Origin of the sequence: Cyanobium sp. HWJ4-Hawea (genome assembly GCF_024345815.1) — a bacterium.
Lineage (GTDB): Bacteria > Cyanobacteriota > Cyanobacteriia > PCC-6307 > Cyanobiaceae > Cyanobium_A.
In genome coordinates, this window is the sequence record NZ_JAGQBV010000004.1 from 1 (window position 1) to 57,671 (window position 57,671).

Consider the following 57,671-nt stretch of genomic DNA (forward strand, 5'->3'; position numbering starts at 1 on the left):
CCACCAGGGGAATCAGGCTCTGGGCCTCACCATTTGGCACCAGCGGCAGAAAGGCCTCATCGCAAATCACCAGGGATTGGCGCTCCAACCAAGGCTCCAGGCTTTCGCGACCCCAAAGCTGACCCGTGGGGTTGTGGGGGTTAGTTAGCCAAAGCGCACCCTCGCTAACCGCAGCGGCAGCGGCAAAAGCCTGCGGGAAGGCAGCAGACCAATGCGCCGGCAGTGGGACCGACTGCACCTTCGCCTGCCAGGTGGCGAGGGCACGCCGGTAGTCGGCAAAACCTGGCTCAGGGAGCCAACTAGACCCGGCCGCCGCGGCATCGCGGGCAGCCCAGGTGAACAGTTCAGCAGCCCCATTGCCCACCAAAACTGATGCTTTCTGGACCCCATGCAAAGCCGCCGCCGCCGCTGCGAAACCGCTGTAGGAGCGGTCTGGATAGTCCCTCAGGGGGGAGCCCAGGGTCGATCGCAGTAGCTGGAAACGATCAACCAGGGGAAGCCCAAAGGGCACCAGGGAGGCACTGGCATCGAGCAGCTGATCTGGCCGACAACCGAGCCGCCTCGCAACTGAGGCGCGATTGCCGCCATGGGGCTCCATGAGAGGTGCAGCAGCCATGCAGCGACGCTACGGGGCCGCCCAGGGGCCTGTCGCCAACAGGGCAAGAAGACGCTAAAAACGGGCACCGGAGCAAGACCATCACCCATATCCGATTTCCCAAGCCAAAACCAACTGGCCCCCTAGATCCCCTGCTGCGCTCGCTGCTGGCTTTGGTTTTCGTGCCCGGGTTTTTGCTGCCTGGAGCTGCAGGCAAGGCAGCCGAGCGGCCGGAATTACTCATGCAGCTCCTGGATAAGGGCCGTTGTGCGGGCTGCCAATTGGCAGACGCCGACCTGGTGCTGGCCCACTTGCCCAACGCGGATTTGCGGGGCGCCAAGCTCAATGGGGCAAATCTCAGCCAAGCCCAATTGGACGGGGCAAAGCTCAATGGGGCCGACCTGCGCAACACCAGCCTGCTGGGCGCCTCGTTGCGGGGAGCAGACCTGCGGGGCGCCAATCTTGAGGGCACTGACCTACGCCAGGCCGACCTCAGCGGCGCCCTACTGGATCGAACAGCTCTGGAACGGGCCCATTGGCAGCAAGCGAAGGGAATCAACAGCAACCAGTTGAGCTATGCCCAACTGCACAATGCGGGCGTGGCTGCCCACGACGCCGGCCAACCGCAAAAAGCTGAACTCTGGTTCAGCCAAGCCATCCAACGCCAACCTGAAGCGGCCGTGAGCTGGGTGGCAAGGGCCATAAGCCGGGGTCAGCAGGGCAAAACACCTCTGGCCGCCAATGATTTCGACACCGCAGCACGCCTTTACGCCCAAAGGGGCGACGGGGAGAGCGCAAAACAACTGAAAGAGGCAGCAACAGCCCTGGCCAAGCCCCAAAAACAGGAACCAGGCGGCAATGGCATCGGCAGCCAATTACTTGGCACCGCTGCTGCCCTGGCCAAATTGCTCGGTCCCCTGGCCGGATTGGCCCTTCTCCCAATCGGCATCTAGATCAATAGCCAGTCGCTTGACCCATCCACTCCCGGGCCTGGGAGGAGGAGGGCTGGTAGCCAAAGCCAAATACGCCACCAGATTCATCATTGATAACTTTTGGGGTCACCATGATCACCAATTCGCGTTTATCACGGGTACGCCCAGAGTTACGGAAAAATTGACCAATTAGGGGAATATCTCCAAGGATCGGCCATTTAGTAACCGTTGAGATATCGGAATCAGAAATCACACCGGTGAGGATCAAGGTTTGACCATCACGCACCCTCACCGTGCCCGTATCAAGTCGACGAACACTCAATATCTGAATTTCACCGCAGCCCTGAACTGCAGTTTTTGATGTGGCCGCAGAAATGGCTGGCGACAAGGTAAATGTCACAAAACCATTGTCATCAATTTTGGATACCCGTGCCCCCAAGGTGAGGCCTGATATGCCAAATCCCGGAGTGCAGGTCACTATATTGCTGGTGTTACTGCCGGTCGTCTGGTTGGAGCTATAGGCGGTCACCACATTTGTCCCAACAGTCACGAAGGATTCATTAGCCCTTGGTCGCCCAATTGAAGCGGTTGACAGCGAGCTACTCACTCCATTGGGCCCACCGGCACTTGTGGCCGCCGCCACCTCAGCACCACCTTCTATCGGCTCGGGATTTTCCGACAAAATCAAGGTGGGGGATGCCAACAACTTGGTGTTGCTAGAGACGATGCTGGCCCGCAGGTAATCCACAAACGAGCCATCACTGGGCTGGCTTAATGCCGGGTTCGAAGCGGGATAGCCATTACCGAAGGATCCCAAAAACTTACCTGAATCATTAACAATAAAATTATTGCCGAAGCGGAAGGCAAAGCTATTGGCTATATTGGTGTCATTGTTTAAGTTCACATCTAAAATCTTCACGGCCAGGGCCACCTGCCTTTGCCTGAGATCAAGCTGCCTGAGATATTGCTCTGCCACCACAATTAAACCTGAATCACCAATCAGGGTCACGGTGCCTAGTCTTGGATCCGTGGTGGCCTGGAGGCCCAGCAAGGGTCCCTTTGGGGCCCCAAACGATTCCACCGAGGTCTGGGCCGATAATTGCGTTGTCTGGGCAGTGGGTGCAGCCGCAACCGCATTTGCCTGGGCAACTCCCTGGGTAACTGCAGTGGTGATGGTGTTGATTTTGGTAACCGTGGCGCCCAAATTGGCGAGGTAATCAGCCGCGGAATTAGGTGATACCTGATTCAGTCGGTATACCTTGGACATCTGGGGCGAAAAACCTTTGCCCGCAAGGCTGGGGCCAGCCATGATCAGGTTTCCCTCCAACCGACCCTGCAAACCAGCTGCCAACAGCACGGCATTCAAGGCTCGGGCATAGGTCTCGTTTTTGAAGGCAATCGTGACGGCCCGGAGCCTGGGGGCCGGACTACTCGCTGGGGCCTCCCCATCGGGATCCACATAGACAAATCCATAGCCGCCGATCTGGGCCAAGGCCATTAGGGCGTCCTTGGCGGGGGCATTGCGCAGGGTGAGGGTTACCCGGGGGCCCTTGACCTGAAGGAGGGCCGTATTGCGAAGCACCATCGAACCAACGGCCATGTCGCCCAAAGGCGGAGCGACTGCCCTGGGCCGCAGAGGTGGGACATAGCCGGGCTGGGGAATGCTGCCGGGTTGGTTGAGATCAAGGCGCGCCGTTTGCTGTGCCGATCGGAAGGGCGCCACAAAGGAAATGATCAGATTTTGGCCGTCTGCACTGATAGTGGGGCGGCGCAAAGGCAGGCCTGGAGCAGCCTTGATCTCCACCTGATAGGTAGATCCGGCTCCCTGCAAACTAACCACCTCTAGTCCTAATTCAGGCATTGCCAATCGCTGGGGACCAAATCTCAGGGCACCAGGTTTGTCAGTGGCAATTTGCGCTTCCCAGCGGCTGGCATCGCCGCTCTGGCGCAGCTGGGGAGCAGCGCCCACACCCCCAATCACAAGCTCCACCGCATCGGGAAGCCGGCGAACGCTCATTTCGATGGCTCCAGCCGGTATGGCTGCCAAAGCTTGCAGCGCCGGGCCAGGAATTAAATTTATGGAAGCAAAACCACCAATCAAAAGCCAGCCTTGCCGGCGTGGAGCGCGCTGCACCACCTCACCCATTCATGCTGGCCGGATCGTATCGATTGAACACCGATAAAGCCAGTCTTGTAATGGAAGGCCTAGGGAGTTCGGCCGTAGAGACTCACATTGAGCCTCAAAACCAGCTTCCCCGAGGCAGGTGCCTTGATGCTCGCCCCTGGGGGAGTGGGGCCAGTAGTGGACCCGCCAGGGGCACTTGCGCCAGTGGCGGCCTTGGGCTCTTCGGGGGACAGCAGTAAATCGCTTTGGACCACTAGCAGATTCAACCTTTCCAGCCCCTGCAAAAAGGCCCATAGCTGGCTGAAATGGCCCTTGGCCGCCAACAACACGGTTCGTTTCTGCAGGCCATCCACTGCCAGGGGATCCTGGGGCGCTTTAGCGCCCTTGGGGTCAGCCTGAGCCGCTGGCAATGGCTGGGGCGCCGCTCCCTGGGGTTGGGGCTCGTAGAGGCTTAGCTCAACTCCAGTGCGATTAGCCAGCTGATCCGCCTGCGCCAGAAAGGTGGCCAAATTGCCACTGCCTGCAATCAACTGGAGCAGCAGGTCCTGCTGCTGCTGGGCCCGATCCAGGCGCTCCTGCTGGGACGTCAACTGTCGACGCAGTGAGGGGAGTTGGTCCACCTGCTCGCGCAGGGCCATCAACCGGGCCTCTCCCTGCTGCCACTGCTGAAATTGGGGCACCACCGCAAAGCCAGCCACCAAGGCTGTGATGGCGCCACCGCAGGCCAGCGGCAGCCAAAACGCAGGCTGCTGGAGACCCCTCAAGGCAACAAGCCCTCCCGACGCAAAAGCTCCTGCCGTTCAGCCATCCCCAGCGATCCAAGGGCACGTAATTGCCCAATCGATAGGGGCACTGCCTTCTTGGCAAGCGGCGCGCTGATCTCAAATTGCACGGGCTCAGCGGCTGGGCCAGGCCCATTAGGGGCGCCATCTTGCCGGCTCGCCTTCACCAATTTGGTGTCATTTCCCTCAAATAAACCAGAACCCTGAAGTTCCAGCTCAAGGGCATTGATGCGAACAAAAGCCTGGGGGTCACTGGCCAAACCCTGGATTCGGAGCAAACCTGGTTCCCGCTTCAAGGAAGTCAGTTGAACGCCGGCTGGCGTAAGCCGCCTGAACTCCGCAAGCAAAGCCGAGCCCGATTGCACCGCCACCAGACCCACAGCCAATGAGCCATTCCCGCGATCCAACCTCCCTACCTGCAACTGCAGCCGCTGCAGGCGACCCGCCAGCAGCTCCGCCTGGGCCTGCGCCGGCACCAGGGCGGCAAGCTCAGATTGATTGCGGCCATTGAGGAAAGCCAGCCCTCCCCAAGCCAGGACCATGGCAGCGAGCAAACCTGCTCCAGCCCAGATACCTTGCCTGAAAAGATCCTGCCCGCCAAGCTCCTCAAAGGGCACTAGAGACTTGGAAGCTTGACCGGGATTTAGACATTGCTCCTGCAGTAAATCCGCCCCCACCGTGCTGGCTGCAAGAAAATCCGATCCGAGCCACACCACTGGGGAAGAATCCCAAAAGGTCCGGAGCGCTGCCTGCAGCTCAACCTGGAGCAAAGCGTCATCGCTGCCTGGCCCATAGCAACAGAAATTGGCGCGGCCATCCTGCACCTGCCGTGCTCGCCAAAACTGCTGGCGACTCCGCAGGGCGCCCTGCCATTTGAGGTCGAAGGAGCTGCCAGGTGTCCAGCCGGGCAAGGGCCAATCGGCCTGGGGTTCCCCGTCCATCGTCAGCCAAAGCCTGGAGGCCTGAGGACCCAGGCTTAAAAACCAGCTCTCTCCCTTTTCGTTGCAGGCCAAGGCATGCCAGGCCTGCAGTTGGGCTGGAATTAACTGCTGCAGACTGATCCCCGCCAAGCCAAAAACCTCTTGCCACGCCTGCACCAAGCTCCGCGGAGCTGCGGCCAGCAGGGTTTGGGCCGCCTGGGGTGGTGGATTTTTAAGGGGCAAGTAGGTCAGTGCCCAGTCGTCTAAGGAGCCGACCAGCTGCAGCTCAGGGTCCAATTGCCTTATTGCCGCTAGCGGATCATCAGGGGGCTGATCAAAGGGCCAACTGACGACACGCCAATGGCAAGCTTCCGCAGGCAAAACCGCCGCCACCTTGGCGTTCACTAGGCCTTGCTCCAAGAGCAGGTCGCCAATGAAATCCCCAAGGGCCGGAATCTGTTGGGGTTGGCCCGCCAGGCAAATTCCGCCAGGCAAGGGAACTTCAAACACCAACCTCGAACCCCTGCCCTGCTGCCCCAGCAGCACTCCGCGCAGGCCCCCGTCCGTGATCTCCAGGCGCAGGCGCCTAGGGAAGAGTTGGCCCTGGAGCTCCTGCCAGCGCTCCTGCAAATAGCCGGGGATCTCCTCGCCTTTCATCAATCCCGCCAGGGCAAGCCCGAGCCCACGGCCTCACCAATGTGGGCCAGGCCATGGCGATCCAGTTGCTGGCTGAAACCCTCCAGGATTTGGGGCACCAGGGTTGGGCCCTGGTAAATCCAGCCGGTATAGAGCTGCACCAGGGCTGCACCGGCACTGATCCGCTCCCAGGCGGCCTGGGCCGAATTAATGCCGCCCACCCCGATTAGGGGCAGGGCGGGGCCGGCCGTGGCCCGCAGCCGCCGCAGCACCTCCAGGGCCCGTGCCCGCAGGGGTACCCCGCTCAGGCCCCCCGCCTCCTCCGCCAAGGTGCGACCAGTTTGGACCAAGCGGCGCTGCTCCAGGCCGAGCCGATTGAGGCTGGTGTTAACCGCAATCACCCCGGCCAATCCCTCCTCGTAGGCCATCCGGGCAATCGAATCAATGGCGTCGTCTTCCAAGTCTGGAGCGATTTTTACCAATAGGGGCGGGCAAGCCGGCAGGCGGCGCAACCGCTCCACCAGTCGCCTCAACAACACCTCTTCCTGCAGCTCCCTCAACCCGGGGGTATTGGGGGAGCTCACGTTGATCACGGCGTAGTCGGCCAGGGGCGCCAGCAGCTCCAGGGAGGAGGCGTAGTCGTCGGGGGCCAACTCCAGGGGTGTGATTTTGGACTTGCCCAAATTGATACCCAAAACGGCGGGCCGCTGGCCCGTGGGCCGCAGCTTTTGGCGCTCCAAGATGCGCCGCACCTCCTGGGCTCCCCCATTGTTGAAGCCCATCCGATTGAGGGCCGCCTGCTCGGCCGCCAGGCGAAACAGCCGGGGCTTGGGGTTACCGGGCTGGCCGTGCCAGGTGACACTGCCCAACTCGGCAAAACCAAAGCCGAAACAGTGCCAAATGCCAGCAGCCACGGCGTTCTTATCGAAGCCGGCCGCCAAGCCCACAGGGTTTGCAAAACGGCAACCAAACAGGCTCTGGCCCAGCCGGGGATCGGTGCGTTGCAGCTCCGCCGCCAAGCCATTTAGGGCGCCACTCACGCCTGGCCACTGGCGCCGCAGCGAGGCCTGGGCCAGGGCGGTCAGGGTCAGCTGGCTGAGCTGCTCGGCGTCGGCACCCCCATCTGCCGCCAACAGGGGGCCCACAAACTGGCCGTAAAGCGACCCGGAATTAGCAGCCATTACTACCGTCTACCCCTCACCGGCCCATTCTCCCGCGGCACGGGCCAAACGCCAGCGACCATCAGCATCTGGCTGCACCAACCAATCACGCCACTGCCAGGCGGCAGTTTTGGCCTCGAGCTGCTTGAGGGGCAACTCCACCAGCTGGGCCAGCTCCACCAGGCTGAGGGCATAGCCACCAGTAGCCAGCCGATCTGCCAATTCCAAACGACTCAACAATTGCTGCAGGCCCGCAGGAGCTGGATCTGCGGGCACGGCAACAGGCTGGGCCTGGCCCTTGGAAAAGGCCACCGCAATGGCATCGCAGCGGTCGTTATCGGGATCGCCGCTATGGCCCTTCACATAACCGAGCTGCACCCCATCCAGGCGTGCCCCATCCAGTTGCTCCCAGAGGTCCCGGTTGAGCACGGGGCCACCCGAGGCCGTCCGCCAACCCTTGCGCTTCCAGCCCTGGATCCATTTACTGAAGCCATCGATCACATATTTGCTATCGGTGCGGATCTCCAAGCCCGGTTGGTAAGGCAGCTGCTTGAGGGCCTCGAGCAGGGCCAGGGCAGCCGTCAGCTCCATGCGGTTGTTGGTGGTGGCGGCATCGGCCCCACCGAATTCCTGCACCGAACCATCCTCAAAGCGCAGCAAAGCCCCCCAGCCACCGGGGCCAGGATTCCCACTGCAGGCCCCATCACAGGCGGCCGCCACAACCCTCACTTGCTTTACGGCCACCTGCTCTCTCGCCAACTGCCTATTGCCATTCAGCCGAACCTACCGAGTCACTGGCACAGTGCCAGTTGCCAGAGAGTCCTGCTTGGCTGGCTTGCCCATGGAATGTGAAGGTATGGTTCATTTGTGTGAGGAGTGAGGAACAACCTTTCCGGGGTCGAAACGAGGACAGACTCCCAGAAAGCGTTCCTAACTCAGAGCCCTGCCTTTGGCGGGGCTTTTTTATTGCGGAGGCCCCGTTTGGCGGCACCCATCAAAAAGCCGGCCCCTGGGGACCGGCTGGAATGCAAAAGCAAATGGTGGGTTGGGCTCGAGCCAGGGGAAACCCCGGCAACGAACCCAAAGGAATCACTTGATGGAAACCTTGCCGCCCACTTCTTCCACGGCCTTCTTGATGGTTTCGGCTTCGGCTTTGGCGATGCCTTCCTTGATGGCCTTGGGAGCAGCTTCCACAAGGGCCTTGGCTTCGCCCAAACCGAGGCCAGTGAACTCGCGGACGGCCTTAAGCACCTTGATCTTGGCCGAATCTTCGAAGCCATCAAGGATGACGTCGAATTCGGTCTGCTCTTCAACGGCTTCAGCGGCGGCGGCAGGAGCCGCAGCCATCATGACGCCAGCAGAAGCTGCAGCGGACACACCGAAGGCCTCTTCAATCTGCTTGACAAGCTCGGAAGCTTCCAGCAGCGAGAGAGTCTTCAGTGACTCGAGAATTTTGTCGGTAGTAGCAGACATGGTTGGGAATCAGCAACAGATCTGTTGGGGGACAGTCGGATCGAGGGAACTCAGCTGGCGTCGCCTTCGGCGTGCTGCTTGAGAGCCCGGGCAAGACCGGACGGAACCTCGTTGATGCCCACGGCCAGCTTGGTGGTCACAGCGTTGATCGCACCTGCGATCTGCGCCATAAGCACCTCCTTGGAGGGCAGATCCCCGATGGCCTGGATTTCGGATTGGGATAGGAGCTGGCCTTCGAAAAGACCGCCCTTAACCTCCGATTTCTTCGTGTCCTTCTGGAAGGACTGAAGGGCCTTAACCGCTCCGCCGACATCGCCCTTAACCAGGACGAAGGCGTTGGTGCCAGTTAGCAGGGAATTGAGGTTTGACCAAGCGCTGTTGCCATCAATGGCACGGCGCATCAAGGTGTTTTTGGTCACCTTGCACACGCCGCTGCTGGCCTGCAGACGGGTCCGCAGATCAGACATTTCCTTGATGGTGAGGCCCTTGTAATCAAGAACCAGCGCCATTTCGGCCTCGCCGAGGAGCCCTTTGAGCTCTTCGACGATCTGTTGCTTGTTCTCCAGCGTGCGGCCCATAGGTTTGGAACGGATCGGGGGAACAAGCCGGGTACGCGGCCCCAACATGAAGAAGGAAGGATTACCCAAAGGGAAAAACCCGCCAACACCGCGAGGCCGCTGCTTGTTCCGCACCCAATCGGCCCACCAAAAGGGAAGCCTGGAAGCGAATCAATCGCGTTGACCTCGGCAGGGCTTACGGACCTAGATCCACCTGCTGTCTTGGGTAGGGCGCGTGCCCTTCTGGCCTAAGCCAGTTTACCAACCTACAACAGTGCCTGGGGCTGGGCCTCAGGCCTCCTGCTTGATGTCCTGGAGGGCGGAGAAATCCACCTGCACGGAGGGGCCCATGGTGGAAGTCACGTAGAGACTTCTCCAGTAGCGACCCTTGGCCCCACTGGGCTTGTTGCGGTCGATGGTTTCCTGCAGGGCCTTGAGGTTGTCGAGCAGCTTGGCCGCATCAAAGCTGGCCTTGCCAAAGCGCACGTGCACGATGCCGGCCCGGTCGGCCCGGAATTCCAGCTTGCCAGCCTTGAACTCATTGATTGCGCCGGCCAGGTCGGTGGTGACCGTACCCGCCTTGGGGTTAGGCATCAGGCCCCGGGGGCCCAGCACCCGGCCCAGCTTGGCCACCTTGGGCATCATGTCTGGGGTGGCGATCAGCAGGTCAAAACCCATCTCGCCCTTGGCGATCTGATCGACGAGCTCATCGTCGCCAGCCAGGTCAGCGCCGGCGGCCTTGGCGGCAGCGACCGCTTCACCCCGGGCGATTACGGCGATGCGAATCGATTGGCCGGTGCCATGGGGCAGGGCCACGGTGGTACGCAGCTGTTGGTCGGTGTACTTGGGATCAATGCCCAGGCGCACGTGGGCTTCGATGGTTTCGTCGAACTTGGCGTTGGCATTGGTCTTAACCAACTCAATGGCCTCCTGGGGGCCATAGGAGCGGTCCTCGACCGTGGCGACCAGGGCAGTGAAGCGCTTGGAAATTTTGGGCATGGTGGGATGGGGTGCGAACGACCTTGCGGTCTCCCCCGGTAATGGTGGATTCAGTCTTGAACGGCAACGCCCATGTTGCGGGCGGTGCCTTCGATGATGCGCATGGCCGAATCAACGCTGGTGCAGTTGAGGTCGGGCAGCTTGGTCTTGGCGATCTCCTCGAGCTGGGCGCGGCTGATGGCACCCACGGCTCCCTTGGCGGAGGTGGCGGCACCCTTCTCGATTCCAGCTGCTTTGGAAATCAGCACGGAAGCGGGAGGGGTTTTGGTGATGAAGGTGAAACTGCGGTCTTCAAAGACCGAAATCTCCACCGGAATCACGTAGCCGGGCTTGTCCTGCGTACGAGCGTTGTACTCCTTGCAGAAAGCCATGATGTTGACCCCGTGCTGGCCGAGGGCAGGGCCCACCGGAGGTGCGGGGTTGGCTTTGCCGGCATCGAGGGCCAGCTTGATTACGGCAACGACTTTCTTGGCCATCGTCTCTAGCTACTTGAGCAAAACTCCCAGAGGGAGTGGGGGCAGAACTGCGGATCACCCCTTTGGGAAGGGGATTCAAAAACGGCCGCCCTCCGCAGGGAGACGGCCGCTGGGCTAGGTGGGTCCTAGCTCTGTTTAGTGATCTGGGAGAACTCCAGTTCAACCGGGGTTTCCCGGCCAAAGATGGAGAGCAGGGCCTTGAGCTTGTTGCGCTCGCCTGAAACCTCGATAACTTCGCCCTGGAAATCCTTGAAGGGTCCAGCCGTAACGAGGATTTGATCACCCTCGGTGAGATCAACCTTAACCACCGCCTTCTTCTCGGCGGCCCGCTTGAAGATGCGGTCCACCTCCTGGCGGCTGAGGGGCCGGGGCTTGATGTGGCCGCGGGCCCGGGCGGTGGCCCGCCGTTCTTCGTCACCGACAAAGTTGATGACGTTGGGGGTGCTGCGCACCGCCATCATCGTGTCCTCATCAAGGATCATTCGCACCAATACGTAGCCGGGGAACACCTTCTCCTCGGTCGACTGGCGGGAGCCGTCCTTTTTGAGCTTCACCCCGGGGGTTTGGGGGATTTCAATCTCCAGGATGCGGTTGTCGACCCCGAGGGTGACGGCCCGCTGCTCCAGGGTGGCCTTCACCTTTTTCTCGCAGCTCGAGGCAACCTGCACGGCATACCAGCGGGCCACCTGGCGCTTTTCAGCGGTTTCACCAGTTACCAGTTCAAGAGGGGCCAGCTCTACAGGAGCCAACTCAGAAGTTGCTGGCTCGGCTTGCTCAGGCAGATCTGCCCCATCAGCAGGCAGCTCAAGAATGTCGGATACGGACTCAGACACAGGGCTTAAGGAAGGGGAAAGATCAACGGAAAACCTGGGTGGAGCCCCAGCTGTAAAAACGATCAACCGCCGCAATCGCAGCTGCCGAAAGACTCACCATCAGGATGACCGCCACGGACTCACTGAAGAGCTGTTGGCGGCTGGGCCAGACAACCTTGCGCAATTCCGCCAAGGTGGCGGCCACAAAACCCTCAGGGCGATTGACCGGGGGTGCAGCTGGCTGCTCGGGTGATGGGGCGTCCGGGGCAGGCCCGGAGGGAAGTTCAGTATCCACTGGCGCTCGCGCACGGGGGCGTCCGCGCGTACCTGCAAACGATCACCTTACCGGACGCAGTCCCCCCTATTCAGTCAGAGCCGTAAAACGCAGGGGCTCACCCCACTCCACCCGCACACCCCAGGCCCCGCTGAAGTGCTCGGCCAGCAGTTCGGTGGCCAGGGGATTTTCGATCTGGCGCCGCAACACCCGCCGCAGGGGTCTGGCGCCGTACTCCGGCTCATAGCCCTGCTGGGCCAGTGCCTGCACCACCTGTCCATCGACCTCCAGCTGGAGGTTTTGTTCAGCCAGCAGGGTCCGCAGTTCGGCGATCTGCAGCAGCACAATCCGCTGCAAATCCTCCTGGGCCAGCGGCCTAAAGCGGATCAGCTCATCGATGCGGTTGAGGAATTCGGGGCGGAAGTGGCTGGCCAGGGCCTGCTCAATCGCCTGGTCGAGGCTTTCCTCCTGGGGATTACCGGAGCGGGCATTTTCGAGAATGGCGCGGCTGGCCAGGTTGCTGGTCATGATCACCACCGTGTGGCGGAAATCCACGGTGCGGCCCTGGGAATCGGTGAGGCGGCCGTCGTCGAGCACCTGCAGCAGCAGGTTGAAGACCTCGGGATGGGCCTTTTCCACCTCATCGAGCAACACCACCGCATAGGGACGGCGACGCACCGCCTCGGTGAGTTGGCCCCCTTCCTCGTAGCCCACATAGCCAGGGGGTGCCCCCACCAGGCGGGCCACGGCATTGCGCTCCATGTATTCGCTCATGTCGAGCCGCACCAGGGCGTCCTCCTCATCAAACAGGGCGGCGGCCAGGGTTTTGGCCAATTCGGTCTTACCCACCCCGGTGGGGCCCAAAAACAGGAAGGAGCCCACGGGCCGGCGAGCTGACTGCATCCCAGCCCTGGCCCGGCGAATCGCCGCGGCCACCGCTGTGACCGCCTCGGGCTGGCCAATTACCCGCTCCCCCAACTTGGCCTCCAGCTCCAGCAGTTTCTGGCGCTCACCGGCCAGCAGGCTCTGCACCGGAATGCCGGTCCAGCGGGCCACCACATCGGCGATATCCCTGGCCTCCACCTGCTCGCGCAACAGCGAATGGGTGCTCTGTTGATCGGCGCGCAATTCGGCTTCTAGGGCATCTCGCTGCTCCTGTAGGCCGTGCAGTTGGTCGTATTGGAGCCTGGCCGCCTCCTCCAGGTCCCCATCCCGCTCCGCCTCGGCGATGGCGTGGCGCAGGTGCTCGTCTTGCTGCAACAACTCCCGCAATTCGGCCAGCCGCTCCCGCTCCCGTTGCCAGCGCTCCTGCAACTGGACCAGGCCATCGCTGGCCAGCCGGCGCTGTTCCTGCAGCTGCACCCTTTCGGGTTGGGGGGCTGCCTCCGCAGATAGCAGGGCCAACTCCACCCGCCTTAGCTCGGCCTCAGCCAGCTCAATGGCCTGGGGCTTGGAGGTGGCCTCCATGCGCAGGTTGGCCGCCGCCTGATCCACCAAATCAATGGCCGAATCCGGCAGGCAGCGGTCGCTGATGTAGCGATCCGCCAGGCGGGCCGCCGCCACCAGGGCCTGGTCGGTGATGGCCACACCGTGGTGGAGTTCGTAGCGCTCCTTGAGGCCCCGCAGGATCTCCACGGTTGTGTCCGGATTGGGTTCCTTGATGGGCACCTGCTGGAAGCGGCGCTCAAAGGCCGGATCCTTTTCGATCGTGCGGCGGTAGTCCTCCGGGGTTGTGGCGCCGATGCAGCGCAGGTCGCCCCGGGCCAGGGCGGGCTTGAGCACGCTGCTGGCATCCGCCCCGGAACGCTCGCTGTTGACCACCGTGTGCAGCTCATCGATGAACAGCACCACCCCCTGGTCCCCATCGGCCTGGCGCACCTCCTTGAGCACGCTGCGCAGGCGCTCCTCGAACTGACCCCGAAATTTGGCCCCGGCAATCAGGGCGCCCAAATCCAGGGCCACCAGGCGCTGGCCCTGGAGGGCATCTGGCACCTCCCCAGCCACAATCCGCTGGGCCAGCAACTCGGCCACGGCGGTTTTACCCACCCCCGGCTCGCCGATCAGCACCGGATTGTTTTTGCTGCGCCTGGAGAGCACCTGGATCAGGAGCCGGATTTCAGCATCGCGGCCCACCACGGGATCGAGCTCACCGGCCATCGCTGCGGCGGTGAGGTCGCGGCCGTAGGTGGCGAGGGCCGACTGCGGCTGTTCAATGACCTCCAGAGGTTCAGGGATCTGGCTGGGTTCAGGGAGAGGGGGGGATTCGGTACCCACCGGGCGGCCAGTGGCTCCAGCGGCAGGGGGTTGGAGCAGCTGGGCCTCGCCCAGACCTTCGGCCTGGAATAGGGCGGCCCCGAGCCGGGGTTCATCCAGCAAGGCCAGCTGCAGGTGGGGGCCATCAATCAGCTGGGAGCCCCAGGCCTGGCGGCGCCGGTCGGCCCCATCGAGCAGCTCTTCGAGGGCTTCACCGATGTAAAGATCCCGGCCGGAGCTGGTGGGCTGCTCCGCGCAGAAGGCTTCGACCCGATCGAGCAGCCGATCGCGATTGAGGGGTAGGGGATCCACCCAGCGGCCAAAACGGCGGTCCGTCAGCAAGGCCAGCAGCAGGTGCTCCACATCCATCGAGCCATGGCGCCAGCGCCGGGCCGTTTCCTGGGCCGCCAGCAGCAACTCCCAGGCCTCCTCGCTGAAGCGTTCCGGATCGCTGGTGAGGCTTAGGGAGGCGGCAGCAAAGCCAGCTTGTTCAACCACCATGGCGAGCTCCCCTAGGCGCGGGAGCTGATTTGGATCAGCTCCACCTTGTAGCCATCAGGATCCTCCACAAAGGCAATCACCGTGGAGCCGTGCTGCATCGGCCCCGGCTCCCGCACGACCCGACCACCCTTGGCGGCCATCGCCGCACAGGTGCCGTAGATGTCATCGACACCGAGGGCTATGTGGCCATAGCCAGTGCCGATCTCATAGTGGCTGGTGTCCCAGTTGTGGGTGAGTTCCAGCACGGCTTGGTCGCTCTCTTCGCCATAGCCGACAAACGCCAGGGTGAAGCGGCCGCTGGGATAGTCCTTGCGGCGCAGTAGGCGCATGCCCAGCACCTCGGTATAGAAGCCAAGGGAGCGTTCCAAGTCGCCCACCCGCAGCATGGTGTGCAGCAATCGCATCGGTGGACCTGGAGCAAACATGGGATGGACTCCCATTCTGACCAGGAACGGAGCGGCTGGTACCCGTTAGCACAAAGGCTGGAAGCGGGCGGCCCATAAGATCCTGAATGAGACAACGTTTTACGGCTTCGTGATCGACTCCCTCGACCTTGTGATCGACACAGTGGTAGCCCGTGAGGTGCTCGATTCCCGGGGCACCCCCACCGTGGAAGCAGAAGTGCTGCTGGAGGGCGGGGCTAGCGGCCGGGCGATTGTGCCGAGCGGCGCCAGCACCGGAGCCCATGAGGCCCACGAGCTGCGCGATGGCGGCAGCCGCTATTTCGGCAAGGGTGTAACCCAGGCCGTAAACAACATCGAAGAGCGGATTGCCCCTTCCCTGTGTGGCCTAAGCGCCCTCGACCAGGGCGCCGTAGATGGCGCCATGGCCGAGCTGGATGGCAGCGACAACAAATCCAGCCTGGGCGCCAATGCCGTGTTGGCCGTGAGCCTGGCCACTGCCCGGGCCGCAGCCAATGGGGTGGGCCTACCCCTTTACCGCTACCTGGGTGGGCCGATGGCCAACCTGCTGCCGGTGCCCTTGATGAACGTGATCAATGGCGGGGCCCATGCCTCCAACAACATGGACTTTCAGGAATTCATGCTGGTGCCCCACGGCGCCAACAGCTTCCGGGAGGCCCTGCGCATGGGCGCCGAGGTGTTCCACACCCTTAAGGGCCTGCTCCACGACCAGGGCCTTTCCACTTCAGTGGGCGATGAGGGCGGTTTTGCCCCCAACCTGGCAAGCAACGACGCCGCCGGCGAGCTGCTGGTAAAGGCAATTGAGAAGGCTGGCTATCGCCCCGGCGACCAGATCTCCCTGGCATTGGATGTGGCCAGTACTGAATTTTTCAAAGATGGTCGCTACAACTTCGGCGGCGGCAGCTATATCAGCGCCGAAATGGTCGACCAGCTGGCCCAACTGGTGAGCCGCTTCCCGATCGTGTCGATTGAGGACGGCCTAGCCGAAGACGATTGGGATGGCTGGGCCCTGCTCACCCAAAAAATGGGCAGCACGGTGCAGCTGGTGGGAGACGACCTGTTTGTGACCAACACCGCCCGCCTCCAGCGGGGCATTGACCTCGGGATTGCCAACTCGATTCTGATCAAGGTGAATCAGATCGGCTCACTCACCGAAACCCTGCAGGCCATCGATCTGGCTGGCCGTGCTGGCTACACCAGCGTGATTAGCCACCGCTCCGGCGAAACCGAAGACACCACCATTGCCGACCTGGCAGTTGCCACCCGCGCTGGCCAAATCAAAACCGGTTCCCTCAGCCGTTCCGATCGGGTAGCTAAGTACAACCAGCTACTGCGCATCGAGGACGAACTGGGCAGCCAGGCTGTCTACGCCGGAGCTGAAGATCGGGGCCCCCGCGGCAAGGCCTGATGGGTCTGATCTAGATCAAGCCTTGGGGGCTTCAGGGGCCCTTGAAATCACATCCAAGCGACCATCGCGCTTGAGCCGGGTTTGCAGCTTCAGCCAGGCCCAGCCCACGGGAAGACCTGCCACCAGCGGAATCACCACCAGGGCCGGACGGCTGCCACCGGCGAGCAGGGCCGCTGCAATCGCCAGGGCCCCCAACAACACCGATTGGCCCAGGCTTTGCTGGCTCATGGCCATGCGCCTGAGGAGGCGATCGGTCTCACCGGCGCGAACCTGCACCTGCAGGTCGCCCTGCTCGATGCGGGCCAGACTCTCGTCGAGGCGTTTGGGAATGCCCAAGGCCCTGCTGCCCACTTCCGCCGCCTGGCGGGATAGCTCATTGAGCAGGTCGTTGGCACCACTACCGCTGGAGGTCATGAGGGGCAGCAGGTAGGGGCGGGCGATCGCCACCAAGCTAAAGCCCGGATCCAGGCTGCGGCCGACCCCCTCAAAGGTGGAAAGGGCCCGCATCACAAAAATCAGCTCGGGCGGCAGGCGAAAGGGCTGGCCATAGACCAGGTCGTAGAGATCACCGGAGAGCTTGTCGAGCACATTGGCGGAAAAGGGCGGGGTAAGCGCCTCCTTGAGCATCACCCGCACCAAACGCCTAACCGGGCCCGGATCTATGCCCTTGGCGATCACACCAGCCGCCTGGAGCTCCTCCACCAAACCACTCGCATCCCTGGCGGCTGCGGCCACCACCATCCGGCCAAGCCGGCTACGCAGGGCAGTGGAAAGCTGGCCCATCATCCCGAAGTCGTAATAGATCAGGCCGCCATCACTGGCTACGGCGAGGTTGCCGGGGTGGGGATCGGCATGGAAGAAACCAAAGCGCACCAACTGCTGCAGGTAGCTCGCCGCCCCCTTCTCAGCCACGGCCGCCGGATCGATTCCCGCCTCGATCAGGGCCTGACGATCGGTGATCTTGATGCCGGGCAGGTAATCCAGGCAAAGCACCCTCCTGGCACTCAACTCCCAGATAACGCCAGGGATGCGAATGCCGGGATCATCAAGAAATTGCTGCCGAAAGCGGGCCGCATGTTCGGCTTCCAGGCGGAAATCGAGCTCACGCAACAAAACCCTTCGGCATTCCTGGGCAATGCCGACCCAATCGCGGCCCACGCCCCAGCGGGGATGGCGCTGCACCAGGGCCGCCAGCTGCTGGAGCACCTCCAAATCGGAGCGAAACAAATGCTCGAGGCCGGGCCGTTGCACCTTGAGCACCACCTGCCTGCCACTGCGCAGGCTGGCGCGGTGCACCTGGGCCAGGCTGGCTGAACCGAGGGGTGTCGGCTCAAGATCAATGATCTCGGCGCAGCGATCACCCAGCTCCTGCTCGAGCAGGCCCTGGACCACATCAAAGCCAAAGGCGGGCACCTGGTCCTGCAGGCGGGCCAATTCCTCAACCAGCTCTGCGGGCAACACATCGGGGCGCGCCGAGAGCAGCTGACCCAATTTGATGAAGGCCGAACCCAGGGACAAAAACTGCTGGGCCAGCCAGCGGGCCAGTCGACGCCGGCGCCGGGCCTGGCGTTGGGGGCTAAAGCCGCCGCCATAGGTCCAGGTTTGGGAGCTCCACCAAAGGCCGAGCAACAGGCCAAGGGCGACCCACCAAATCCGCAGGGGCCGCAGCACGGCCAGACGCCAGGCCATCACTTGGCTTGATCCAGGCCACGGGCCATGGCTGCAACCTTGGCCCGCAGACCATCTATCAGCTCCTGGGCATCGGTGACGAAATCCACCGAGCTAACGGTGGAAGCTGCATTGCTGCTGGCAGGTGAGGCTGGCCCTGATGTTGGTTCGGCTCCGGTTTCGAGCCGTTGGGCCTCGGCCTCGACTTCCTCCCAAAAGAGCTGGAATTCCTGGCGCAGCTTTTCTGGGGCGTCCTGGGCCAAAACCGACACATTCGCCGCCGCATCAACCAAGCCACTACCCAAGCGCGCACCCAGCCTTTGCAGGGCTGCCTGAAACAGGATTTGGGGAGAGGACATCAGGGCTGGGGATCGGGCAACTTGGGGGCTGGCAGCTTGGGAGCTGGGGGCACCGACTGCAGCGGATCCCCATCCAGGTTGGCGGAACCGACCCCTGCCTGGGGAGCGTCCCCGCCCTGGGGCGCAGCCAATGGATCTGGATCGAGGGGAATCTCAGCAGCGGGCTGCTGGACTTCCTGGGGCTGGGGCTCCTGGACTTCCTTTAGCTGCTGGGGTTCTGCGCCAAAACGCAGACGCAGGCTGTCCAAGCTGGTGCCGGGAAACTGGCGCAGCTCAAAGCCTTCCCCCAACTGCACAAAATCAGGCAGCTGGAGGGAGAGCAACCGCTGGGTTATGCCATAGCCCAGGCCAAAACAAAGACCCACCAGCAGGGGGCCCTGCCAACGGGACCTGGGTGGGGTTTTCGCGATTGGCATTTAGGGGGTATTCGCCTGGGGCAGCGGAGGCAGGGGCGCCAGGTCAGGTTGACCGCCAGACGCCGGTGCCAACTCTGTGGAGGGGCGCTGGGGCTGGCTTACCTGGCTGGGAGCGGGCGACTGCTTTTCCAGCAGCTGCTTTTGGAGATTCTGAATTTCCAGCTGCTGCTTCAAGTTGAACTGCTTTTGGTTATCCAAGCCGCGATATACGGCCACAACCGTGATCACGATTGTGCCGATGGCGGCCACAGAAGAAATAATCGACTGAAATTTGCCCATGGGTGCTGTCGATTAAATGCGATCTACAAATGCAACTCGACTATGCGGCGACTGATCCGCGTATGGGCCTTCTGGCTGCGGGAAAAACCCCAGAACCAGAGCAGGAATTTGCCCTCTCAATGATCCCACGGCAGGGGATGGCCACTGCGGCGGAGGGCCTACGTCGTGTAATCGGCGTTAATACGGACGTACTGGTCGGAAAGGTCGCAGCCCCAGGCCTTGCCGACGCCTGGGCCTGATCCCACCACCAGGCGAATCAACACGGTGTCGTCCTGGAGGTAGGCGCCGGCAGCCCGCTGGCCCATGTAGGCAGAAGCTGCCGGCCGATCGAAGGCCATGGGCTGGCCGGCCTCCATCAATTGGAATGGGCCCAGCCATAGGGCCACCGCCCCGGGATCAAAAACCACCCCGGAGCGGCCAGCGGCAGCCACGATCCGGCCCCAGTTTGGGTCGCGGCCATGCACGGCGCACTTCACCAGGGAAGAGCCGCAAATGGTGCGGGCGATGCTGCGGGCGTCAGCCCCATCCCTGGCACCTTCGACCTGCACTTCGATTAGGCAGGTGGCTCCCTCTCCGTCGCGGGCGATCGCCTTGGCCAAATGTTGCGACACCGCCGTCAGGCCGATCTCTAGGGCCGGCCAGTGCTCCTGGCCCAGGGGCTCGCCGGCTGCAAATGCCAGGTAAGTGTCGTTGGTGCTGGTGTCGCCGTCGACCGTGATCGAATTAAACGAGCGATCCACCGCCCGCCCCACCATGGCCTGCCACTGCTCCGCAGGCACCCCGGCGTCGCAACTCATGTAGCCGAGCATGGTGGCCATGTTGGGGTGAATCATTCCCGAACCCTTTGCCATGCCGCCAATGCGCACGGTCCGGCCGCCCAGATCCGCCTCCAGGGCGATCTGCTTGTCGATCAAATCGGTGGTCAAAATTGCCCGCGCCGCCCCATCGCCAGCGGCCTGATCCGCAGACAAAGCCGCCACCAGGGGATCCAAACCCGCCAGCAGGATTTCCATTGGGATCGGCACACCAATCACCCCGGTGGAGCAGATCAACACCTCCTCGGCTTCCAGGCCGAGGCGCTCGGCCACAGCCTGGGTGGCGTGCAGGCTGTCGATCAGGCCCCGATCGCCGGTGCAGGCATTGGCCTGCCCGGAATTGGTCAGCACTGCCCTGGCCTTGCCGCCATTGGCCCGTAGCCGCTCGCTGCAGAGATCGACGCAGGCTGCCCGCACCACGCTGGTGGTGAAGGTGCCGGCACAGACCGCGCCCTCCGGCGCGAGCAGCAGGGAGAGGTCGGGGTTGCCCGAGGCCTTGAGCCCGGCCGTGATGCCGCAACCCTTAAAACCCACCGGGGCCGTAATGCCACCGGGGATCGGCTGCCAGGGGGAAGACACAGGGCACTACTGCTGCGAACCTGAGCATCGGACAACAGCAGCCCCAACGCCAAATTTCGATGGCTGATCAGTCCATGGCTGATGTCGACCCCAGCCAAGCCGGTGCATCCCAGCGCTGGAGCGGCCCCCAGCGGCGCATTGGCCTTACAGGTGGCATAGCGACCGGTAAGAGCAGGGTGGCCCAGCTCCTAGGGGATCAACACGGCCTGCCCGTGCTGGATGCGGACCTTTTTGCCCGGGAGGCCCTGGCACCGGGCAGCCCAGCAGCCCTGGCGGTGCTGGAGCGCCATGGCAGCCTCGATCGTGCCGCCCTAGGGCGCATCGTGTTTGCCGATCCGCTGGAGCGGCAATGGCTGGAGCAGCTGGTCCATCCCCTGGTGCGGGAGCGATTTGCCCTGGAGCTGGAGCAGCTGGCAGCAGCGCCGGCGGTGGTGCTAACGATCCCGTTGCTGTTTGAAGCGGGCCTGGGGGGCCTCTGCAGCGAAATCTGGCTGGTGGATTGCGACCCCCAGCAGCAGCTGGTGCGATTAATGGAGCGCAACCAACTCAGCGAAGCCGAAGCCCAGGCCCGCATCGATTCCCAGTGGCCCCTGGAGAGCAAACGGGCCCTGGCGGATCGGCTGATCGACAACCGGGGCGGGCCTGAACTGCTGGCGGCGCAGATCGAGCGGGGTCTCAGGGGTGGGGCCTGAATTAGCCCTTGAGCTTGGTGCTGAGGATCTGGTTGGCCAGCTTGGGGTCGGCCTTGCCACCGGTTTTTTTCATCAGCTGGCCCACGAAAAAGCCCTGCAGCTTGGACTTACCGCCACGGAATGCATCAACTTCCTCGGGGTGGGCCGCCAGCAATTCATCCACAATTGCCGTGATCGCCGCAGGATCACTGATCATTCCCAATCCCTTGGACTCCACGGTCGCCCTAGCGGAGCCGCCCTGCACCAAGAGCTCTGGCAGCAGTTCCTTGGCAATCTTGCCGCTGATGGTGCCGTCATCAATCAAGCCCACCATCTCGGCAAGCTGCTCCGGCTTGAGGGGCAATTCCGCCAGGGACAGCCGGTTGGCATTCACATAGGCGGCGATGTCACCGGTAATCCAGTTGGCCACACCCTTGGGATCGGCCCCTGCTGCCACGGCGGCCTCGAAGTATTCGGCCATCGAGCGCTCATCGGTGAGCACCCGGGCGTCGTAGATCGACAGGCCCAAATCATCGGCGTAGCGGTGCCGCTTGGCCCCTGGCAGTTCGGGTAGCTGGGCGCGCCAGGCCTCCCGCTGCTCCACGCTCACCTCAATTGGGCCCAGGTCGGGATCGGGGAAATAGCGGTAGTCACTGGCTCCTTCCTTACTGCGCATGCTTTTGGTGAGCTGCTTGCCCTCATCCCAAAGCCGGGTTTCCTGCACAACCGGCTCGCCGGTCTCATAGGCCTTGATTTGGCGCTGGATCTCGTACTCGCAGGCCCTCTGGATCGCCGAGAAGGAGTTCATGTTCTTGATCTCCACCTTGGTGCCAAAGGGCGCATCGGGCCCGCGCCGCACCGAGATATTCACGTCGCAGCGCAGGGAGCCCTCCTGCATGTTGCCGTCGCTCACCCCGAGATAACGCATGATCCGGCGAATCTCTGAGGCGTATTCAGCCGCCTCTCTTCCCGTGCGCAGATCCGGCTTGGAAACGATCTCGGCCAGGGCCACCCCGGCCCGGTTGTAGTCCACCAGGGAATGGGTTGAACCCGCCAGGCGGTCGCTGCCGGCGTGCACGAGCTTGCCGGCGTCTTCCTCCATGTGCAGCCGCTCGATGCCGATCCGTTTGAGGTAGGTGTCCTTACCCTTCTCGGCCACCTCAACCTCAATCCAGCCCTCCTCGGCAATCGGTTCGTCGAACTGGGAAATTTGGTAGTTCTTGGGCAGATCCGGATAGAAGTACTGCTTGCGGTCGAACTTGCTGTGTTCGGCAATCTGGAGGTTGAGGGCCATGCCGGCCTTAACCGCATACTCGAGCACCTTCTGGTTCAGCACTGGCAGGGTGCCAGGCAGGCCGCAAACAACGGGATCAATGTGGGTGTTTGGCTCGTCTCCAAAGGTGGTGGAGGCGCTGGTGAAAATCTTGCTATCGGTACCCAGCTGCACGTGGGTCTCCAGGCCGATCACGGCTTCCCATGCGGCTTCCGCAGCTGCCCCTGCCATTACCGGCTCCCATCTATTTGCTTGGAATGATCCTATGGGGGAGCGCCGAGCGCTGAAACCCTGTTGGGTTAGTGCCACCATCAAGTGGTGACGAATCAGGTGGCCATAAATCCAGGGCGGGCCCATGGCGCCCAACCGGTCTTGATCCTGGGTGGCGGACTGATGGGACTGGCCATCGCCCACCAGCTGGCTCGCCGCGGCCAGGCAGTGACTGTTTTGAGCCGCCGCCGCAGTGAGGCCGCAGGCTTCGTGGCAGCCGGCATGTTGGCCCCCCACGCCGAAGGCCTCAGCGGGGAGCTGCTTGCCCTGGGCCAAGCCAGCCTGGAGCGGACCCCTGGCTGGGTGGCCCAAATCGAAGCCGACAGCGGCCTGAAATGTGGCCTAAGGCCCTGCGGAATTGTGGTGCCCTTTGCCAGCGCCGCCGAGCGAGATGTGTATCCCACCGCCGCCTGGGGGGAAGCCCTAGATCGCCAGGGGTTGGAGCAGGAACTGCATGGCATCGGGCCCGGCTGGCAGGCGGGATTGCTGTTCCGGCAGGACGGCCAGATAGACAACCGCCGCCAGCTGATGCGAGCCCTGGAGCGGGCCTGCGTGGAGCTGGGCGTGGGCTTCCAAGAGGGCGTGGAGGTGTTGGAGCTGCTGCAGGAAAACGCCCAACTAACGGGCGTGCGGGTGCGCGATGCCGCCGCCGAACTGCACAACCTTGAAACCAGGGCAGCGGTGCTCTGCTGCGGCGCCTGGAGCGCCCAGCTGATGCCCCAGCTGCCGATCTTTCCGGTGAAGGGCCAGATGCTGTCGCTGCAGGGGCCCCGGGATGCTTTGCAAAGGGTGATCTTTGGGCCCGGCACCTACTTGGTGCCCCGCGAGGACGGCCTCCTGGTGGTGGGGGCCACCAGCGAGCGGGAAGCGGTCTTCACCGAAGGGCTCACCCCCTTCGGCCAGCGGCAGCTGCAGGCAGGGATCGAAGCACTGCTGCCCGAAGCCAGCCAATGGCCCCCGATGGAGCGCTGGTGGGGCTTCAGGCCCTGCACCCCAGATGAAGGGCCCCTGCTGGGGGGCAGTCCATTGGCAGGGCTGGCGCTGGCTGCAGGGCACCATCGCAATGGGGTGCTCCTAGCAGCGATCACAGCTGAGCTGCTCGGCGCCTACCTAGACCCTGGGGGGGTGAACGCCGAGCAGCACTCTTTATTGGAGCTCTTCCGCTGGGATCGCTTTTGATGCGCCTGGCTGGGCCGAATCAGCCCTCGCTGCGCCATGCCTGATCGGAAGGGGTCCAGTCGCTGAGCTCTTCGGGCTTAAACCACAGGCCAATCTCAAAGACGGCGGTTTCTGGAGCGTCGGAACCGTGGATCACGTTGCGGCCGATGTTGATCGCCAGATCACCACGGATCGTGCCGGGCTCAGCCTCGAGGGGTTTGGTGGCGCCAATCAGCTTGCGGGCACTGGCAATCACGCCATCGCCTTCCCAGACCATCGCCACCACGGGGCCTGAGGTGATGAAATCCACCAAGCCCGCAAAGAAGGGGCGCTCGCGGTGCACTCCGTAGTGGCTCTCAGCCAGCTCGCGGCTGGGGGTGAGCTGCTTAAGGCCCACCAACTTGAAGCCCTTGCGCTCAAAGCGGCCAAGGATTTCAGCCACCAGACCCCGCTGAACGCCGTCGGGCTTGATGGCAATAAAACTGCGTTCGGCGGCCATATCCAAAAGATGAAGGGATTGATCTGCCACATCGTCTGCGGCGGCAGGGCCCATTGGCAAGAGGTGTGGAAGTTAACTACGGTCTCCTAACCCTTATCAACTTGGTTACGGCAGGGCTCCGTTGGAATTGCGTCGCTACAACCAGTCAGAAGAAACCCCAGCTGACCCTCTGGGGGAACTACGGGGGACCGTGTCCAAGTACGTAGATCCCCTAGAACCTGTTGGCGAGGAAGACTGGGAAGCACTGGCATGATCCAGCTCGAGCCCAACGTGCAGACCCTCTGGTGACCGTGACAAACAGCGACACCAGAACTGCCGCCGCTGGCTGGAGCGTGGCCGATAGTGCGGCCCTCTATAGCCTCGATCGCTGGGGGGAGCCCTACTTCTCGGTAAATGGCCGCGGCCATATCAGCGTGCAGCCCCAGGGGGAACGGGGCGGCAGCCTCGATCTGTTTGATCTGGTGCAGGGTCTGCAGGGCCGCAACCTGGGCCTGCCCCTGCTGATCCGCTTCGACGACATCCTCGAAGACCGGCTGGAGCGGCTCCATGCCGCCTTTGAACGGGCCATCGCCCAATACGGCTATGGCGGGAAATACCAGGGCGTGTTCCCGGTGAAGTGCAACCAGCAGCGCCACGTGGTGGAGGAACTGGTGAGCTGCGGTCGCCGCTGGCACTTCGGCCTGGAGGCGGGCAGTAAGGCGGAGCTGCTGATCGCCCTATCCCTGATCGACGACCCAGAAGCCCTACTGATCTGCAACGGCTACAAGGACCAGCGCTACATCGAAACGGCGATCCTGGCCAGGCGGTTGGGGCGCCAACCGGTGGTGGTGATCGAGCAGGCCGACGAGGTGGAGCGGATCATCAAGGCCAGCCATGCCCTGGGGGCCGCGCCATTTATCGGCATCCGCGCCAAGCTCTCCAGCCGCAGCACCGGTCGCTGGGGCAGCTCCGTGGGCGACAAGGCCAAATTCGGCCTCTCGATCCCGGATCTATTGGCCACGGTGGAGGCCCTGCGGGCAGCTGATTTGCTCGGGGATCTCAGGCTCCTGCACTTCCACGTGGGCAGCCAGATCAACGACATCGCCGTGCTCAAGGACGCCCTGCAGGAGGCGGGCCAGATCTATGTGGAGCTCACCAAACTGGGGGCCCCAATGGGCTACCTCGATGTGGGCGGCGGCCTGGGGGTCGATTACGACGGCAGCCGCACGGCCACGGCCGCTTCTACCAACTACTCGCTGCAGAACTACGCAAACGACGTGGTGGCCACGGTGAGGGAGTGCTGCGAACCCCATGGGGTGAAGGTGCCCACCCTGGTGAGCGAGAGCGGCCGGGCCATCGCCAGCCATTTCTCGGTGTTGGTGTTCAACGTGCTGGGCAGCGCCCAGGTGCCAGCGGCCCTGCCGGCAGGCAAGGAGGACGAACCGCTCACGGTTCGCAACCTGCGGGAAACCTTGGCGGGCATCACCGCGGCGAATAGCGCTGAGGAAGGTTCCCTCTCGCGGCTGCAGGAAGCCTGGAACGACGCCATCAAATTCAAGGACGACGCCCTGGCGGCCTTCCGGCTGGGCTATCTGGGCCTGCCGGAGCGGGCCTTGGCCGAACAGCTCACCTGGGCCTGCGCCACGGCGATCGTGGAGCGCCTGCCCCGCGGGGGTGCCATCCCCGATGACCTCAAGAGCCTGCGGGCGGCGTTGGCGGGCACCTACTACGCCAACCTCTCGGTGTTCCGCTCGGCTCCAGACACCTGGGCGATCGAGCAGCTATTCCCCCTACTACCGATCCACCGGCTGGATGAGGAACCCACCCGGCTGGGGCACTTCGCCGACCTCACCTGCGACTCCGATGGGAAATTGGCCCGCTTCATTGGCGATGGCCAGGCCAAGCCCCTGCTGGAGTTGCATGCGCCCCAGGAGGGGCAGCCTTACCTAATCGGCATGTTTCTGGGCGGCGCCTACCAGGAGGTGATGGGCAACCTGCACAACCTGTTTGGCACCACCAACGCCGTGCACATCCGTCTGGCCCCTGGCGGCGGCTACCAGGTGGACCACGTGGTGCGCGGCGACACCAATGCCAAGGTGTTGGAGGCGATGGAACATCAACCTGGGTTGCTGCTGGAAAGGCTGCGGGTGGCCAGTGAAGCCGCCATCCAGCGGGGCGACCTCAAGATCAGCGACGCCCAAAGGCTGATGGATCACCTGGAAACCAGCCTCAGGCAAACCACCTACCTGCAGAGCTGAATTGTGGAGCTGCCGAAACAACTTGCTACCAGGGGGAGCCAAGCAGCTGAATGCCACCCCAGAAATATGGGTGACTGAGCCCGGAGGCAACAATTCTTCGTTGACTCTTATCCAATCCTGACAGCAACACCTCACCGTCCACACCAACTACCTGATCGCCCTCCAGACGGATCTGTCCACGGGAAAAAGCCTGGCGGGTCAGCTGCAGGGCCTCGGCCTTAGGCACGCCGGCATCAATTAGTCGATATGCCTGCACAAAGAAAGCCGATGTGGCCACATCATCCAAATACCAGAGGCTGCCCATGGCACTACGGGCGCCTGCCTGTAGTGCCATGCCGGCAAAACCAAGCTCACTCTCGCCATCACCTAGGGCCGTACGACAGGCGCTGAGGCTGATCAAATCAAGGCTGGCGTCTTGGCGACGACTTCGCAAACCAGAAAACTCGCTTAGGGCCACCGGTCCCGTACCTGTATAAATGCGCGATTGGGAAGGCCCTCCTGGCAGAAATTCCGCATGGGTTGCCACATGCACACGCCGGTAGCGGCTGTCGGCGGCAGTAATTAGTAGTGATGCTGGAGTGAAAGCCTGATTCAGGTAGATGTTTGCGCGCTGGCCAGCGGCGATTGATCGCAATTCCTCTGGCACTAAGGCCAAGGGGGCAAGACCATCGAACTGAGAAGCCCCGAGGGCAAGTAATCCGCCACCCCTGCCCAGGGGTACGCGCAAATTGGTGAGATTTAACGATGGCGTCAGCGCTAATCCATAACGCTCCCCAAGAAATTGCAGGCCATCGTGGAGTGCGGGGTAGGGAATTGCCTGCAGCCCCTGGTCGGCGCTGAGCAGCAGGGTCGTGATCTTTTGCTCCTGCAAAAGGGGCTGCAGGGGCGCAAAAATCTGGCGATATAAGCTTCGGGATGGGGACTGGGGATCCTGCACCAACAGAGGCTCCTGGCGGGCGACAGCGCCATACAACTTCTGCAACGACTCGCGAAATTCGCTGGCACGGATTTCAACCCGCAGGCCCATAGGTTCACCGCTTGCGGTGATCAATACCAGCTCCAAATGGGCCCTGGCAGAATTTGGGGCGGCTTGCTCACCAGGCCCCAAATAACGCAGATGTAAAATTGCCGGGTTATAGATAGCGTGATTAAACGCTGGGCCCAAGGCTGAGATTGGAATACCTGATTGGGTACTGGCCAAAAGTCCAATGCCCGGATCCGTACTTAGCCCCGCCCGTTGGCCATCGCCACTGCGCACAGCATTCATCACCTCCCGCAGGCTGCGCTGCAAATCGGCGGTGCTTGGCATGGATGCAGCATCAAGCTGTTTAAGACCAAGGGCCGCAGCAACCTTTTCGCTGCTGCGTAGTTCCGACTGCTCCAAGCTCGCCCGGGCCTGGGCAGGTGACAACCGCTCAACCGAGAGCTGGGTCATCAGTGGCGGTGTTGCAGCAGGGGGCGTAACTGCCGCCGCAGCGTCAAATCCAGGCTCGATATTCAGGCCAGATGGTGGTCCAGCCAGGCCTGAAGTGGTTACTGGAGCTGACGCCGGTGTTGGCGTAGGCATAGGCGCAGGGGTTGGCGCAGGCGCAGGGGTTGGCGTAGGCGTAGGGGTTTGCGTAGGCGTAGGGGTTGGAACTACAGAAATCAACGAGCTATACACACCTCCACCAACCAGAGAAGAGTGGCTGGTGAGATTGCCGCTGGTGAAGCCGTTAGCTGCCACCCACGGGCCCAAAACCGTTTGGCGACCAATCAGCTGCAGAGCAGCACTCGAACCATTTACAGGCTCCACCGCGACAAGAATCTGCAGAGTGCCAGGAGGGCAGGCGCTGCCACAGGGACTACCCATCCCGGCCAGGCTTGACAACTGGGTAGTACTACTTACAAAGCCTTCCGCTGAGGCTACGCTGCCAACCTGGCTACTTGAGCTATAAGGGGTGAAAGCTCCGGTACTAAATGTAAATCTACCTACTTGAAAGGTGCCTGGAAAACCCGGAGTTGAATCAAGAACAAAAGCACCATCGTAACCCTGGGCTACAAAACGCGCCTGATCAACTTTGAGAGGAGCGCCCTCCACGGTGATCGCGGAGCCCACCAGATTTAACTTCTCAGCCTGGCCGCCACCACTCACCTTGATCGACCCGCCGCCACGTCCAGTGCTGGAATCCATCAGAAAACCAACCATATAGGCACTGATCCAGTTGGGATTTGCAACCAACAACCCATTTTTTTGGATAGCCAAATCAAAGGGAAATAAAACCGCTGGATTACTTGAATTCTTGAACAACAACGCATCGGTTGCCATCAACGACAACTTGCTAATTCCCGCAGCAGAAAAACCATTTTCCACCAAAAAACCTAAGGGATTCATAAGCATCAACTCCGGATTATTGCCACCCCAGTTGCGAAGAAGCAGCGGACCCGCCAGTTTGCTGGGCCCCGTTTCGATACGTCCGAAGATGATTTCGACACCTGAGGTGCCAATACCGTCGAAAACAGCAGCGCTTCCGGGAGGCACATCGAACCGACCAAAGGAATGAAAAAGGTTCTTGCCTCGCTGGGTGCCTCCAGTGATCTCAAAGGTAGAACCGCTGCCACCAACGACTGTTCCAAGGTCGCCATCTCCAACGCTTGCAGTGACCTGGGCCCGCAGGGGAGACCCCTGGACCATGACCGATGCCAGGACCAGCCCCGCCAGACCCCTATGCACAATTCCTATCATCTCAAGCCAATCTCCTTAGTGCATCCTGCGAAACACCAATCTGACAGCTTCCGGCAGAATTACCTGCCAGCGTGATCTTACTCACTAATGCTGTGGCTGTTTGCTCAACTGGTGGATCCAGCACTGCAACCAGGCCCGGTGCGACTGCCAACCAGTATCCCAATCGAACGCCCCCAAGCCCAAACCATCCCCAATTCCCTGCAACTAAGCCCAGAACTGAAAAAATCCCAGTTGATCAGTCCGCAGCTGCTGCAAAAGCAGATAGAACGCTGTCAGCAAAACCTCGATCAAGAGCCTGCTCAGTTGATCAAGGACTGTGCCTCTAGGCTCACGGCCCAACTTGTGGCAAAGGGCTACATCAACTCAAGGGTGATTGTGGATCCCCTAAGCAAGAGCCCCCGCTTAGAACTTGTTGAAGGGCGGCTGGTCGAATTGCGGGTTCAAAGCACTGATGCCAACCTCGCCAAACGCACTAGACGCTTGCTGGCACCTCTACAACGGGCTGCTTTACAACTGCCCAAGCTCGAGGCTGCACTTCAACGGCTGCGCCAAAGACCGGATGTGGCTGCGGTGAGGGGAAACCTTGGCCGGCTCGGCAGTGATCCTGCTAAGGCAGTTCTGATACTAAGCGTAGAGCCGGCTGCCCAGCCAATCAAAGGGGAGCTAAGCCTGCGCAACGACGGCAACTCCGGCACAGGCGAAGCGAGGGCACTGCTGACACTGAGCAAATCCTCCCTAGTCCAGAGCAACGACCAACTGCTGGTGTACGGGGAAATTGATAGCGATCAGGACCTGGAAGTTGGCTATCTACTCGGATCGATCAGCTACACCGCCAACATCAATGATCAACTCAACATCACCGGCGCCTTTGGATCAAGCCGCCGCAATTTGGTGGAACTTTCAGGACTTTATCACGATCTCTCTTATCAACAATTGCAGGGCTACGGCCAATTGAACTGGACATTTGTTGATGAACTAGCGCAGCAATGGTTTGCATTCGCCGGCCTTAGCCTCAATCGTAACGATGTGTTCCTCAATGGAGATGCCGTGCCACTGATCATTGGTGGCGGTGAAAGTGGCTGGTTGCGCACCGGATTTGTCAAGGTAGGAGTTGGCTTTAGAGGCTCCAGCCAATCCTTGGCCTGGGCAGGGCAAATTTACGGGCTCCAAGGCATACCCGCCTTCTCCACCCATAGCCAACAACGGGAACTAGCTGAAGTTGGAGTGAATCCAGGCAACGCTCGCGCCCTAGGGGGATCACTACTGAGCCAATGGACCCCTTGGAGCCAACTGACCCTCACCGGGCGGGCAGCTGGTCAACTATCCCTTAACTCACTTACCAGCGACATGGGGTTCACCCTCGGCAGCGACAGTGGCCTACGAGGATTACCTGGGCAACTTGTTAGCGGCGACAACGGTTATCTAGGCAGCCTTGAATTGGCCTATAACCTATGGAGCAATGCCAAGCAGCGATTGCAACTGGTACCGTTCATTGGAGCTGGAGGCGTGCAGAGCTACCGCAATTCACTCAGCTTCAGCGATACAGCCGGTGCAGGGGGGGTGTTGCTTCGCTGGCTGCATACAGATCGCTGGAGTGTGGAAATTGGCTGGGTAAATCCCTTCCTTACGGAAAACCAACCGCTCTGGAATGACTGGATATTGAGCAAGGGGCTTTATTCGCAGCTCAAATTGAGGTTCTAAGCATGGCTCGCCGCTGGAGCCCATGGCTCGCTGTAGTTACCCCATACGGAATTGCCGCCCTGTTGATCTGGGCATTCAGCAGTAGCAGCATTGGCGAAAACCTCAACCTATTGCTCTACGACACCTCGCTGCAGCTGCGCCCAGCCCCCAGCGGACACGATAGCCCAATCAAGCTGGTAGGCATCAGCGAAGCAGACATCCGCCGCTTTGGCTGGCCCGTTAACGATCTGATCCTCACTGAGGCCGTTCAACAACTAAGCAAAGCGGGCGCGAAGGCCATCGGCCTAGATATCTACCGAGACAAAGGCATCGATCCGGGCAGCCTGGCCCTACGCAAGGAATTGCAGCAAAACCGAAGATTGATAGCGATTTTCAATCAAGCGGAATCGATTCCTCCTCCACCAGGAACGCCGGCCAAGCAACAGGCTTTCAACGATCTTGTGTTAGATGGCGACGGGGTCCTCCGCAGGGATCTAGTACATGTGGAGGGCCAGCCAGCCTCCATTATTGCGCTTCCCCTGCGACTTCTCGAAGTGGCCCAGGGCAGCGATCAACTACAAAAACAATTCCCAGCGGCATGGCTGCAATCCCAATGGCTACATCCTTATTCCGGCGGTTACCAACAGGTTGATTCATCTGGGCGGCAACGTCTACTGCCCTATCGACAACCGGGCAGCTTCCGCCAATGGAGCCTTGGCGAACTAATTGATGGCCAGATCCCACCGGCGCAACTGAATGGTGCAATCGTTCTAATCGGCAGCACCGCTGCCTCCCTTCGCGACAACTTCAACACGCCATTCACCCGTTTTAGCGGAACAGCTCGCTTAGCCACCATGCCAGGGGTAGAAGTACATGCCCAGCGACTGGCAGCCCTGCTCGATCTCAAGCCAAATGGCGGTTTTCGCACATCAGTGCTGCCCGATTGGAATAGGCTAGTGGTGCTTCTGCTTACGGCAGCTTTAGGCATAGGGATCGGCGAGGGAGCCAAGGCCATGCGCCGAAGTGGCTTGCTACTGATAGTTAGCGAATTACTACTTCTTGGGCTTGGCTTCGGACTCCTTTTACAAGGGTTATGGGTTGATACAAGCGTTCCCATGGCCAGCCTTGCAGCGATGACCGCCGCCGGTTGGTTGAGGCGTGGTGCAGCCGGTCAACTACAACGTCGCCAGATTGAACGATTACTGGGACAAACAACCTCACCAGAGGTGGCAGCGGAACTGTGGAAACAACGGGAGACACTGCTGGAGGATGGCAGTTTTCCCGGCCGCCAGCTGCCGGTAACGATACTTTTTGCTGACATTGTTGGCTTCAGCAAGGTGGCAGAACGCCTAGCACCTGCTGAAACCCTGCATTGGGTAAATGGGGGCATGACGCAATTTCTAGAGGTAATTCACCGCCACGGCGGCATGATCAACAAATTCACAGGCGATGGTTTTCTGGCTGTGTTTGGAGTACCCCTACTCCAGGATTCACGGCAAACCGCAACCCAGGCAATGCGCACTGCCGCTGAACTGCAAGTAAAGGTATTGCAATTAAACCAACAACTAGCTCAAAACCAGCAACCGCCACTGCATTTGCGCCTTGGTTTACACAGTGGCGAGGTGATCACCGGCTCCATGGGGAGCAGCGAGCGAATGGAATACACAGTGATCGGCGATGTGGTGAATGTGAGTGCACGCTTGGAGGCTCTGCACAAAGAACGCATGAACAATCTGTGTCGCGTACTGCTTTCAGCGGAGACACTGCAGCTTCTAAATAATCCAGAGCAATGGCAGTTTCTGAGTTGGGGTGCATTCCCTCTGAAGGGCAGGGATCAAACCATTGAGGTTTACGAGCTTCAAAGTTGCTGACAACTCACTGGCAATTGATCGGGCCATTCGCCCGGCAGGGGATCACCACCAAAGAGGTTGCGCACCTCAGCGGTGGGCACGCTGCCTCCACATTTGGCAGCCAGTTGTTGCAGTAGGGGTATGGGTGCCACACCAAGCTGCAAAAGGCTCTGGGCCGGCGGCGACGCCGTGGTTACAAAGCTGAGCGGATCGGCTGAGGCGCTGTTGTTCGGAGCGCAGAGGTAGGAGCTCTCCCAGCGACTGTTGTGGGTGAGGGGCGGCAGGGTAAGCAGCCGCACCCCCAGCGGCTGGGGCTCCAGCTGGTAGGTACGAACTCCCTGCACCGAAACCAGCAATGGATAGGTTTGCACTGAGGGACCCTGCAACACCGCCAACCGCACCGGCTGGCCGGGCAGCACCCCCTGGATGTTGTTGGCCGGCGCCAGATGGGCAATCAAGCGGGATGTGCATTCACCTCGGGTGCCGCCACCGATGCGTCTGCCGGGGAATTGGCTGTTGGATTGCGATTGGCTCCAGCTAGCGGTTGCGGCAAGCACCAGGCCAACCCCAGCACAGACAAGCATCGGGCGGCGACGAACCAAGGGCACGGCAATTGCTCCGACGGAACATGGTTGAACAATCGCATAAATCGATCAGCTTGGCGCCCAAGCCAAACAACCTCAGAGCAAACCACGCCGGCGCAACGGTTCGAGCGAGAGCAAACGCAATCCCATTGCATTTTCCTCGAGCAGGCCCCGCTCCCGCAACTTGCTCAGGGTTCGAGACGTTGTTTCCCGCGATAATCCAGCCAGGGCAGCCAATTCACGCTGGGCCAGGGCTGGAATCGGCGCCAGAGGATCTTGAGGCTCCCGGCTGCGGCAGGCCAATTCCTGAAGGGCATTCAACAGGCGCGTGGTGGCATCAGCCGAATGGATGGCAAAACGGCGATTGAGGGTGCGCAAGCGCTGGCTTTCTAATTTGGCAATCGCCAGAGACAGAGCAGGGCGGTTGAGCATCAATTGCCGAAAGGGGGCACCGGCCAGCTTCACCAGGTTGAGCTCGGTGAGTGCCAGCACATCAGCGGAGCGGGGCTGTTCATCGATCAGGGCCATCTCACCAAAAAGATCGCCGGGGCCAAGTATCGACAACACCACCTCCTCGCCATCCGGACTGAAACAACGCACCTTGGCTAGACCATCGCGAATCAAAAAAATGGTTTCCCCCCAATCGTGCTCCTGAACCAGCAACTGATCTACGCCGATCAGCGTGTGCAGTTGACGTTCCAGCAAAAGTTGCAGATCACTGGCGTCCAGCGACTGAAACAGTGGGCAGGCTCTTAATTGATCAGCGCTGAGCAGGGCCAGGGTCATGGTTAGCGGCGCAGCACAAAAATGCAGATCACCGTCCAGAGCAGCTTGCTGAGCAGATGGAGGCCCTGATCAACGGGTAAGCCATATCTGTCTCGACATTTGCCCAAGTCAATGAGCATGTGCAAGATCCATTCACCCAGCCCCAGCAGCGGTATTCCCGTAAATAGAGCCACGAGCAAACCATGCACTGCACCATGGGCGGTGAGCCAGTAGCCCCAGGGCAGGGAATGGTTGGGCCCAGGTCACTTCTCCTTGGCCATGCGGCTGCTCTGGAGGGCGAAATCCCCCAGGAAATGGCCCATCACCAAGATCAGCAATAGATCAACAAAGTCCATCAGCCAGGCAGAACACCGGCAAAGGCGGGTAGATGTGCATTCAGGATGGCGCCCATCGGCTCAAGAAACCCATGGCTGTGTGGGAGCTCTGGTTAATTGCACTGCTGGGCCTGGCGCTACTGCGCATTCTGAGCCGCATCTGCCGTCGGCGCAGCATTCCCCTACTGCCCTGGCGGCTTCCGGCCCTAGCGCTGTGCGCATGGGCACTTGGCACTACCCTGCTTGGCTCCGCCAGCGCGGAGTCGCTGCAGCAACTGATCAAATTAACGATCGAGATGCTGCAGGCCCTGGCCTGCAGCAGGCTGCTGATCTGGCTGCTGCTGGAGTTACCCACCCACTACCGGCTGCTACCTGCCACACCCAAGATCCTGCGGGATCTGCTGTTCGTGCTGGTTGCTGGATTGATTGTTGCGGTAACCCTGCAGCAAAGGGCCAAGGTGAATGTGCTGGGTGTGGTAACCACATCGGCAGTGATCACAGCAATTATTGGCCTGGCTGCCCAGGAACCACTCAAAGACCTGCTGGGTGGTCTCAGTCTGCACCTGGATCGCAGCCTGAGGGAAGGCGACTGGATTGAAACCAACGGCCAGATTGGCAATGTGAGGGCCATCAGCTGGCGAGACACCCAAATGCGCTGCATTGATGGCTCGAATCTAATCATCCCGAATGCAACAATTACCTCCTCAAATCTTCGCAACTTCAGCACCAAAGGGCCCTACGGCAATCGCTTATTTGTTGGCCTCAGCTACAACTTCCCGCCCGGGCAAGCGAAGGCACTGCTACTCCAACTGGCTAACCAGCATCCGCTGGTACTGAAGCAACCACCAGCGGTGGTGAGAATCGCCAGTTTTGACGACAGCTCCATCCGTTATGAATTGCTAGCTTGGCAGGCAGACTACGGACAGAGCCTTGGCCTACGCAGCGATCTAATGGAGCAACTATGGTATGCGCTAGCTCGCCAAGGCCAGAGCATTCCCTACCCTGTACGAGAACTATTGCATCAACCAAAAAATAACAAGCAAGCCCAACAATCTCTAGGGATAGACTGGGAACAAAAGCTCGAGATTCTGGCCAAGATCCCTCTGTTTAAAAGCCTAAGCCAAAATCAACTGATGCAACTTATTCAGCACTGTCATTGCCATAGCTATGGCAATGACGAAACCATCGTTGCTGAAGGAGCAGAGGGAGATTCCCTATTTGTAATCTGCCGCGGCCTAGCTCAAGTGAGCCGAGAACTAGGCCAGGGCAATTCTATCGATGTAGCTCAACTTGGCCCTGGCGATATCTTTGGAGAGATGACACTATTTGGCGGCGAATGCAGATCTGCCACAGTAAGAGTTGCCCAAGAAACACAACTACTAGAAATAGAAAGGCCCGTTATTGCCGATCTACTGGAGGACGATCCCGAGCTATTGGAACGCTTTGGCTTGCTGGTGAGCCAACGGTCCGCTGAGTTAAACCAGCTGGAATCATCCGCAGCCCAAGCTCAGCAACAGGATCTTTTACAAAAGATGAGAGTGTTATTCAATTCTTGGTTACGCTGAGACGCTCGGCAAGCTGCCGCAGTAAGCCTCTTGAGAAATAAGGTGAGCGGTGCAGCAATTCCTCAAAAGCATCACTTGGCACCTGAAATGCCTTGAGCCCTTGGGCCCCTGCCACAACATTGTTATTGCGCCGATTGCCGGTAATAACTCCCATCTCGCCCACCGTTTCCCCAGGCCCCAGCACCACGATATTGCCTTGATCGAGGGCCACTTCACAAGCTCCTGAAAGCACAATCCCAAAACCATCGCTGATCGTGCCCTCGGCCATAACCATCTCCCCAGGACCCCATTGATAAATATCTCCCTGGGTGGCAATCCAAACCACACCTGCAGGCAAAACATCAGCAAACAACGGTGAAGCAGCTAGGTAGGGGAACTCGGCTGCATCTGGATGGGGTTCGCCACTGATCTGCATCTCTAGGAAAGGGGAGCTAGCTGAGCATTGGCGAGATTGCTGCAAGCGGCGGCTCACCTGTTCTGGATAAAGCTGCCGTTCCACAAGTAATACCCAACCAGCGGTATCAGGATCGGGATCTAACCACAACTGATCCAGGGCTTCCTGCAATGTTCCAGCGGGGTCCAGCTGTTGGTGCTCATACTCCTGTTCGAGATGTTTGGATTGGCTCAGCAGCAAGCCTTGCAAGGTTTTAACGCGCAGCTGCATGGCCAGCACCAGGGGCCGCAATAGGGAATGTTGATTGGCGGCCAAGTTCAGGGTGGCCAGCAACTGCCCCTGTTGCCGCCATTGTTGACCAAGACTTTCAATGTGTTGGCGCAGTCGGTCTCCCTGGGGCCCGAAACGACTGAGCATCTGCTGCCAATCATCAGCGGCCAAACCACAACTTTGCCGCAACTTTTCAAGCCGTTGCTGCATTGCCGGGCGCAGGCTAGACGGAACCAGCACCTGCAGATCAGCGGCATCCATCAACTCCTCCAGCTGCTCTGCAACCGCCGCCTGGCGCAGATCCTGTTGTTGAAGCTGCAAACCATCCAACTTCAGTAGTTGGGGATGCTCATCGGCAAGCACTCGCAAAGCTGCGTGGTGATCTTGATCCTCCAGTCCCAAAGCCTGGCGCAGATCTTGAAGTTGCATCAAGGAGCTTGCCCGTTCAAGCCGCCCGCTGCGCAACAAATCTGCGATCACCCCTCGATAAATCAAGCGGGCCTTTTGTTGACCAACTGCAGGCAGTGCCTTGGCCAGGGTAACAACCTCCTGGGGGGAGAGCTCCTGCAGGGAGCGTCCATCAAGGGCCTGGTCTAGCTCAGGTAGATCCTGCAGCTGACGACGCAAACTTTCACTGATGCTCTCGCGCCGATAGGTGTCCTGATCCCTACCCCAGCTGCGGAACAGCACAATCGCTGTGGCGATCAATACAACCGAGCGGATCAACTGGCCACCATCGCTACCGAAGGCCCCCTGGCTGGGATCTACAAACCAAAAAAATATGTTCACTCCACTGAAACTGGCCAGCAACCTGGTGCGGCTTCGGGCCCGAGCCTTGGCATCGCGGCGACCTTGCCGCTCCAGCCTGCGCTGCAGACGAACCTCCAACCAACGGAACAGCAGCACCGAAATGGCACCGGCCAGGCTCAACACCAGGGGAACCATAATAAGGTTGGGCACAGGAATCTCAGCGCTAAATCCCTGCAAACTGCGCTGCGGCAGTTCAGCGTCGTAGGCCCAGAAGCCATTGCGCAGATAGCTGAGCTGGCTGTTAGAGAAAAAGGGCAGAACCAGAACCTGTTCATGCATTTCTGCCAGATATTCAAAAAACACCAGTACCAAGCCTGGGTAGGAGTACCAAGCCCACTCCAAACCCCGTTTACCATTCAGATTTGTCCAGAATTGGCGTTCTGAATCGATATCAATACAGGCAGAGGCGCAGGCCACACAGGCGCTCTGCTCTCGACCGCTGCTGCCGATACTGCGACACATCGATTGGGTGATTTTTGAACCCGTTCCCATATGGGCGGTGCTGCCCAAGGCTGCACGCTGCCCGGTGAGAATCGTCTGCACCGGAGCCATCGGGCAAACGTACTGGCACCAGGCCTTGCCGCCATAGGCCCAGCCAACAATCAGCGCCGCCGCGATGGTGCATAGCAATAACAAAGCCAGCCCCAGGGGACTGCTATTCACCACCAGCAGCCGCAAACACAAACCGGCGATCAGCAAAGACCATTGCAATTGCAGATGGTTACGGCCAAGCCAGGAATCGGCTTGCACCTTCACCACTTCAGCTTTGCCGTTCTTGGCGATGCGAGTGCGCTGCCGCCCCAGGGCCCTGCTGAGCTGGGAGACAAAAGCCAGCGGACAAATGCGGCGCCAGAGCTCATGGCTGAACAAAACGATCATCAATACCCCTGAGGGCACCACCACCCCCCAAAAGAAGCGATTGCCTGGTTGGCCATGGCGCCAACAATCCCCACTAGCCGCCGGGCAGGGCGGCACCATATCCAGGGGCAGGGATATCGCTGGAATCAGCAACGACAGGATCAGCAACAACCAGCCGATCAACAGCAACCAACGCAAACGATGGGCCTGGGCCTCAGGCCAACGGCTGAACAGCTGCATCGCTTCGATCAAGAACTATCCCAATTGTTGCTCAAGCTGCTTTAGGGCCTGCTGCAGCACCTGATCGAGGGCGGCGCCATCGCGACCGCCCGCTTGGGCCAGGTTGGGGCGTCCGCCGCCGCCGCCGCCGCAGAGCTTGGCCAGGGCAGCCACGAAGGCGCCGGCCTTAGCGCCCGCTTTGATCACCACTTCACCGAAGGCCGCCACCAGAACCAACTTGCCCAGATCGGCTGGATCGGGCAAACCACCGAGCACCACCGCCGCTCCAGCTCCGAGTTGCTCGGCCAGCCCCTGGGCCGCGCTCTGTAGGCCAGTGCCCTCCACCCCATCGAGGCGGGCCACCAACAGCTGATAGGGCTCGCCAATGGCGCTGCAGCCAAACGATTTGGCCTGTTGGGTTAGAGCCCCGGCCCGCAGCAGTGCCAACTCCTGGCGTGCCGCCGCCAAGGCCTTCGCCCCCTGCTTCAGCTCCTCCTGCATCGCCATTACCCGATCAACAATCTCCCCCGGCTGCAACTTGAAGCGCTCAGAAAGAGCCTTCACCACCGCTTCCCGCTCCTGTAAGTAGGCAAGCACTGCAGCACCGGCCACGGCCTCAATGCGACGCACGCCGGCGGCCACACCCGATTCGCCAATGATCTTGAACAGCCCGATCTCAGCGGTGTTGGCCACATGGGTGCCGCCGCAGAGCTCCATCGAAACCCCGGGCACATCTACGACGCGCACCACATCGGCGTACTTCTCACCAAACATCGCCACCGCCCCTGCTGCCTTGGCCCTATCAATTGCCATTTCCTGCACCTCAAGGCTGTGGGCATCGGCAATCCAGCTATTGATCAGGTTCTCGATCTGCTCGAGCTCTGCCGGGCTCACCGCCCGAGGGCAATGGAAATCGAAGCGCAGCCGCTCAAAATCCACCAGTGATCCAGCCTGGGCGATGGCCGGATCCACCAGCTGCTTGAGGGCAGCCTGGAGCAGGTGGGTTGCCGTGTGGTTGGCCTGGGCACGGCGCCGGCAGGCCCGATCCACCTGGGCATTAACCAGATCACCTACCGCCAAACTGCCCCGCTCGATGCGGCCGCTATGCACAAACACACTGCGGTTGCGGGTCACGCCCTCAATGCTCACAATCACGCCATCGCCGCCGGCCCCATCGCCGTTCAGCAGCCCGCGGTCACCCACCTGGCCGCCGCCCTCCCCATAAAAAGGGGTGGAATCGAGCACCAGTTGCACCCCATCGCCAGCTGAGGCGCTCTGGGCCGGCTCGCCGTTGACCACCAACGCCAGCACACAGCAGGGATGGTCGAGGGTTCCATAGCCCTTGAATTCGGTGGCATCCAGCTCGGCCACCATCTGTTCAATGGCGCCCTGGAGGGTGAGATCCAGGCTCACCGCCGCGGCCTTGGCCCGCTGGCGCTGGGCCTCCATCGCCGCCGTAAATCCTTCCAAATCGACCGTGAGACCGTGCTCCTCGGCTATTTCCTCGGTGAGCTCCAGGGGGAAGCCATAGGTGTCGTAGAGCTCGAAGGCCTGCTCACCTGGGATCTGCTGGGGCTTGGTCGCCAGCACCTCGGCCAGCAGCTTTTCACCCCTTTCAAGGGTTTCTCGGAACCGGGCCTCTTCGCGGGCCAGTTCCGCCAGGATCACCTCCCGGCGCTCGAGGAGTTCGGGAAAGGCCGGCGCCATCAGGGCAATCGACGCCTCGCCCAGCTCGACCAGGAACGGCCTGTCGATGCCCAGGAGCCGGCCGTGGCGAACAACCCGGCGCAACAGACGCCTGAGGATGTATCCCCGGCCCAGGTTGCTGGCCGTAACCCCATCGCTGATTAGTTGGGTGATGGCGCGGCTGTGGTCGCCGATCACCTTGAGGGAGGTCTGGCCCTTGGCGTCGAGGGCGCGGTAGTCGGCCCCCGCCAGGCCCGCCGCCGCTTCGATCAACGGATAGATCAGGTCGGTTTCGTAGTTGTTGGGCACCGCCTGCAGGATCTGGGCCATCCGCTCGAGCCCCAAGCCCGTGTCGATATTGCGGTTTTTTAGCGGCGTCAAATCGCCATCGGCATCGCGGTTGTACTGCATGAAAACCAGGTTGTAGAACTCGATGAAACGGGAGTCGTCTTCCAGGTCGATGCCGTCGTCGCCGAGCTCGGGCTTGAAGTCGTAGTAGATCTCCGAACAGGGGCCGCAGGGGCCGGTGGGGCCAGAGGCCCAGAAGTTGTCGGCCTCATCCATGCGGATGATCCGCTTGGGGTTCACCCCCACCCGATCGCGCCAAATCGCCTCGGCTTCATCGTCTTCGCGGAAGACACTCACCACCAGATTTTTCGGCGAAAGCCCGAACACCTCCGTGCTCAGTTCCCAGGCCCAAGCAATGGCCTGCTCCTTGAAGTAATCCCCAAAGGAGAAGTTGCCCAGCATCTCGAAGAAGGTGTGGTGCCTCGCCGTGCGGCCCACGTTTTCAATGTCGTTGGTGCGGATGCACTTCTGGCTGCTGGTGGCCCTTGGGGCAGGCCTTTGCCGTTGGCCCAGAAACACGGGCTTGAAGGGCAACATTCCCGCAATCGTGAGCAGCACGGTGGGGTCTTCGGGAATCAGGGAGGCGCTGGCCATCGGCCTGTGGCCCCGCTGTTCGTAGAAATCCAGGAATGCCGCCCGGATCTCTGCGCCACTGCTGGGGCAGGCACGGCGTGGAGTTACGGCCATGACGGAGCAAAACAAGCCTGGAAGGGGCATGATCGCCCAGAACAGGTTCCGTTAGTCGAAAGCGTGTCCCGAGCCGAGTTGCGAATGCGGTCCCTGGGGGCGGCCAGCGAACTGCCCCCCAATTTCAACCTGCAGCTGGCGCAAAGCCTGCCAACAGTGATGATGGGTGTGATCCGCGGCTGGCTGCCCCTCTGGTTGCCGCTGATCTGCAGTGCCCTAGTGCTTCGCCTGATGCTGCCCCTATTGCAGCCAATTCCGCCCGCTCCACGGCTTTGACGCCGGCTTCATGAGCCTGTTGCATGCCACCTGGCTGTTTCCCCCCGAAGGTTCGGGCGGTCGCCTATTCCTATGGGCAGACACCTGGCGCGTGGCCGCGCCCGTCGCCCCAGCTGCTGAAGCCCCGGAGCACCCCCTTGCCCTCAACGAGGACGACCTAGCCAATTGGCTCGACGACAACAGCCTTTGGTCGGAGTCCCTGAGGCCGGCGCGGGCAACCCTGAGCCTGCCCAGCCGCCACCAGGCCGCCAAGGGAAAAACCAAGCAAACCGACAGCTGGAGTGGCCTGCCTCTGCAAGCGGGCGAACCCCTGCCCAAGGAACCCCTTTGGTGGCCCTGGCAGGTGGAGGGCTGGGCCCTCGATCCAGCCAGCGCCGGCGAATGGCTAGGAGATCTCCCCCTGGCGGGCGAACACCCGGAGATGGCCGATGAGCTGCGCTGGTGGAGCCACCTGCAGCGCTGGGCCCTGAGCCTGATTGCCCGCGGCCGCTGGCTGCCCCAGATCGAAGACGGCCATGCCCGCTGGCTACCCCTGCTCAACCGCGAAGACGACCGCCGCCGCCTAGAAGAACTCTCCACCGGCCTGCCCCAGGTAGCAACCTGTGCCCTGGCTGCGGGCCTGATGGGGGATCCGAGCCTGGCCTGTCGCCGGCCGGGAAGTGGCCGCCTGCGGGTGGCAAGCCTGCTGGAATCGCTGCTGGATGGCCAGTTGCGCTCCGGCTTCAACCCCAGCAGCGAGGGCCTCGACCCCCTGCTCACGGCCTGGCAAAAGGGCCTCGGCAAGGGCAATGGCCAACTGGCCCTCGGGGAAGAAGACCTCGAGCGCCTCGGCATTGCCACCCACCACTGGCGTGAGGGGGTGGCCGGCAGGGTGGCCGCCGCCCGCACCTGCCTGGAGCTATTCACTCCGCTCGAAGGAGAAGAACTATGGGAGTTGCGCTTTGGCCTCCAGGCTGAGGCCGACCCCAGCCTGCGGGTACCAGCGGCCGCCGTATGGGCGGCGGGAGACCGGGGACTGCAGATGGGTGAAGTGGCCGTGGCCCAACCCAGCGAACTGCTGCTGGAGGGCATGGGCCGGGCACTCACGGTCTTTGAACCGATCACCCGCGGCATCGATGCGGCCACCCCGGAAACGATGCAGCTCACCCCGGCCGAGGCCTTTGTGCTGGTGCGCACCGCGGCCCGCCAACTGCGCGATGTGGGGGTGGGGGTGGTGTTGCCCCCCAGCCTCAGTGGCGGCCTCGCCAGCCGCCTGGGCCTGTCGATTAGCGCCGAACTACCCGCCAAATCCAGGGGCTTCACCCTGGGCGAAAGCCTGGATTGGAAGTGGGATTTCATGATCGGCGGGGTCACCTTGGGCCTCAAGGACCTGGAACGCCTGGCCGCCAAGCGCAGCCCCCTGGTCCAACACAAGGGCGCCTGGATCGAGCTGCGCCCCAACGACATCAAAAATGCCGAACGCTTCAGCGTCGCCGACCTGGGCCTGAGCCTCGACGACGCCCTGCGGCTCACCGCCACCGATGGCGACACCTTGATGCGCCTGCCGGTGCATCGCTTTGAGGGTGGCCCCCGGCTGCAGGCCGTTCTGGAGCAATACCACCAGCAAAAAGCACCAGAAGCCCTGCCCGCCCCCGAGGGCTTCTCCGGCCAATTGCGGCCCTACCAGGAGCGGGGCCTGGGTTGGCTGGCCTTCCTGCACCGTTTCGACCAGGGCGCCTGCCTGGCCGACGACATGGGCCTGGGCAAAACAATCCAATTGCTGGCCTTCCTGCAGCACCTCAAGGCAGAGGCAGAACTGAAGCGGCCAGTACTGCTGGTGGCTCCCACCTCGGTGCTGACCAACTGGAAACGGGAGGCCCATGGCTTCACCCCCGAACTGCAGGTGCGTGAGCACTACGGGCCCCGGCGGCCGGCCAGCCCGGAGGCCCTCAAAAAAGCCCTCAAGGGGGTCAATTTACTACTAACCAGCTATGGCCTGTTGCAGCGCGATAGCGAACTGCTGGAAAGCATTGACTGGCAAGGGGTTGTCATCGATGAGGCCCAGGCAATCAAGACACCCACGGCCAAGCAATCGATGGCAGCCCGCGACCTGGCCCGACCCGGCAAACTGAGCCGCTTCCGGATCGCCCTTACCGGCACACCGGTGCAAAACCGGGTCAGTGAGCTATGGGCCCTGATGGATTTCCTCAACCCCAAGGTGCTCGGGGATGAACCCTTCTTCCGTCAGCGCTACCGGCTGCCGATTGAGCGTTACGGGGATATGGCCTCCCTGCGGGACCTCAAGGCCCGGGTGGGGCCATTCATCCTGCGGCGCCTCAAAACCGACAAATCGATCATTACCGACCTGCCTGAAAAGGTGGAACTGAGCGAATGGGTAGGCCTGAGCCCAGAGCAGAAAAAGCTCTACAACCAAACCGTCGAAGCCAGCCTCGATGCCATTGCCAGGGCGCCCCTGGGCCAAAAGCATGGCCAGGTGTTGGCCCTGCTCACCAAGCTCAAGCAGATCTGCAACCACCCCGCCTTAGCCCTCAAGGAAACGCCGGAGGTCGCCATCGGCGCCAACGGCAGCTTTGCCGGCCGCAGCGCCAAGTTGCAGCGCCTAGAGGAGATCCTCGAGGAGGTGATCGAAGCGGGCGATCGGGCCCTGCTGTTTACCCAGTTCGCCGAATGGGGGCTGCTGCTGAAGGCCCATCTGGAGCGCAAATGGCGCCAGGAAGTGCCCTTCCTCTATGGCAACACCAGCAAAAACGAACGCCAGGCCATGGTCGATCGCTTCCAAGACGACCCCCGGGGCCCCCAGCTGTTCCTGCTTTCCCTCAAGGCCGGTGGGGTGGGCCTAAACCTCACTCGAGCCAGCCATGTGTTCCACATCGATCGCTGGTGGAATCCGGCAGTAGAGAATCAGGCCACCGACCGGGCCTATCGCATTGGCCAACAGAACCGGGTGCTGGTGCACAAGTTCATCACCAGTGGTTCGGTGGAGGAAAAGATCGATCGGATGATTCGCGAAAAATCCAAACTTGCCGCCGACATCGTTGGCTCCGGCGAGGAATGGCTCGGCGGCCTCGAAGTGGGCCAGCTGCGCGATCTCGTGGCCCTGGAGGAGGAATAGGCCGATGAAATCCCTTCCCATGACCACCAGCCCCCACAACCCGATCACCACCCAACTGGGCGACCAGGGCCTGGGCCAGCAGCCCTGGTGGGTCGAGCAGTGGATGGAACTGATCAATGGTTATCGCTTCAAGAAGCGGCTGGAGCGGGCCTGGGATTACGCCCGCAGCGGCAATGTCACCTCGATTCGCTTTGAGGGCCGGCGGGTGCATGCCCGGGTCCAGGGCACCGACCCCGACCCCTACAAGGTGAAGCTCTGGCTCGATGTACTCACCGACGAGGACTGGGGCTACGTACTCGAGGCCCTAACCCAAAAAGCCCGCTGGTCCGCCCAGCTGCTGGCCGGGGTGATGCCCCAGGACATTGAGCGGGCCTTTGCGGCCAGCGGCCGACGCCTATTTCCCTTCAAGTTGCAGGAGGTACGCAGCGAGTGCAGCTGCCCGGATAAGGCCAACCCCTGCAAACACATCAGCGCCGTCTACTACCTGATGGGCGATCGCTTCAGCGAAGACCCCTTCGTGCTGTTTCAGATGCGCGGTCGCACCAGGGCCCAGCTGCTGGCGGACCTGGCCTTGCGTCGGCGCAAGGTGCTGGCAAAACAGGCGCGGCAGGCTGCAGCCAAAAAACTCGACCAAGTGGCCGCCCCGGAGCCCCTGGTGCCGGTGCATCCAGCCATCAAGGACCCGAACCGCTGGTGGCGTTACGGCGCCGCCCTCGATCCGGAACTCGTGGTGATCACGCCGGCCATGGAGGGCGAATCCGGCCTGGATGCCGCCGGGCCCCTACCGCTGGCGGAAGATGGCCGCTTCAGCGAAGCCAACGCCCGCTTCCTGGAGCGGCTCAAGGAACACGGCCAGCAAACGGCAGCCATGGCCATGGCCAAGGCCATGGCAGCAGGTCAAAGCGATGGACCAGAAGCGAGCAAGGGCGATGCCCCATGAACCGCCGGCCCCCTGGCTGACCCCAGGGGCGATCGCCACCGCGGACTGCATCCTGAGCTCCTTCCACCGAGCCTTTGGCAGGCCGCTCATCGCCGCCGCCGGGGTTGAGAACCCAACCCAGCGGGCCCAGGAGCTATTTGCCGCTCCACTGGTGGTGCTCGCCCACGACGCCAGTCCCCTCGATCAAGGCGATGGCCCCCAGCTGATCTACGGCAATCGGGCCGCCCTCAGCCTCTGGTGCCGCAATTGGGCCCAGTTGGTAGGCCTTCACTCCAAGCTCACAGCCGAGCCCGCCGAACGGGCAAGCCGACAGGCAGCCCTAAGCGCTGCCCAGCAGCAGAGCGCCATCAGCGGCTACAGCGGCATCCGCACCGATCGCCATGGACGCCGTTTCAAAATCAACGGGGCCAACCTCTGGTGCCTTTGGAGCCCATCAGGTGACCCCTGCGGCCAGGCCGCCTGCTTTAGCGATTGGTGGTGGCTTTAACCCAATCAATACCCTCAACATGATCTCTTCCAGGCTCAGCAGAACAGCCGGGCCTGGGCGGGGCGGAGGAGCTCCTAAATCACCGACAGATTCCTGAGATCGCCGCCGTATCCAGTAATCTCCACCACCCCATCGGTAGCTGACTGAAAGCCCGCCACGCCGTCGTTGAAAGCTACAAAGGTTCGAGTGCTCGGCCCCGTGCCATAGGTAAAGGTTGCGACCTGCTGGGCCCGGAACGTCGTGCCATTGAGCTGGGCCGCCACACCAGCCCCCGTCAACGAAGCCACGGACCCAAGGCTGACAATTTGAGAGGCCGCAACGGCAGTAGGGCCATCCAAAATGTCGATGCCGATAGCGAAATCAGTGATCCAATCTGGACCTGCCAAAAGAGACAACGAAGCGCTCGAAACCTGGAAAACATCGGCACCTCCAAGGCCCGTCAAGACATCAGCCCCATTGCCACTTCTAAGCACATTGGCCGAGGCATTACCGCAGGTATAAGCGGGATTTCCAGCGATGCTGGCCAATTGGTCAGTGCTAGTGGCAAACAACCCAGGGCCTGTGAGGTTGCCGCTACCGCCCAAGCCAATGCCCTGGGTGGCGTTAAAGCCCACACTGACCGAGGCACCAGCGGCCAAGCTGGATCCCCAGTCCGCCCCCTTCAAGGTGGTGCGATAGACACCCCCGCCAAGTTTGGTTTGGGCCACGGTGCACCCCCAAGGCGCTCCACTCAAGACATGGGTTGTATCGAAACTGAGGCTCCAACTACCTAATACTGAAGCACCGGTATTGGTGACGGTGATCTGGGCCGTTAAACCCTGATACCAGACGGAACCCGTAACTCCCACCTTGAGATCCGGCGAGCTGGCAGTGGGAACAGATGGCATTCCCGAAATGGCAACTGCAACCTGGGTTGGCACGGGAATCGAAACTGAGCTAGTGCTAACGGTTTCCGTGAAACCCTGTTGATCTTGATAGGCGACCTGAAGCCGCAGACTCTGCCCCTGCTGGGCAGTGGTCGCCTGAAAGCTGGAGGTGTTGGCTCCAGCAATCATCTGCCAGGTGGAATTACCTGCCGCCTGTGATTGCCATTGGTAGCGAAACAAGCCATCGCCATCGGGATCCGACGCAGTCCGATTTGAGGTGAGGATCTGACCAACAGCTGGTGTACCTGAAATGGCAAATGACACCTGACCATCGTTGACATAGGGCACCAAGACCGGTGCAGACGAAATAGTCTCGGCGAAATTTTTAGCATCCTGGTACAAAACCTTCACCTGTATCGCCTGTCCCTCCTGGGCACGACCGACGGTCCATGCGCTGCTCATAGCTCCAGAGATCGCGCTCCAAGACTTTCCGCCATCCCCAGATGACTGCCACTGATATGTCAAACCGCCACTGCCGTTGCCGTCAGGATCATTGCTGGAAATCACAGCCGTCAAAACCTTCCCCACCGCAGCAGCGCCAGCGACCGTTACCAATGCCACTCCCAGATTCTGGGCTGTAGGAGTCGGGGCCACCGGCGAAATCATGCGCACACTGATACCAGGAAACGCATCTAACTCCTGGTCCGTGAGAGCCACACCACCCTTCAGCTCCACACTGCGCGCAAAAGCACCAGCAAGTCCAGCGTTGTAATCTAGAGCCACCTCATTAGACACATAATCACTACGAGAATCCGTATAAGACATGTCGTCCGGTCTTACAGGACCTCCGACCAAAGCACCAAAATTTATATGGGCATTTGGCAGGCCATTTCTAAAACCGTCCCAACCCACGCCAGAAGCCGCGCGGCTGTGGGGCTGTTGGGGAAAATTATTACCGTAACCCACTAAATAACTTGAGTTTCGGGGATTTGAGCCAAGGATGTAGTCGACAGTAGACTGAGCCAGGGCAGCATAAGCTCCATTTGGATCATTGACGGCTGCTGCATAGACATCCGCAAGAAATGCCGTATTTGCCGCATAGCGTAGGGATCCCCATTGGCTCACCCAGCGCAATCCGCCAGCAGTGATCGAGACCCCATTGCCGCCAGTCACCCAGTTATTAAGCCAACCTTCGACCTGCTGCTTAATTGCAGTTGATCCGGTTTGCTCAGCCAACAAAACCGCTGTTGCATAGGAAGCATCATCCCAATTACCAGTCCAACCCTTATTTAGTCCACCGATGTTTGAATTGTAAAAACTGAGAGCCTTGCCGAGGTAGGCAGAACCATCTTGTCCCGCGGCACTTACGGCCTTAGAAAGCCACACAGCACCATTAGCCAGCTCATCATAATAGCCGCTATAGGAGTTGTAGAAATTCTGAATCGACGGGATAGAATCGGAGTACTTGCCGCGATTCTGGTCAGCGAAATCATATAAAGCGATAGCACTCTTCAGCAATTGATCTGCATAAGCTTGATCACCATTTTGACGAAACAAAATCGAAGCAGAAGCCAAGGCGGCAGCACTTCCCCCAGCCACATCAGATCCGGGCTTCGAAGCAGTTACGGCCAAAGCGGGTCGCAAAATTGTCTCAGACTCAGCCGATTGCCACAGTGCATGGTCTGCATCTGGATCACCTACCTGAGCGACAAAGAATGCTGTCTTGCCTGCAGAATTCAGCACATTACACTTTAAAAGATAATCCGTACCCCATTTGACCGCCGCAAGCAAGTCGTCAGTTTGACCTGAAATTGCATAGCCTTTAGAAAATTGCAAGCCACCCCAAGCCAAATTCGTAAGACTGGATGCCAAGGGAAGACCGAATTTGCCATAATCACCTGCATCGTGATAACCCCCACTAAGATCAAGCTTTAAACCACTCTGAAGATTAGAAATTGAATTATCACCGAAATAAATCCCATCGGCACCATCACGCAGCCCTGAATCGCCACGCCAATCAATTCGATTCGTTGCCTCATCGAGATTGCCTGAACGCTGTGCCTCATAGAACAGGAAAGACTTCTGCAATGCTTCTGCATAGTTTTGACCAACTCCTTTCACTGGGACAGAGGCTGTAATTACCGGAGCCAACGAAGGAGTTAACGGCAAGCTCACAGTGCTTGGAACGGACTGCAACACCGACGCCACTGGACTGGTAAGGAAAAGGGTGGAGGGCTGCAGAATTCCATTGCTCTCGGTTGATGCGCTGGTTGCATTGAATCCCACGGTCCCTGAGCCACCGGGAGCAAGTGCTGCTCCCCAGTCGGTCCCCGTCAGGGTGTAGGCATAGTGCCCACTGGATAGCTGGTTAACCGTAAAGCTGAGACCCCAAGGAGCTCCCGTAATCAGCACATCACTTTCAAAGGACAGGCTCCAGTCGGCTAAAGGCACAATGCCGCTATTGGTGAGGGTGAAATTGGCCGTCAACCCACCCTGCCAGGTTGAACCATCAAGCACCAACTTCAGGGCAGGGCTTCCGGTAGTAAGAACAGGGGTGGCCACAAGAAAGGAGCATCTTCAAACCTTCTAAGCGCTGGAAGGCTTCTGCATCAATCCCAAAAATGGGATAACTTGCCTGGACACACGCGAAAACAACAGATCTCCTAGGATTTATCAGCGAACCATAGTGAAATGGATCTCACAGACAAAATTTCCATACTGATCGAGCGCAGAAAGGTCATGCGCAAAGCAATTATAACGAGCGGGCTCGATTTAAGCGTTGCCCTTGCATTTGGCAAAGAGTCAAGCTTACTTCCCCTCGTCTACTGCTTCGCCAATCCATCACTAATTCACTACATCGGCACCGACGCGCAAAGCTGCTTGGATGCTTTTACGACCAAAGCCCCAGGCTTTCTGGTCTGCAGTGACGAACTAGTTGGTGGGGATGGATTTACCCTCATCGAAACATTCAAAACAAAACACCCGCGCACAAAAACATTTCTTGTCTGCACAGGACTCCAAATAGATGCTCGCGTCCATACTGCCGACTGGATCGATGGCATCTTTTACCTTCAAGAGGCCCTAGAAGGGAAGGGGGTCCTACAGGAAGCCGTGATCGCAGCAGTAGGTGGACATCGCTATCGCAGCAAGCAAATCCGCTCTCAAACTGAAACAACGTCGGCTCTGCAACTCAAAGAAAGGGATTATCAAATCCTGGATTGCCTTGCCGACGGCATGAGTAATCGAGAAATCTCGGCCAAACTTCACATTAGCGAAGAAACCACAAAGACATACACAAAGCGCTTACTGGGAAACCTTGGTGCAAGAAATAGACTTCACGCTTTAATACTAGGCTTACGCTTTGGCATAACATCAATTGCCCAGTAAATCAGACTAAGATTAAATCAAAGGCTCTAAATTGACTTCAACGAATCCGTCTTGTCCTTAAAATCACTAAGCAGAAGCTGAAGATAGGTAACCTTTCTAAGTTTGATATTTGCCGTCAGCGACATCCCCACCTGCAACGGCAAGGATTGGCCTGATTTTAATTTGAGCCTCTGGGCATCCAAACGCACATTGACTGGGAAGCGGTATTGCTGCTTAAGTTGGTCAGGCGGAAGTGCATCAGAACCAATACTTTTTAAGACACCCGCCAAAGCACCAAAATCGCTGGAGGGGAAAGAATCAATGGTGATATCAACTAATTGGCCAACCCTTACAAAGCCAATCTTGTCGCTTGGTACCTCAACCTTGGCCTGCAATGCATCAAAGGGCACAATCTTCATCACTGGCTCACTACCTTGACCCACAAAGCCAGGCCCCGTGGGCTTTAGGTCAAAGACCACACCGTCTACGGGAGAGCGGATATCCTGATAGCGGTTGGCAACCCTGGACTCCACAAAACGACTAGATATTTCGGATAGTCCTGACCTTAAGGCCTCAATCTGCTGATTCAAGATTGCTATCTGCCGCAGTCGATCTGCCTTGGCAGAGGCCAAGCGACCTCGATCCTCCTCAACCTTGCTACGTTGCTGCAAAACCTGCAGCTCAGCTGCAGCCCCCTGACGACTAAGAACAACTAAGCGACTAAGAATCTTAGAATCCAGGGCCAATGCCTGTTCGGCAACCTTCTGTTCAGTGGTGTTAACATCCAAATATCGTTGCAACTCAACAGATTTAAGAATTATCTCCTTGTTCTTAGATGCAATACTTTCAGCTAAACGAACCTGCCGCTCTAAGCTCACATCATCGTCGAGCTTCAGCAGAATTTGACCACGCTTGACCCTTTGCCCCTCCTTGACAAGCATCTGCCGCAAGACTCCCCCCTGGGGCATTTGGACAGTTTTTACATCGCCAATGGGCTCTAGCTTACCTGGGGCAACTACCACCTCTTCGGTCTTAGCAAAAGACAACCAAAGCAAACCAAAGGCTGTCGTACCCATTAGCGACCAGATCAAAGTTCTAGAGAGGGAGGGTGACTGCTTAAGCAAGACTTTTTGGTGACTAGATGAAACACTCTTCTCCAACAAGTTTTGAGCAGATCCGAACCAAGAGAAAAACTTATTTTTCATGTTTCCTAAGCTGCCTCCTGCTGCCGGTAAAGGGCGTAGTATCGACCCTTCAAATTTATCAATTCATCGTGCGTACCGGTTTCAACGACTGAACCCTGATCCATCATCACCAAAAGATCGGACTTTTGAATGGTTGATAGTCGATGGGTGATAAAAAATACGGTAGTAGCATCAAGAGAGTCGATTAGATTAGAAAAAACTCGACGCTCCGTATCATAATCGAGGGCACTGGTGGCCTCATCTAACACCAATAATCTCGGCTTTAGAAGCAGGGTCCGAGCCAAGGCTATGCGCTGCCGCTGGCCGCCAGATAATCCGGAACCCCTCTCCCCTACGTCACTACTATAACCAGATGGCATCTCCATAATAAAATCGTGGGCACAGGCAAGTTTGGCTGCAAAAACGATGTCATCGCTGCTGGCCTCAGGATCAGCAAGAGCTATATTATCGGCAACAGAGCCACTAAAGAGCAATGGCTCCTGGGGAACGATACCAATTTGGCGACGTAAGGAATAGAGCTCAACTTTGGCTATATCATTGCCATCAATTAAAATCTTTCCTCTATCTGGGGCATATAGCCTGGAAAGCATTTTTGTCAGAGTGCTCTTGCCGCTGCCACTCTGGCCAACAACTCCTACAAAGGAACCAGAGGGCACCTCTAAACTCACATCCCTGAGGACTGGTGGCTGAGAAGTGTTAAAGGAAAAACGAACTTGATCAAAAACAACAGCTCCACTAATTGGCGGCAAAGGAATCTTCTTCTTATCATTGTCATCCGACTCCTGGGGGGTATCCACCACATCTGCCAAACGCTCAAATGAGACCTTCAACTCCTGAATATTTTGCCAAATACCGGAAAGACGAAGCAAGGGCTGGGTCACATATCCCGAGATGATTCTAAAAGCTATAAGTTGGCCGAGGCTCATCTCACCTTTCAAAACCAATGTTGCCCCAACCCAAAGCACCAGAAGCTGGGAGAGCTTCTGAAGCACCTGACTGGTTTCAGTGAGGGCTGTACCCGTAATAGTTTTTTCATAGGTACGGGAAATATATTTTGAATAAAAGTCTTGCCACTTCCAGCGGCTGATCATCTCTATGTTCTGGGATTTAACAGTCTGTATACCTGTTAAGACTTCAACCAAATGGCTCTGAGTTCGGGCATTTTCCTGGGCAGCCTCCCGATACTGACGCCTGAATAGGGGGGCCCCAAGCAGAGTTAGGCCAATTTGAATGGGCAACACTCCCAAGGCAATAAGGGTAAGAAGCCAGCTGTAGGCGACCATAACAATAATATAAATTACCGAAAGTGCAGCATCCAAAACAGTGCTTAGGGCTTGACCAGTGAGGAAGTTGCGAATTTTTTCTAACTCAGCAATGCGAGTTCCCAATTCACCAACAGGTCGCCTATCAAAATAATTAAGTGGCAGGCGCAAAAGATGGTCAATTACTTCAGCACCCAATCGCATGTCAATGCGATTACTGGTTTCAGTAAAAAGAAAAGTGCGAAGTGCACCAAGCACTCCCTCCATCAGCGTCACCACAACCAGGGCGAATCCCAAAACCTGCAATGTATCCAGACTTCTCTGGGTAATCACCTTGTCGATAATCACCTGAATCAGCAGGGGAGCAGCCAGGCCAAATAGCTGGACCACAAAGGATGCCAGCAATACCTGCACAAGAACGCCCCGATAGCGCTTAATCGCAGGCAAAAACCAACTGGGCCCAAACCGCTTTTCAGGGGTTTGAATTGTGCGCTCGAGCATCAAAAACTCAATACCATCCGGGAAATGCTCGGCAATTTGGGCTGGCGCTATTTGCAACAACCCATCCCTGGGGGAGGCAAGCTCGATTCCGGCAGCATTGCTTTTACGCAGTAGGGCGAAGCCACCCTTCCAGGGAAGTAAAGCAGGTGTTTGCAATCTGGTTCCCATGGAGGCATCAACAGATGCCCCGCTGACATGCAAACCCAACATGGCCGCAAGATTTCCGCATAGTTGGAGATCAGGTGTCTGACCGCGGCGCAAAACATCCCTCAGAACCTTTTCTACGGAATCCTTACGAAACGGCAGATCCAATTCTGTGGCAAGCATCTGGAAACATGCCAAGGTTTCGGCAATGGGTCCCTCTCCTTGGATTAAGCGGAATTGCCTTTCCCCACCAACTCCTAAATCCAGACCAGTTGCCAGCGGCTGCTCAGAAATCAGACGGGGATCAGAAAGAGTTTGTTTAACTATTTCCCCATGGGCATCGGCAGTAAAAAATCCAGCGGGTACGGCAATCAACCTGGCAGGCAGGGGGGGCCTGGCAATTGGCAAGCCCAGATCGGGATCTAACTGGGCTCCATAGGCATGCCCTAGCAAATTGCAACTAGCTGCATAAATATGTTGCTCAGAATCAACTGCGCTTAGATCGCCATCTATCAAGACCGCCCGATGCCGTACGCGCTCAACAAGCTTTACCACTGATTGGCCAGACTGGTTATTCTGCTCCAGAATTGTCTGGATTAAACAGGCAATTTCAGCAGGAAAAATTTCGCCGCAAGCATAACGCCAGAATCCCAAATTGGCAATTAACTTAATCGCAATATGGTCCGGAATAGCTGCTGCCAATACAGATTCGGCGGCACTCACCTCCTCACAGCCACCAGCTCTCAGCAATGAGGCGATTCCAACCCAGTCTCCTGGTCTGAGCCGATCAATTGTGATCCATCGTTCTTGATCATTTACCAAAAGCCTCGCCGATCCCTCTAATAGAAGGAGCAGCTGTGCTGGAATTTGGCCAGACAGGCTTAGGGAATCACCAACGTTAAAACGTACTAACTCGATGGCCGAAAAAAGTTCGTTACGCAGTGGCTCTGCTAAAGCAGCAAAGCCAGGATTTTCCAATACGGATTTGGGAAGCTGCTGCTGGTTCATGACTTGCCCAGCTGTAGGTCTGTAGCCAAGGCCGAGGCTTCTCTACCTACTTCAGCCTTAATCCACTCCTCCATCAATTCCTCTGCCATCGCTTGCCGCATGGGACTATCCAATTGGGCGGGCTGGAGAGATTCCAAGCGAGCCACTAGCCACCAATCCTCGATTTTAAAGGGCTCCAGCAGCACTCCAGGCCTGGTTATGCGCAAACGCTCAGCAAGATGGGGGTGGGCCTGGTTCAGGGGAACGGGTCCCACGATTCCCCTGGTCTGACGCTCCGGGCCTTCACTAAATTCTGCCGCCAAGACAGCAAAATCAGCCTCACCAGCTGAAATCTGCAGATAGAGCTCCCTTGCCATGCCCCTATCATTCAACCTAATTAGGCTGTAAACTATGCGATCAAGTGAGTTTTTTCTGTCTAGGAAGCGCGCCTCAACCTTAGGCTCAAAATGCAAATCACAATATTTACGAATACGAATCTGCCGTTCTGCCCAAAACTGCAGATCTTCCAAAGTAATTAAGTTGGCCTGGCAAAATGCATCAAGGGCAGCCTGATCGGCAAGTTGCTGTTGGGAAGCAAAGTTTTGAAAGGCACTTTCTGATTCGGCTGAATCCAGCCGAACCGACGCCATGGCCCGATTCAGGACATCGGCTCGCAGGGCCGGAAGGTGGAGCTGATTTCTTGCAAGCCACAGCCAGTTGTCTGGACTGAAACAAGATTTTAATTCAGGCGGCGAACTCAATTCAGGCACAGGGCTTCAAACGGGCGGGGAATTTCCCCATCAGCAGAAACACCTTAGAATTATAAGGGCAGCTTAAGGCCCGGCCATGCATGATTCAGAAAGTCCTTCGGTTCCCACCCCATCCAAGTGGTGCCAACCGCACTAGGCCGTAGGCGCCGTACCAAAAGGGTCGGTTCTCGCCCTACTTAGAGCAGCACGATTGCAGCACATTGGCGTTGCGGGTGACTCCCGCATCCCCAATCGGAGCCTTCACCATGCTTACCCTTCGCGAAAAAAATCTATTCGATACGGGCCTTCTAGATAAAGGCTTGTTTAAGCAACTTGAACAACAACTGCACACCGCTGAGCGGGTGCCCGCCGCTGAAGTGATCGAGAGCGATGCCTGCTACACGATCTACCTGGAGCTTCCGGGCGTCGACAAAACCAGCATCGACGTCAAAGCCACCGACCGCTCCCTGGTGATCAGCGCCGAACGGAAGCAACCTCAAAACGGCACTGCGCCATTAATTAGTGAGTTCCGTTACGGCACCTGGAGCCGCAGCTTCCGCTTCCCCAATGGCATTGAACGCGAAGCCCTAGAGGCCTCCTACCAAGGCGGCCTGCTCACCGTGGTGGCCCCCAAGGCCCAAACCCTCACCACGGTTCAGGTGAAAGTGGAGAGCTGACGGCCCAACCCAAGCGCAACTACACCACTGAGACCCGAGAGTTTCGGCCCGGCCCCACAAGCCGGGCTTTTTTGTGCCCAAATTGGCCCAGGGGCCTGACTACAGTTGGGTTCTTTGTTGTGGGTGTCCATGGTTGTCGCCAGCCCCAGCCCCAGCACCACGCGCCTCAGCGTTCAGGCGGAGGCCATCGGGCCCGATACCACCACCCTGCGCTCGCTCGACTGGGATCGCAGCCGCTTTGACATTGAATTTGGCCTGCGCAACGGCACCACCTACAACGCTTTTCTGGTGCGGGGTGCAAAGACAGCCCTGATCGACAGCAGCCATCTGAAGTTTGAGCAACTGTGGCTGCCGTTACTGGAGGGGCAGATCGATCCCCAAAAGATTGATTTTCTGATTGTTTCCCACACGGAGCCCGACCACTCCGGCCTGATTGGCCACCTGCTCGAGCGCAACCCGGCGATCGAAATCGTCGGCTCCAAGGTGGCCATTGCCTACCTGGACGACCAGGTACATCGCCCCTTCCAGTCCAGGGCCGTCAAGAGTGGCGAGGAACTGGATCTGGGCGTTAATCCGGATAGCGGTATCCAGCACCGCTTTGAATTTCTCAGTGCCCCCAACCTGCACTGGCCCGACACGATCTTTTCCTTCGACCACGGCACCGGCATCCTCTACACCTGCGATGCCTTTGGCCTGCACTACTGCAGCGAGGCCATCTTCGACACCGATCCCGGTGCGATCGCCCCAGACTTTCGCTTCTACTACGACTGCCTGATGGGTCCCAACGCCCGCAGTGTGTTGCAGGCCCTCAAACGCATAGATGGCCTGCCCCCCATCACCACCATCGCCGTGGGCCATGGGCCCCTTTTGCGCCACCACCTCGAGCTCTGGGTCAACGACTACCGCGACTGGAGCAGCTCCCGCAGCAGCTCCGAAACCTATGCGGCCATTTGCTACCTGAGCCAATACGGCTTCTGCGATCGGCTTAGCCAGGCGATTGCCCGGGGGGTCGGCAAGGCCGGCGCGGATGTGCAATTGGTGGACCTGCGGGCCACCGATCCCCAGGAGCTAAGTGCCCTGATCGGCGAAGCCCAGGCCGTGGTGGTGCCCACCTGGCCAGCAGAGCCCGAGGCTGAGCTCCAGGCCTCAATCGGCACCCTGCTCGCATCGCTTAAGGCGAAGCAATGGGTGGCCTCCTACGACGCCTTTGGCGGCAATGATGAACCCATAGACAGCTTGGCCAGCCAACTGCGCAGCCTGGGCCAAAAGGAAGCCTTCGACCCCCTACGCATTCGCCAGGTGCCCGACGGCAACGATTACCAGCGCTGCGAAGAAGCCGGCACCGACCTGGGCCAACTGCTCACCAAGGCAAAAACAATTGCGGCCATGAAGGCCCTCGACGGCGATCTCGACAGGGCCCTAGGTCGCCTCAGCGGGGGGCTTTACGTGGTGACGGCCCAGCAGGAAGGGCGCTCTTCGGCCATGGTTGCCAGTTGGGTGAGCCAGGCCAGCTTTGATCCCCCTGGCATCACCGTGGCCGTAGCCAAGGATCGGGCCATCGAAGCCCTGATGCAGGTGGACGACCGCTTCGTGCTCAACATCCTTCGCAACGACAACCACCAAGACCTGCTACGCCATTTCCTCAAGCGCTTCCCCCCTGGCGCCGACCGCTTTGCCGGGGTGAGCACCCTCGAGGGCGCCGCCCAAGGGGGTCCCGTGCTGGGAGATGCCCTGGCCTTTTTGGGTTGCAGGGTTGTCCAACGGATGGAGGGCC

General features: G+C 59.8%; 46 protein-coding genes and 1 pseudogene (1 of these 47 running past the window's edge). 15 read left to right on the forward strand and 32 right to left on the reverse strand.

Going from position 1 to position 57,671, the window contains the following annotated elements; all coding sequences use genetic code 11:
- A partial coding sequence (locus tag KBY58_RS01695) for an aminotransferase class I/II-fold pyridoxal phosphate-dependent enzyme (RefSeq protein WP_255002545.1) occupies nt 1-616 on the reverse strand: 616 nt, incomplete at its 3' end.
- Between KBY58_RS01695 and KBY58_RS01700 the strand changes: the two genes are divergently transcribed.
- On the forward strand, nt 604-1,548 hold the full coding sequence (locus tag KBY58_RS01700) for a pentapeptide repeat-containing protein (protein ID WP_255002548.1): 945 nt from the start codon (nt 604-606) through the stop codon (nt 1,546-1,548). The genes KBY58_RS01695 and KBY58_RS01700 overlap by 13 nt on opposite strands.
- A 1-nt stretch (nt 1,549) precedes the next feature.
- Here KBY58_RS01700 and KBY58_RS01705 read toward each other — a convergent pair whose 3' ends face one another.
- From KBY58_RS01705 to gloA, 13 genes are all read right to left on the reverse strand, one after another.
- Nucleotides 1,550-3,544, reverse strand: coding sequence for a type II secretion system protein GspD (locus KBY58_RS01705; protein ID WP_255002549.1), 1,995 nt, complete (start codon nt 3,542-3,544; stop codon nt 1,550-1,552).
- A gap of 188 nt (nt 3,545-3,732) precedes the next feature.
- On the reverse strand, nt 3,733-4,416 hold the full coding sequence (locus KBY58_RS01710; protein ID WP_255002552.1) for a hypothetical protein: 684 nt from the start codon (nt 4,414-4,416) through the stop codon (nt 3,733-3,735).
- Entirely contained in the window at nt 4,413-6,011 is a 1,599-nt protein-coding gene (locus KBY58_RS01715; protein ID WP_255002553.1) for a PilN domain-containing protein, read from the reverse strand. Before KBY58_RS01715 ends, KBY58_RS01710 begins: the two co-directional genes overlap by 4 nt.
- A complete protein-coding gene (locus tag KBY58_RS01720) occupies nt 6,011-7,171 on the reverse strand; it encodes a quinone-dependent dihydroorotate dehydrogenase (protein ID WP_255002555.1) in 1,161 nt (386 codons plus the stop codon). The genes KBY58_RS01715 and KBY58_RS01720 overlap by 1 nt, the downstream gene beginning before the upstream one ends.
- 9 nt (nt 7,172-7,180) lie before the next feature.
- The gene (locus KBY58_RS01725; protein WP_261350077.1) at nt 7,181-7,909 is read right to left on the reverse strand and encodes a ribonuclease H; all 729 of its coding nucleotides are present in this window, start codon (nt 7,907-7,909) and stop codon (nt 7,181-7,183) included.
- Between the two features lie 330 nt (nt 7,910-8,239).
- Nucleotides 8,240-8,623 (reverse strand): 50S ribosomal protein L7/L12, encoded by a 384-nt coding sequence (gene rplL / locus KBY58_RS01730; RefSeq protein ID WP_255002556.1) that lies wholly within the window; start codon nt 8,621-8,623, stop codon nt 8,240-8,242.
- Between the two features lie 50 nt (nt 8,624-8,673).
- Nucleotides 8,674-9,201 carry a 50S ribosomal protein L10 gene (gene rplJ, locus KBY58_RS01735; RefSeq protein WP_254934183.1) on the reverse strand — a complete coding sequence of 176 codons (528 nt, stop codon included), beginning with the start codon at nt 9,199-9,201 and terminating at the stop codon, nt 8,674-8,676.
- 270 nt (nt 9,202-9,471) lie between these two features.
- Complete coding sequence (gene rplA / locus KBY58_RS01740) at nt 9,472-10,179, reverse strand: 50S ribosomal protein L1 (protein WP_255002559.1); 708 nt, start codon at nt 10,177-10,179, stop codon at nt 9,472-9,474.
- 50 nt (nt 10,180-10,229) lie between these two features.
- Nucleotides 10,230-10,655 carry a 50S ribosomal protein L11 gene (rplK, locus tag KBY58_RS01745; protein ID WP_254934185.1) on the reverse strand — a complete coding sequence of 142 codons (426 nt, stop codon included), beginning with the start codon at nt 10,653-10,655 and terminating at the stop codon, nt 10,230-10,232.
- Between the two features lie 125 nt (nt 10,656-10,780).
- The gene (gene nusG / locus KBY58_RS01750; RefSeq protein ID WP_409995701.1) at nt 10,781-11,488 is read right to left on the reverse strand and encodes a transcription termination/antitermination protein NusG; all 708 of its coding nucleotides are present in this window, start codon (nt 11,486-11,488) and stop codon (nt 10,781-10,783) included.
- Between the two features lie 22 nt (nt 11,489-11,510).
- Nucleotides 11,511-11,762, reverse strand: a complete 252-nt coding sequence (secE, locus tag KBY58_RS01755) for a preprotein translocase subunit SecE (protein ID WP_255002561.1) — start codon at nt 11,760-11,762, stop codon at nt 11,511-11,513.
- 66 nt (nt 11,763-11,828) lie between these two features.
- The gene (locus KBY58_RS01760) at nt 11,829-14,495 is read right to left on the reverse strand and encodes an ATP-dependent Clp protease ATP-binding subunit (RefSeq protein WP_255002562.1); all 2,667 of its coding nucleotides are present in this window, start codon (nt 14,493-14,495) and stop codon (nt 11,829-11,831) included.
- An 11-nt stretch (nt 14,496-14,506) separates the two neighbouring features.
- Complete coding sequence (gene gloA / locus KBY58_RS01765; protein WP_254934188.1) at nt 14,507-14,899, reverse strand: lactoylglutathione lyase; 393 nt, start codon at nt 14,897-14,899, stop codon at nt 14,507-14,509.
- A 130-nt stretch (nt 14,900-15,029) separates the two neighbouring features.
- Here gloA and eno point away from each other — a divergent pair, with 130 nt between their 5' ends.
- Nucleotides 15,030-16,325, forward strand: a complete 1,296-nt coding sequence (gene eno / locus KBY58_RS01770) for a phosphopyruvate hydratase (protein ID WP_255002563.1) — start codon at nt 15,030-15,032, stop codon at nt 16,323-16,325.
- A gap of 15 nt (nt 16,326-16,340) precedes the next feature.
- On the opposite strand, the gene KBY58_RS01775 is transcribed toward eno, so the two are convergent.
- The 5 genes from KBY58_RS01775 to argJ form a co-directional block, all read right to left on the reverse strand.
- Nucleotides 16,341-18,014 (reverse strand): ABC1 kinase family protein, encoded by a 1,674-nt coding sequence (locus KBY58_RS01775; protein WP_255002565.1) that lies wholly within the window; start codon nt 18,012-18,014, stop codon nt 16,341-16,343.
- On the reverse strand, nt 18,014-18,352 hold the full coding sequence (locus KBY58_RS01780) for a hypothetical protein (protein ID WP_254934191.1): 339 nt from the start codon (nt 18,350-18,352) through the stop codon (nt 18,014-18,016). The genes KBY58_RS01775 and KBY58_RS01780 overlap by 1 nt, the downstream gene beginning before the upstream one ends.
- Complete coding sequence (locus tag KBY58_RS01785) at nt 18,352-18,768, reverse strand: hypothetical protein (protein WP_255002566.1); 417 nt, start codon at nt 18,766-18,768, stop codon at nt 18,352-18,354. The genes KBY58_RS01780 and KBY58_RS01785 overlap by 1 nt, the downstream gene beginning before the upstream one ends.
- A complete protein-coding gene (locus KBY58_RS01790; protein ID WP_255002567.1) occupies nt 18,769-19,047 on the reverse strand; it encodes a hypothetical protein in 279 nt (92 codons plus the stop codon).
- A 158-nt stretch (nt 19,048-19,205) separates the two neighbouring features.
- On the reverse strand, nt 19,206-20,441 hold the full coding sequence (argJ, locus tag KBY58_RS01795) for a bifunctional glutamate N-acetyltransferase/amino-acid acetyltransferase ArgJ (RefSeq protein ID WP_255002568.1): 1,236 nt from the start codon (nt 20,439-20,441) through the stop codon (nt 19,206-19,208).
- 74 nt (nt 20,442-20,515) lie between these two features.
- Here argJ and coaE point away from each other — a divergent pair, with 74 nt between their 5' ends.
- Nucleotides 20,516-21,133 carry a dephospho-CoA kinase gene (coaE, locus tag KBY58_RS01800; protein ID WP_255002569.1) on the forward strand — a complete coding sequence of 206 codons (618 nt, stop codon included), beginning with the start codon at nt 20,516-20,518 and terminating at the stop codon, nt 21,131-21,133.
- Between the two features lies 1 nt (nt 21,134).
- Here the strand turns inward: coaE and gatB are convergent, their stop codons facing one another.
- Nucleotides 21,135-22,616 carry an Asp-tRNA(Asn)/Glu-tRNA(Gln) amidotransferase subunit GatB gene (gatB, locus tag KBY58_RS01805; protein WP_255002570.1) on the reverse strand — a complete coding sequence of 494 codons (1,482 nt, stop codon included), beginning with the start codon at nt 22,614-22,616 and terminating at the stop codon, nt 21,135-21,137.
- 105 nt (nt 22,617-22,721) lie between these two features.
- Here gatB and KBY58_RS01810 point away from each other — a divergent pair, with 105 nt between their 5' ends.
- Nucleotides 22,722-23,834, forward strand: a complete 1,113-nt coding sequence (locus tag KBY58_RS01810; protein WP_409995703.1) for an FAD-dependent oxidoreductase — start codon at nt 22,722-22,724, stop codon at nt 23,832-23,834.
- Nucleotides 23,835-23,853: 19 nt separating this feature from the next.
- Here the strand turns inward: KBY58_RS01810 and ndk are convergent, their stop codons facing one another.
- A complete protein-coding gene (gene ndk / locus KBY58_RS01815) occupies nt 23,854-24,312 on the reverse strand; it encodes a nucleoside-diphosphate kinase (RefSeq protein WP_254934615.1) in 459 nt (152 codons plus the stop codon).
- 290 nt (nt 24,313-24,602) lie between these two features.
- Between ndk and speA the strand changes: the two genes are divergently transcribed.
- The gene (gene speA, locus KBY58_RS01820; protein WP_255002598.1) at nt 24,603-26,549 is read left to right on the forward strand and encodes a biosynthetic arginine decarboxylase; all 1,947 of its coding nucleotides are present in this window, start codon (nt 24,603-24,605) and stop codon (nt 26,547-26,549) included.
- Nucleotides 26,550-26,574: 25 nt separating this feature from the next.
- Here the strand turns inward: speA and KBY58_RS01825 are convergent, their stop codons facing one another.
- Both KBY58_RS01825 and KBY58_RS12975 read right to left on the reverse strand, forming a co-directional pair.
- On the reverse strand, nt 26,575-27,984 hold the full coding sequence (locus KBY58_RS01825) for a CHAT domain-containing protein (RefSeq protein ID WP_255002572.1): 1,410 nt from the start codon (nt 27,982-27,984) through the stop codon (nt 26,575-26,577).
- 663 nt (nt 27,985-28,647) lie between these two features.
- Nucleotides 28,648-29,274 (reverse strand): annotated as a pseudogene (locus tag KBY58_RS12975) (hypothetical protein); the annotation flags it as partial.
- Nucleotides 29,275-29,361: 87 nt separating this feature from the next.
- Between KBY58_RS12975 and KBY58_RS01835 the strand changes: the two are divergent.
- Nucleotides 29,362-30,975, forward strand: coding sequence for a ShlB/FhaC/HecB family hemolysin secretion/activation protein (locus KBY58_RS01835; RefSeq protein WP_255002575.1), 1,614 nt, complete (start codon nt 29,362-29,364; stop codon nt 30,973-30,975).
- A 2-nt stretch (nt 30,976-30,977) separates the two neighbouring features.
- Nucleotides 30,978-32,825 carry a CHASE2 domain-containing protein gene (locus tag KBY58_RS01840; protein WP_255002576.1) on the forward strand — a complete coding sequence of 616 codons (1,848 nt, stop codon included), beginning with the start codon at nt 30,978-30,980 and terminating at the stop codon, nt 32,823-32,825.
- Here the strand turns inward: KBY58_RS01840 and KBY58_RS01845 are convergent.
- The 3 genes from KBY58_RS01845 to KBY58_RS12935 all read right to left on the reverse strand — a co-directional run bounded on the left by KBY58_RS01845 (nt 32,813) and on the right by KBY58_RS12935 (nt 34,509).
- Nucleotides 32,813-33,412: a hypothetical protein gene (locus tag KBY58_RS01845; protein WP_255002578.1), complete on the reverse strand. Its 600-nt coding sequence runs from the start codon at nt 33,410-33,412 to the stop codon at nt 32,813-32,815. The genes KBY58_RS01840 and KBY58_RS01845 overlap by 13 nt on opposite strands.
- Before the next feature lie 72 nt (nt 33,413-33,484).
- Nucleotides 33,485-34,174 carry a Crp/Fnr family transcriptional regulator gene (locus tag KBY58_RS01850; RefSeq protein ID WP_315858013.1) on the reverse strand — a complete coding sequence of 230 codons (690 nt, stop codon included), beginning with the start codon at nt 34,172-34,174 and terminating at the stop codon, nt 33,485-33,487.
- 242 nt (nt 34,175-34,416) lie between these two features.
- Nucleotides 34,417-34,509, reverse strand: coding sequence for a DUF3307 domain-containing protein (locus tag KBY58_RS12935; protein WP_315858014.1), 93 nt, complete (start codon nt 34,507-34,509; stop codon nt 34,417-34,419).
- Between the two features lie 386 nt (nt 34,510-34,895).
- On the opposite strand from KBY58_RS12935, the gene KBY58_RS01860 reads away from it, so the two are divergent.
- A complete protein-coding gene (locus KBY58_RS01860) occupies nt 34,896-36,053 on the forward strand; it encodes a mechanosensitive ion channel family protein (RefSeq protein WP_255002579.1) in 1,158 nt (385 codons plus the stop codon).
- Here the strand turns inward: KBY58_RS01860 and KBY58_RS01865 are convergent.
- Nucleotides 36,034-38,625 carry a cyclic nucleotide-binding domain-containing protein gene (locus KBY58_RS01865; protein WP_255002580.1) on the reverse strand — a complete coding sequence of 864 codons (2,592 nt, stop codon included), beginning with the start codon at nt 38,623-38,625 and terminating at the stop codon, nt 36,034-36,036. The genes KBY58_RS01860 and KBY58_RS01865 overlap by 20 nt on opposite strands.
- Nucleotides 38,626-38,640: 15 nt before the next feature.
- Nucleotides 38,641-41,355, reverse strand: coding sequence for an alanine--tRNA ligase (gene alaS / locus KBY58_RS01870; RefSeq protein WP_409995702.1), 2,715 nt, complete (start codon nt 41,353-41,355; stop codon nt 38,641-38,643).
- Between the two features lie 33 nt (nt 41,356-41,388).
- On the opposite strand from alaS, the gene KBY58_RS01875 reads away from it, so the two are divergent.
- The 4 genes from KBY58_RS01875 to KBY58_RS01890 are packed head-to-tail and all read left to right on the forward strand — an operon-like array spanning nt 41,389 to nt 46,140.
- Complete coding sequence (locus KBY58_RS01875; protein ID WP_255002581.1) at nt 41,389-41,601, forward strand: hypothetical protein; 213 nt, start codon at nt 41,389-41,391, stop codon at nt 41,599-41,601.
- Between the two features lie 10 nt (nt 41,602-41,611).
- Complete coding sequence (locus KBY58_RS01880; protein ID WP_255002582.1) at nt 41,612-44,713, forward strand: DEAD/DEAH box helicase; 3,102 nt, start codon at nt 41,612-41,614, stop codon at nt 44,711-44,713.
- 19 nt (nt 44,714-44,732) lie between these two features.
- A complete protein-coding gene (locus KBY58_RS01885; RefSeq protein WP_255002602.1) occupies nt 44,733-45,653 on the forward strand; it encodes an SWIM zinc finger family protein in 921 nt (306 codons plus the stop codon).
- Entirely contained in the window at nt 45,643-46,140 is a 498-nt protein-coding gene (locus KBY58_RS01890) for an MEKHLA domain-containing protein (RefSeq protein WP_255002583.1), read from the forward strand. Before KBY58_RS01885 ends, KBY58_RS01890 begins: the two co-directional genes overlap by 11 nt.
- Before the next feature lie 74 nt (nt 46,141-46,214).
- Here KBY58_RS01890 and KBY58_RS01895 read toward each other — a convergent pair whose 3' ends face one another.
- On the reverse strand, nt 46,215-49,523 hold the full coding sequence (locus KBY58_RS01895; protein WP_255002584.1) for a glycoside hydrolase family 9 protein: 3,309 nt from the start codon (nt 49,521-49,523) through the stop codon (nt 46,215-46,217).
- 174 nt (nt 49,524-49,697) lie between these two features.
- Between KBY58_RS01895 and KBY58_RS01900 the strand changes: the two genes are divergently transcribed.
- A complete protein-coding gene (locus tag KBY58_RS01900; RefSeq protein WP_255002585.1) occupies nt 49,698-50,393 on the forward strand; it encodes a LuxR C-terminal-related transcriptional regulator in 696 nt (231 codons plus the stop codon).
- Between the two features lie 26 nt (nt 50,394-50,419).
- Here the strand turns inward: KBY58_RS01900 and KBY58_RS01905 are convergent, their stop codons facing one another.
- The 3 genes from KBY58_RS01905 to KBY58_RS01915 are packed head-to-tail and all read right to left on the reverse strand — an operon-like array spanning nt 50,420 to nt 55,241.
- On the reverse strand, nt 50,420-51,577 hold the full coding sequence (locus KBY58_RS01905; protein WP_255002586.1) for an HlyD family secretion protein: 1,158 nt from the start codon (nt 51,575-51,577) through the stop codon (nt 50,420-50,422).
- A gap of 5 nt (nt 51,578-51,582) precedes the next feature.
- Nucleotides 51,583-54,492: an ABC transporter transmembrane domain-containing protein gene (locus KBY58_RS01910; protein WP_255002587.1), complete on the reverse strand. Its 2,910-nt coding sequence runs from the start codon at nt 54,490-54,492 to the stop codon at nt 51,583-51,585.
- On the reverse strand, nt 54,489-55,241 hold the full coding sequence (locus KBY58_RS01915) for a peptidylprolyl isomerase (RefSeq protein ID WP_255002588.1): 753 nt from the start codon (nt 55,239-55,241) through the stop codon (nt 54,489-54,491). Before KBY58_RS01915 ends, KBY58_RS01910 begins: the two co-directional genes overlap by 4 nt.
- Nucleotides 55,242-55,486: 245 nt before the next feature.
- On the opposite strand from KBY58_RS01915, the gene KBY58_RS01920 reads away from it, so the two are divergent.
- Together KBY58_RS01920 and KBY58_RS01925 are read left to right on the forward strand one after the other, a co-directional pair.
- A complete protein-coding gene (locus KBY58_RS01920) occupies nt 55,487-55,897 on the forward strand; it encodes an Hsp20/alpha crystallin family protein (protein ID WP_255002590.1) in 411 nt (136 codons plus the stop codon).
- Nucleotides 55,898-56,026: 129 nt separating this feature from the next.
- Nucleotides 56,027-57,671, forward strand: partial view of a diflavin flavoprotein gene (locus KBY58_RS01925; RefSeq protein WP_255002591.1) — the 5' portion only. The gene runs 101 nt beyond the window's last position; 1,645 of the gene's 1,746 nt are visible here — the first part of the coding sequence; its start codon is at nt 56,027-56,029; the stop codon falls past the right edge of the window.

What these genes read in the sequence shown, in the direction of transcription:
- KBY58_RS01720 (WP_255002555.1), bottom strand. Translation starts at nt 7,171, where the DNA reads ATGGCTGCTAATTCCGGGTCGCTTTACGGCCAGTTTGTGGGCCCCCTG.
- rplL (WP_255002556.1), bottom strand. Translation starts at nt 8,623, where the DNA reads ATGTCTGCTACTACCGACAAAATTCTCGAGTCACTGAAGACTCTCTCG.
- rplA (WP_255002559.1), bottom strand. Translation starts at nt 10,179, where the DNA reads ATGCCCAAAATTTCCAAGCGCTTCACTGCCCTGGTCGCCACGGTCGAG.
- KBY58_RS01885 (WP_255002602.1), top strand. Translation starts at nt 44,733, where the DNA reads ATGACCACCAGCCCCCACAACCCGATCACCACCCAACTGGGCGACCAG.
- KBY58_RS01780 (WP_254934191.1), bottom strand. Translation starts at nt 18,352, where the DNA reads ATGTCCTCTCCCCAAATCCTGTTTCAGGCAGCCCTGCAAAGGCTGGGT.
- KBY58_RS01920 (WP_255002590.1), top strand. Translation starts at nt 55,487, where the DNA reads ATGCTTACCCTTCGCGAAAAAAATCTATTCGATACGGGCCTTCTAGAT.
- KBY58_RS01910 (WP_255002587.1), bottom strand. Translation starts at nt 54,492, where the DNA reads ATGAACCAGCAGCAGCTTCCCAAATCCGTATTGGAAAATCCTGGCTTT.
- KBY58_RS01760 (WP_255002562.1), bottom strand. Translation starts at nt 14,495, where the DNA reads ATGGTGGTTGAACAAGCTGGCTTTGCTGCCGCCTCCCTAAGCCTCACC.
- KBY58_RS01790 (WP_255002567.1), bottom strand. Translation starts at nt 19,047, where the DNA reads ATGGGCAAATTTCAGTCGATTATTTCTTCTGTGGCCGCCATCGGCACA.
- ndk (WP_254934615.1), bottom strand. Translation starts at nt 24,312, where the DNA reads ATGGCCGCCGAACGCAGTTTTATTGCCATCAAGCCCGACGGCGTTCAG.
- KBY58_RS01775 (WP_255002565.1), bottom strand. Translation starts at nt 18,014, where the DNA reads ATGGCCTGGCGTCTGGCCGTGCTGCGGCCCCTGCGGATTTGGTGGGTC.
- alaS (WP_409995702.1), bottom strand. Translation starts at nt 41,355, where the DNA reads ATGCCCCTTCCAGGCTTGTTTTGCTCCGTCATGGCCGTAACTCCACGC.
- gloA (WP_254934188.1), bottom strand. Translation starts at nt 14,899, where the DNA reads ATGCGATTGCTGCACACCATGCTGCGGGTGGGCGACTTGGAACGCTCC.
- KBY58_RS01880 (WP_255002582.1), top strand. Translation starts at nt 41,612, where the DNA reads ATGAGCCTGTTGCATGCCACCTGGCTGTTTCCCCCCGAAGGTTCGGGC.
- rplK (WP_254934185.1), bottom strand. Translation starts at nt 10,655, where the DNA reads ATGGCCAAGAAAGTCGTTGCCGTAATCAAGCTGGCCCTCGATGCCGGC.
- KBY58_RS01865 (WP_255002580.1), bottom strand. Translation starts at nt 38,625, where the DNA reads ATGCAGCTGTTCAGCCGTTGGCCTGAGGCCCAGGCCCATCGTTTGCGT.
- rplJ (WP_254934183.1), bottom strand. Translation starts at nt 9,201, where the DNA reads ATGGGCCGCACGCTGGAGAACAAGCAACAGATCGTCGAAGAGCTCAAA.
- KBY58_RS01900 (WP_255002585.1), top strand. Translation starts at nt 49,698, where the DNA reads ATGGATCTCACAGACAAAATTTCCATACTGATCGAGCGCAGAAAGGTC.
- KBY58_RS01715 (WP_255002553.1), bottom strand. Translation starts at nt 6,011, where the DNA reads ATGAAAGGCGAGGAGATCCCCGGCTATTTGCAGGAGCGCTGGCAGGAG.
- KBY58_RS01835 (WP_255002575.1), top strand. Translation starts at nt 29,362, where the DNA reads ATGCTGTGGCTGTTTGCTCAACTGGTGGATCCAGCACTGCAACCAGGC.
- KBY58_RS01825 (WP_255002572.1), bottom strand. Translation starts at nt 27,984, where the DNA reads ATGACCCAGCTCTCGGTTGAGCGGTTGTCACCTGCCCAGGCCCGGGCG.
- KBY58_RS01785 (WP_255002566.1), bottom strand. Translation starts at nt 18,768, where the DNA reads ATGCCAATCGCGAAAACCCCACCCAGGTCCCGTTGGCAGGGCCCCCTG.
- gatB (WP_255002570.1), bottom strand. Translation starts at nt 22,616, where the DNA reads ATGGCAGGGGCAGCTGCGGAAGCCGCATGGGAAGCCGTGATCGGCCTG.
- KBY58_RS01905 (WP_255002586.1), bottom strand. Translation starts at nt 51,577, where the DNA reads ATGAAAAATAAGTTTTTCTCTTGGTTCGGATCTGCTCAAAACTTGTTG.
- KBY58_RS12935 (WP_315858014.1), bottom strand. Translation starts at nt 34,509, where the DNA reads ATGGACTTTGTTGATCTATTGCTGATCTTGGTGATGGGCCATTTCCTG.
- KBY58_RS01890 (WP_255002583.1), top strand. Translation starts at nt 45,643, where the DNA reads ATGCCCCATGAACCGCCGGCCCCCTGGCTGACCCCAGGGGCGATCGCC.
- KBY58_RS01840 (WP_255002576.1), top strand. Translation starts at nt 30,978, where the DNA reads ATGGCTCGCCGCTGGAGCCCATGGCTCGCTGTAGTTACCCCATACGGA.
- coaE (WP_255002569.1), top strand. Translation starts at nt 20,516, where the DNA reads ATGGCTGATGTCGACCCCAGCCAAGCCGGTGCATCCCAGCGCTGGAGC.
- KBY58_RS01850 (WP_315858013.1), bottom strand. Translation starts at nt 34,174, where the DNA reads ATGACCCTGGCCCTGCTCAGCGCTGATCAATTAAGAGCCTGCCCACTG.
- KBY58_RS01705 (WP_255002549.1), bottom strand. Translation starts at nt 3,544, where the DNA reads ATGAGCGTTCGCCGGCTTCCCGATGCGGTGGAGCTTGTGATTGGGGGT.